This window comes from Eubacterium aggregans, from assembly GCF_900107815.1.
GTDB lineage: Bacteria > Bacillota > Clostridia > Eubacteriales > Eubacteriaceae > Eubacterium_O > Eubacterium_O aggregans.
In genome coordinates this window covers 1-57,057 of the sequence record NZ_FNRK01000002.1, presented here as the reverse complement: position 1 = coordinate 57,057, position 57,057 = coordinate 1, and the positions used below count along the sequence as shown (strand labels likewise).

At 49.0% G+C, this 57,057-nt stretch carries 59 protein-coding genes, 1 tRNA gene and 1 riboswitch (1 of these 61 only partly in view); of the genes, 12 read left to right on the top strand and 48 right to left on the bottom strand.

Annotated elements, in window-relative coordinates; translation table 11 throughout:
- On the top strand, positions 1–87 hold the 3' end of the coding sequence (gene thyX, locus BLW33_RS01420; protein ID WP_090304382.1) for an FAD-dependent thymidylate synthase. The gene continues 687 nt to the left of window position 1, outside the view; 87 of the gene's 774 nt are visible here — the last part of the coding sequence; its start codon lies off the left edge, out of view; the stop codon is at positions 85–87.
- 9 nt (positions 88–96) lie between these two features.
- On the opposite strand, the gene BLW33_RS01415 is transcribed toward thyX, so the two are convergent.
- The 12 genes from BLW33_RS01415 to BLW33_RS01360 form a co-directional block, all read right to left on the bottom strand.
- Positions 97–1,401, bottom strand: coding sequence for a bifunctional folylpolyglutamate synthase/dihydrofolate synthase (locus tag BLW33_RS01415; RefSeq protein ID WP_090304380.1), 1,305 nt, complete (start codon positions 1,399–1,401; stop codon positions 97–99).
- Between the two features lie 19 nt (positions 1,402–1,420).
- Positions 1,421–3,229: an ASKHA domain-containing protein gene (locus BLW33_RS01410; protein ID WP_176966574.1), complete on the bottom strand. Its 1,809-nt coding sequence runs from the start codon at positions 3,227–3,229 to the stop codon at positions 1,421–1,423.
- 14 nt (positions 3,230–3,243) lie between these two features.
- The gene (locus BLW33_RS01405; RefSeq protein ID WP_090304377.1) at positions 3,244–4,107 is read right to left on the bottom strand and encodes an amidohydrolase family protein; all 864 of its coding nucleotides are present in this window, start codon (positions 4,105–4,107) and stop codon (positions 3,244–3,246) included.
- Positions 4,108–4,110: 3 nt separating this feature from the next.
- Positions 4,111–4,491 (bottom strand): glycine cleavage system protein H, encoded by a 381-nt coding sequence (locus BLW33_RS01400; protein ID WP_090304376.1) that lies wholly within the window; start codon positions 4,489–4,491, stop codon positions 4,111–4,113.
- A gap of 179 nt (positions 4,492–4,670) precedes the next feature.
- Positions 4,671–6,038 (bottom strand): dihydrolipoyl dehydrogenase, encoded by a 1,368-nt coding sequence (gene lpdA / locus BLW33_RS01395; RefSeq protein ID WP_090304374.1) that lies wholly within the window; start codon positions 6,036–6,038, stop codon positions 4,671–4,673.
- Positions 6,039–6,917, bottom strand: coding sequence for a methylenetetrahydrofolate reductase (locus BLW33_RS01390; protein WP_090244435.1), 879 nt, complete (start codon positions 6,915–6,917; stop codon positions 6,039–6,041).
- A gap of 1 nt (position 6,918) precedes the next feature.
- The gene (locus tag BLW33_RS01385; protein WP_090304373.1) at positions 6,919–7,593 is read right to left on the bottom strand and encodes a methylenetetrahydrofolate reductase C-terminal domain-containing protein; all 675 of its coding nucleotides are present in this window, start codon (positions 7,591–7,593) and stop codon (positions 6,919–6,921) included.
- Between the two features lie 21 nt (positions 7,594–7,614).
- Complete coding sequence (locus BLW33_RS01380; RefSeq protein ID WP_090304371.1) at positions 7,615–8,514, bottom strand: bifunctional 5,10-methylenetetrahydrofolate dehydrogenase/5,10-methenyltetrahydrofolate cyclohydrolase; 900 nt, start codon at positions 8,512–8,514, stop codon at positions 7,615–7,617.
- A gap of 55 nt (positions 8,515–8,569) precedes the next feature.
- Complete coding sequence (locus BLW33_RS01375; RefSeq protein WP_090304370.1) at positions 8,570–9,199, bottom strand: cyclodeaminase/cyclohydrolase family protein; 630 nt, start codon at positions 9,197–9,199, stop codon at positions 8,570–8,572.
- A gap of 1 nt (position 9,200) precedes the next feature.
- Positions 9,201–10,880, bottom strand: coding sequence for a formate--tetrahydrofolate ligase (locus BLW33_RS01370; RefSeq protein WP_090304368.1), 1,680 nt, complete (start codon positions 10,878–10,880; stop codon positions 9,201–9,203).
- 83 nt (positions 10,881–10,963) lie between these two features.
- Positions 10,964–11,746, bottom strand: a complete 783-nt coding sequence (locus BLW33_RS01365) for a formate/nitrite transporter family protein (RefSeq protein ID WP_090304367.1) — start codon at positions 11,744–11,746, stop codon at positions 10,964–10,966.
- 84 nt (positions 11,747–11,830) lie between these two features.
- Positions 11,831–12,337, bottom strand: a complete 507-nt coding sequence (locus BLW33_RS01360) for a folate family ECF transporter S component (RefSeq protein WP_090244447.1) — start codon at positions 12,335–12,337, stop codon at positions 11,831–11,833.
- 63 nt (positions 12,338–12,400) lie between these two features.
- Positions 12,401–12,495: riboswitch (THF riboswitch) on the bottom strand.
- Between the two features lie 407 nt (positions 12,496–12,902).
- Between BLW33_RS01360 and BLW33_RS01355 the strand changes: the two genes are divergently transcribed.
- Positions 12,903–14,132, top strand: coding sequence for a 2Fe-2S iron-sulfur cluster-binding protein (locus BLW33_RS01355; RefSeq protein ID WP_090304365.1), 1,230 nt, complete (start codon positions 12,903–12,905; stop codon positions 14,130–14,132).
- Between the two features lie 5 nt (positions 14,133–14,137).
- Here the strand turns inward: BLW33_RS01355 and rsmB are convergent, their stop codons facing one another.
- The 9 genes from rsmB to dapF form a co-directional block, all read right to left on the bottom strand.
- On the bottom strand, positions 14,138–15,454 hold the full coding sequence (gene rsmB, locus BLW33_RS01350; protein WP_090304363.1) for a 16S rRNA (cytosine(967)-C(5))-methyltransferase RsmB: 1,317 nt from the start codon (positions 15,452–15,454) through the stop codon (positions 14,138–14,140).
- A complete protein-coding gene (locus tag BLW33_RS01345) occupies positions 15,455–16,150 on the bottom strand; it encodes a zinc metallopeptidase (RefSeq protein ID WP_090304361.1) in 696 nt (231 codons plus the stop codon).
- Positions 16,151–16,212: 62 nt separating this feature from the next.
- Positions 16,213–17,160, bottom strand: coding sequence for a methionyl-tRNA formyltransferase (fmt, locus tag BLW33_RS01340; RefSeq protein ID WP_090304360.1), 948 nt, complete (start codon positions 17,158–17,160; stop codon positions 16,213–16,215).
- Entirely contained in the window at positions 17,157–17,600 is a 444-nt protein-coding gene (def, locus tag BLW33_RS01335) for a peptide deformylase (protein WP_090304358.1), read from the bottom strand. Before def ends, fmt begins: the two co-directional genes overlap by 4 nt.
- A 17-nt stretch (positions 17,601–17,617) precedes the next feature.
- On the bottom strand, positions 17,618–19,831 hold the full coding sequence (gene priA / locus BLW33_RS01330) for a replication restart helicase PriA (RefSeq protein WP_090304357.1): 2,214 nt from the start codon (positions 19,829–19,831) through the stop codon (positions 17,618–17,620).
- A gap of 5 nt (positions 19,832–19,836) precedes the next feature.
- Positions 19,837–20,148, bottom strand: a complete 312-nt coding sequence (rpoZ, locus tag BLW33_RS01325; RefSeq protein ID WP_090304355.1) for a DNA-directed RNA polymerase subunit omega — start codon at positions 20,146–20,148, stop codon at positions 19,837–19,839.
- Positions 20,149–20,151: 3 nt separating this feature from the next.
- Positions 20,152–20,790 (bottom strand): guanylate kinase, encoded by a 639-nt coding sequence (gene gmk, locus BLW33_RS01320; RefSeq protein ID WP_242911558.1) that lies wholly within the window; start codon positions 20,788–20,790, stop codon positions 20,152–20,154.
- 41 nt (positions 20,791–20,831) lie between these two features.
- Positions 20,832–21,713: a YicC/YloC family endoribonuclease gene (locus BLW33_RS01315; protein ID WP_090304353.1), complete on the bottom strand. Its 882-nt coding sequence runs from the start codon at positions 21,711–21,713 to the stop codon at positions 20,832–20,834.
- A complete protein-coding gene (gene dapF, locus BLW33_RS01310; RefSeq protein WP_090304352.1) occupies positions 21,710–22,561 on the bottom strand; it encodes a diaminopimelate epimerase in 852 nt (283 codons plus the stop codon). The genes BLW33_RS01315 and dapF overlap by 4 nt, the downstream gene beginning before the upstream one ends.
- A gap of 111 nt (positions 22,562–22,672) precedes the next feature.
- Between dapF and BLW33_RS01305 the strand changes: the two genes are divergently transcribed.
- Positions 22,673–24,454, top strand: coding sequence for an Rqc2 family fibronectin-binding protein (locus BLW33_RS01305; protein ID WP_090304350.1), 1,782 nt, complete (start codon positions 22,673–22,675; stop codon positions 24,452–24,454).
- Positions 24,455–24,463: 9 nt separating this feature from the next.
- On the opposite strand, the gene BLW33_RS01300 is transcribed toward BLW33_RS01305, so the two are convergent.
- The 11 genes from BLW33_RS01300 to BLW33_RS01250 form a co-directional block, all read right to left on the bottom strand.
- On the bottom strand, positions 24,464–25,387 hold the full coding sequence (locus BLW33_RS01300) for an RluA family pseudouridine synthase (RefSeq protein WP_090304349.1): 924 nt from the start codon (positions 25,385–25,387) through the stop codon (positions 24,464–24,466).
- Between the two features lie 11 nt (positions 25,388–25,398).
- The gene (locus BLW33_RS01295) at positions 25,399–26,136 is read right to left on the bottom strand and encodes a YlmH family RNA-binding protein (RefSeq protein ID WP_090304347.1); all 738 of its coding nucleotides are present in this window, start codon (positions 26,134–26,136) and stop codon (positions 25,399–25,401) included.
- 70 nt (positions 26,137–26,206) lie between these two features.
- The gene (locus tag BLW33_RS01290) at positions 26,207–26,485 is read right to left on the bottom strand and encodes a YggT family protein (RefSeq protein ID WP_090304345.1); all 279 of its coding nucleotides are present in this window, start codon (positions 26,483–26,485) and stop codon (positions 26,207–26,209) included.
- Positions 26,486–26,488: 3 nt separating this feature from the next.
- Entirely contained in the window at positions 26,489–26,968 is a 480-nt protein-coding gene (locus BLW33_RS01285) for a cell division protein SepF (protein WP_090304344.1), read from the bottom strand.
- A 10-nt stretch (positions 26,969–26,978) separates the two neighbouring features.
- On the bottom strand, positions 26,979–27,638 hold the full coding sequence (locus BLW33_RS01280) for a YggS family pyridoxal phosphate-dependent enzyme (protein WP_242911557.1): 660 nt from the start codon (positions 27,636–27,638) through the stop codon (positions 26,979–26,981).
- An 18-nt stretch (positions 27,639–27,656) separates the two neighbouring features.
- On the bottom strand, positions 27,657–28,709 hold the full coding sequence (locus BLW33_RS01275; RefSeq protein ID WP_242911556.1) for a hypothetical protein: 1,053 nt from the start codon (positions 28,707–28,709) through the stop codon (positions 27,657–27,659).
- Between the two features lie 239 nt (positions 28,710–28,948).
- Positions 28,949–29,025 (bottom strand) — tRNA-Pro (locus BLW33_RS01270).
- 123 nt (positions 29,026–29,148) lie between these two features.
- Positions 29,149–29,748, bottom strand: a complete 600-nt coding sequence (locus BLW33_RS01265; protein ID WP_090304341.1) for a cytidylate kinase-like family protein — start codon at positions 29,746–29,748, stop codon at positions 29,149–29,151.
- A gap of 77 nt (positions 29,749–29,825) precedes the next feature.
- Complete coding sequence (gene holA, locus BLW33_RS01260; protein ID WP_090304339.1) at positions 29,826–30,839, bottom strand: DNA polymerase III subunit delta; 1,014 nt, start codon at positions 30,837–30,839, stop codon at positions 29,826–29,828.
- Positions 30,840–30,845: 6 nt separating this feature from the next.
- Positions 30,846–33,164, bottom strand: a complete 2,319-nt coding sequence (locus BLW33_RS01255) for a DNA internalization-related competence protein ComEC/Rec2 (RefSeq protein ID WP_090304338.1) — start codon at positions 33,162–33,164, stop codon at positions 30,846–30,848.
- Between the two features lie 21 nt (positions 33,165–33,185).
- Positions 33,186–33,896 carry an MBL fold metallo-hydrolase gene (locus BLW33_RS01250; protein WP_090304336.1) on the bottom strand — a complete coding sequence of 237 codons (711 nt, stop codon included), beginning with the start codon at positions 33,894–33,896 and terminating at the stop codon, positions 33,186–33,188.
- Between the two features lie 131 nt (positions 33,897–34,027).
- Between BLW33_RS01250 and BLW33_RS01245 the strand changes: the two genes are divergently transcribed.
- A complete protein-coding gene (locus BLW33_RS01245) occupies positions 34,028–34,984 on the top strand; it encodes an alpha/beta fold hydrolase (RefSeq protein WP_090304335.1) in 957 nt (318 codons plus the stop codon).
- Between the two features lie 25 nt (positions 34,985–35,009).
- Here the strand turns inward: BLW33_RS01245 and BLW33_RS01240 are convergent, their stop codons facing one another.
- The gene (locus BLW33_RS01240) at positions 35,010–36,863 is read right to left on the bottom strand and encodes a sensor histidine kinase (protein WP_143032573.1); all 1,854 of its coding nucleotides are present in this window, start codon (positions 36,861–36,863) and stop codon (positions 35,010–35,012) included.
- Positions 36,864–36,930: 67 nt separating this feature from the next.
- On the bottom strand, positions 36,931–37,626 hold the full coding sequence (locus BLW33_RS01235) for a response regulator transcription factor (RefSeq protein WP_090304332.1): 696 nt from the start codon (positions 37,624–37,626) through the stop codon (positions 36,931–36,933).
- Positions 37,627–37,797: 171 nt separating this feature from the next.
- On the opposite strand from BLW33_RS01235, the gene BLW33_RS01230 reads away from it, so the two are divergent.
- From BLW33_RS01230 to BLW33_RS01215, 4 genes are read left to right on the top strand one after another with little or no spacing between them, the layout of a single operon-like run.
- Complete coding sequence (locus BLW33_RS01230; protein ID WP_090304330.1) at positions 37,798–38,808, top strand: HlyD family efflux transporter periplasmic adaptor subunit; 1,011 nt, start codon at positions 37,798–37,800, stop codon at positions 38,806–38,808.
- The gene (locus BLW33_RS01225) at positions 38,795–39,523 is read left to right on the top strand and encodes an ABC transporter ATP-binding protein (RefSeq protein ID WP_090304329.1); all 729 of its coding nucleotides are present in this window, start codon (positions 38,795–38,797) and stop codon (positions 39,521–39,523) included. The genes BLW33_RS01230 and BLW33_RS01225 overlap by 14 nt, the downstream gene beginning before the upstream one ends.
- Entirely contained in the window at positions 39,510–40,763 is a 1,254-nt protein-coding gene (locus BLW33_RS01220; RefSeq protein WP_090304327.1) for an ABC transporter permease, read from the top strand. The genes BLW33_RS01225 and BLW33_RS01220 overlap by 14 nt, the downstream gene beginning before the upstream one ends.
- A gap of 21 nt (positions 40,764–40,784) precedes the next feature.
- Positions 40,785–41,216 carry a DUF3153 domain-containing protein gene (locus BLW33_RS01215; protein WP_090304326.1) on the top strand — a complete coding sequence of 144 codons (432 nt, stop codon included), beginning with the start codon at positions 40,785–40,787 and terminating at the stop codon, positions 41,214–41,216.
- A 101-nt stretch (positions 41,217–41,317) separates the two neighbouring features.
- On the opposite strand, the gene BLW33_RS01210 is transcribed toward BLW33_RS01215, so the two are convergent.
- The 4 genes from BLW33_RS01210 to BLW33_RS01195 form a co-directional block, all read right to left on the bottom strand.
- Positions 41,318–43,081 (bottom strand): oleate hydratase, encoded by a 1,764-nt coding sequence (locus BLW33_RS01210; protein ID WP_242911567.1) that lies wholly within the window; start codon positions 43,079–43,081, stop codon positions 41,318–41,320.
- A gap of 100 nt (positions 43,082–43,181) precedes the next feature.
- Complete coding sequence (locus BLW33_RS01205; protein WP_090304324.1) at positions 43,182–44,078, bottom strand: DUF368 domain-containing protein; 897 nt, start codon at positions 44,076–44,078, stop codon at positions 43,182–43,184.
- A 90-nt stretch (positions 44,079–44,168) separates the two neighbouring features.
- Positions 44,169–44,858, bottom strand: a complete 690-nt coding sequence (locus BLW33_RS01200; protein WP_176966583.1) for a response regulator transcription factor — start codon at positions 44,856–44,858, stop codon at positions 44,169–44,171.
- Positions 44,855–45,979, bottom strand: coding sequence for a sensor histidine kinase (locus BLW33_RS01195; RefSeq protein ID WP_176966573.1), 1,125 nt, complete (start codon positions 45,977–45,979; stop codon positions 44,855–44,857). The genes BLW33_RS01200 and BLW33_RS01195 overlap by 4 nt, the downstream gene beginning before the upstream one ends.
- A gap of 274 nt (positions 45,980–46,253) precedes the next feature.
- Between BLW33_RS01195 and BLW33_RS01190 the strand changes: the two genes are divergently transcribed.
- The 3 genes from BLW33_RS01190 to BLW33_RS01180 all read left to right on the top strand — a co-directional run bounded on the left by BLW33_RS01190 (position 46,254) and on the right by BLW33_RS01180 (position 47,344).
- Positions 46,254–46,619: a helix-turn-helix domain-containing protein gene (locus BLW33_RS01190; RefSeq protein WP_090304320.1), complete on the top strand. Its 366-nt coding sequence runs from the start codon at positions 46,254–46,256 to the stop codon at positions 46,617–46,619.
- A gap of 178 nt (positions 46,620–46,797) precedes the next feature.
- Entirely contained in the window at positions 46,798–47,112 is a 315-nt protein-coding gene (locus BLW33_RS01185) for a DUF4258 domain-containing protein (RefSeq protein ID WP_090304318.1), read from the top strand.
- Position 47,113: 1 nt separating this feature from the next.
- Positions 47,114–47,344, top strand: a complete 231-nt coding sequence (locus BLW33_RS01180; protein ID WP_090304316.1) for a type II toxin-antitoxin system MqsA family antitoxin — start codon at positions 47,114–47,116, stop codon at positions 47,342–47,344.
- Between the two features lie 365 nt (positions 47,345–47,709).
- On the opposite strand, the gene BLW33_RS01175 is transcribed toward BLW33_RS01180, so the two are convergent.
- The 10 genes from BLW33_RS01175 to BLW33_RS01130 all read right to left on the bottom strand — a co-directional run bounded on the left by BLW33_RS01175 (position 47,710) and on the right by BLW33_RS01130 (position 56,690).
- The gene (locus BLW33_RS01175; RefSeq protein ID WP_090304314.1) at positions 47,710–48,738 is read right to left on the bottom strand and encodes an N-acetylmuramoyl-L-alanine amidase; all 1,029 of its coding nucleotides are present in this window, start codon (positions 48,736–48,738) and stop codon (positions 47,710–47,712) included.
- A 2-nt stretch (positions 48,739–48,740) separates the two neighbouring features.
- The gene (locus BLW33_RS01170; protein WP_090304312.1) at positions 48,741–49,064 is read right to left on the bottom strand and encodes a phage holin; all 324 of its coding nucleotides are present in this window, start codon (positions 49,062–49,064) and stop codon (positions 48,741–48,743) included.
- On the bottom strand, positions 49,061–49,417 hold the full coding sequence (locus BLW33_RS01165) for a hypothetical protein (RefSeq protein ID WP_143032572.1): 357 nt from the start codon (positions 49,415–49,417) through the stop codon (positions 49,061–49,063). The genes BLW33_RS01170 and BLW33_RS01165 overlap by 4 nt, the downstream gene beginning before the upstream one ends.
- Before the next feature lie 149 nt (positions 49,418–49,566).
- The gene (locus tag BLW33_RS01160) at positions 49,567–49,716 is read right to left on the bottom strand and encodes an XkdX family protein (protein ID WP_090304308.1); all 150 of its coding nucleotides are present in this window, start codon (positions 49,714–49,716) and stop codon (positions 49,567–49,569) included.
- Positions 49,717–50,073 (bottom strand): hypothetical protein, encoded by a 357-nt coding sequence (locus tag BLW33_RS01155; protein WP_090304307.1) that lies wholly within the window; start codon positions 50,071–50,073, stop codon positions 49,717–49,719.
- Positions 50,036–51,262 carry an RNA-dependent RNA polymerase family protein gene (locus tag BLW33_RS01150; RefSeq protein ID WP_090304305.1) on the bottom strand — a complete coding sequence of 409 codons (1,227 nt, stop codon included), beginning with the start codon at positions 51,260–51,262 and terminating at the stop codon, positions 50,036–50,038. Before BLW33_RS01150 ends, BLW33_RS01155 begins: the two co-directional genes overlap by 38 nt.
- A 412-nt stretch (positions 51,263–51,674) precedes the next feature.
- Positions 51,675–53,366: a hypothetical protein gene (locus tag BLW33_RS01145; protein WP_242911555.1), complete on the bottom strand. Its 1,692-nt coding sequence runs from the start codon at positions 53,364–53,366 to the stop codon at positions 51,675–51,677.
- A 12-nt stretch (positions 53,367–53,378) separates the two neighbouring features.
- A complete protein-coding gene (locus BLW33_RS01140; protein ID WP_176966572.1) occupies positions 53,379–54,167 on the bottom strand; it encodes a BppU family phage baseplate upper protein in 789 nt (262 codons plus the stop codon).
- On the bottom strand, positions 54,160–54,372 hold the full coding sequence (locus tag BLW33_RS01135; protein WP_090304299.1) for a hypothetical protein: 213 nt from the start codon (positions 54,370–54,372) through the stop codon (positions 54,160–54,162). Before BLW33_RS01135 ends, BLW33_RS01140 begins: the two co-directional genes overlap by 8 nt.
- Entirely contained in the window at positions 54,369–56,690 is a 2,322-nt protein-coding gene (locus tag BLW33_RS01130; RefSeq protein WP_176966571.1) for a hypothetical protein, read from the bottom strand. Before BLW33_RS01130 ends, BLW33_RS01135 begins: the two co-directional genes overlap by 4 nt.
- Positions 56,691–56,805: 115 nt before the next feature.
- On the opposite strand from BLW33_RS01130, the gene BLW33_RS01125 reads away from it, so the two are divergent.
- Positions 56,806–57,057 (top strand): transposase (locus BLW33_RS01125; protein ID WP_090304295.1); only part of this gene is annotated, 252 nt, incomplete at its 3' end.

The window sequence follows — 57,057 nt, the reverse complement described above, 5'->3', positions numbered from 1 at the left end:
CCCAATTGTGTGGAAGGCCCATGTCCCGAAGGGGTCATGACCTGTGGCAAAGCAGAAGAAGTCCGGGCGAAATTCAAAACGCTATAAGATGCATCCTTAATCTTTTTTATGCCGATAAGCCGTTCGTACCTTCCCGATCATATAAAGTGATCCCACGAAGGCATTGACGGCTTTTTTTTGTGTCCAGTCAATACTGGCTAAAGCGTCCTCTGGAGTATCCCATACCTTTGCCTCTCTCCCATAGGCACTCTTTATAAACTCTGACATGGCTTCTCCGGGAAGGGCGCGCTCATTGTCTGGCGTCAAGGTGCCGATGGTCGTCGCCAGGGGAATGAGCAGATCCAGGGACTTCCGGATATCCTTATCCGCCAGCATCCCAAAAAACAGATTGATGGGACGATCCGGGAAATACGTCTGAATATTTTTGGCAAAACTGCCAATGCCATCGGGGTTGTGGGCACCATCGATTAAAATAACCGGCTCCTGGTTTAAGAACTCAAATCGCCCAGGAAACACCATACTGGAAAGTCCCTCTTCAATGGCTGTGGGCTGAATCTGAAACCCCTTATCCAAAAGAAGGGCAATCACTGTCAGCACCGTGGCACAATTGGCCTGTTGGTGTTCCCCCAAAAGCTTAAGGGTGAAGGTCTTTAGCCCAGGTATGCCGCCCGCCCTTTGGTAGTCAAAGCGCTGGCCCCATTGGCTTTGGCCCAAAGGCTTTAAATCTTCCACAGCCACATGGATTACAGGGGCCTCTACCGCCTCTGCCGCCAGGGCAATGGATTCCCAGGCTTCAGGCCTCTGGGGATAAACCACTGCCGTTGATCCCGCCTTGATGATGGCTGCTTTTTCTGCAGCGATTTTTCCAACGGTATCTCCTAAATAATCGGCATGGTCAATATCGATTCCCATAATAACAGCGACCAGTGGTGCGGGGATGACATTGGTTGCATCTAAGCGGCCGCCCATACCTACCTCCATAATGCAGATATCCGCCTGTTTTTCATAAAAATATAAAATAGCCATAGCTGTTTCGATTTCGAAACCCGTGGGATGCTCAATCCCACGGGCGACCAAGATATCACAAGCCCTTCGTACCCGGCTGGCAACCTCAGATAGGGTTTGATCGTCAATACAAGTGTCATTCAAACAAATTCGTTCATTAAAAGATTCCAGTGCGGGGGAGGTATACATTCCGGTAATATAACCGGCCTTGGTCAAAATTGCAGAAAGCATATGACACACAGAGCCCTTTCCATTGGTCCCCGCCACATGGATGAACTTTAAGGTTTCCTGGGGATTCCCCAGTTCTTCGAGAAGTGCCGCTATTTTTTCCAGGCCCAGCTTAATTCCAAACTTTCCATTTTCTTCAATATAGCATAGTGATTCTTCCAGATTCATGCTTCGTCTATCTCTCTTTCTATGTCCTTCTGCCACCAGCTTCTTTAAATCGCGTGTTCTTAATGTACTCCTTGGTAAATTCAGGATCTGTTGCCAATTCGATGTGGGTAGTTATCCTCGGAATACGGGTACAGCGTTTGGTTTCTTCTGCAGAAAGCAAGCAACGCTTGACACCGATTCCTGCCGCGTTTCCCACTGTACAGGCGGGCACCCCTTTAAAATCCGGGAATAGACCAATCCGTTGGGCATTGTGAAAATTCACATAGCTTCCAAAGGCCCCTGCCACCACAATTTCTTCCAGTTCCTCCCCGGAAATGCCAAAGGCCTTTACCAGAAGCTCACAGCCCGTATAAATGGCAGCCTTTGCCAGCTGAACCGAGCGAATATCCCATTGGGTTAGAATAATGGGCAAGCCTCCGGCGTTCTCCTTTGCTGTCATAAATGTAAAATACCGCCCTTCTCCCTCCTTATACCCAAATCGGTGGGACCAGGGGGTATTCTCGGTCTGTTCCTTTGGAATGAATTGACCGCGCGTGTTAATCAAACCTTCATCCAACAGAAATGCCACAGCATCCACAATCCCTGAGCCACAAAACCCCAGGGCTTGTCCTCCGCCAATAATTTTACAAACAATCTGCCCCTTTTCCAGGCTGATGCCCTCAATGGCACCGGTTGATCCCCGCATCCCCATGGTAATACCTGCCCCTTCCAGTGCCGGTCCACAGGCAGTGGATGCCACTAAATAGCACCTCTGGCTCCCCAGGGCAATTTCACCATTGGTTCCTAGATCAATGATCAGACGGACTTTATCATCCTGGGGTAAACTGAGGAGTGCCGCAGTGGTATCTGCTCCAACATATCCCCCCAGAAGGGGCAAAAACAAGACCTCTCCCAAGGTATTCATCCCGATGGATAAATCGCTCCCCTGGGTTCGAACCATTTCCCCAAAGATTCCCACAAAGGGAGACCGCCCTAAACGCATGGGGTTAAGACCCCAGAAAAAATGGCTCATACAGCTATTGCCGCAAAATACAGCCTTGTAAATGTGGTTACTGTCAATACCTGCATTCTGACAAAGCTCAGACACCAGCTGGGATACCGTATTCACAATCTCTTGTTTTAGCCTTTGTCGATTCTCAGGACATTCGCCTGCAAATCGAATCCGGGAAATCACATCCGCACCGCAAAAAATCTGATTATTAATTCCAGAAGCCGTTCCTAATGCCGTGCCATCCTCCAGGTCATAAAGATATCCTACCACCGTCGTTGTCCCTAAATCAAAGGCAATGCCATAGGCATGGGGACTTTTTTCACCGGTCATGGGGATTAAATCCAGAATACGCTGCCCTTGGATGACGACTGCAAACGCCGGTACTTCCGCCATATTCATCAGCTCCCCAAAGGCTATCATCACAGCAGTATCCGCAAATTCAAGTTCTGGAAGGGCCAATGCCTGGCGCAGCCCATCGAAATCAAAGCCACATTCTCCGGAAGCCATCTGCTTCTTTTTAAGGACCCGGATTAAGATATCCGGCTGAAAATGAACCCCATCACCACAGCCTGATTCTAAGATTTGTGTTTGAATTCGCTCGGCGGATAAAAAAATAGCCGTGTCCGTCTCGATTTGATGCCGACAGCCCTGGACCATTTTCCTTATCCCGTTTTCCTCTATGATAACATCGCATTTTCCACAGGTTCCGGTTCCGCCACAAATGACATTCAGGGGGTGCCCCACAGAAGCACAGACCCCTGCGAGGGTTTCCCCCTTATTCGCTTTAATTTCTGGTATACCCAGCGTTGGAAAAGAAATGGTTAATTGCCTCTCCACGTGTATCCCTCCCGTCAAATTTGATGCCACCTTGCCAATTCCCAACTGTTTGCCATCAGGACTTCTTGAGGAATGCCTAAATCCATCAAATATTTCCATTCATCCAAGGTGCCCTGTCCATGGGAAACGTAAGCCGCCCCCGCATCACTTCCCACGGCAATGGAGACCCCCAGCGCCCAGGCTTTTCTCACCGCTATTTGATGGCGCTCAAAATAGTACTCCGCCGTTTTTGCCAGGGTGTTTTCCTCCGCCTTTGCAAAATTCCCAAAGGGTGCCAGGGTCGGTACCCAGATACAGCCGGTTTCCAAAAGGGCCGTAATACAATCATCATCAATATCATAGCCATGCTCGATACTGTCTGCCCCAGCCTCTAAAGTTTCCATGATATACCGTGCATCGTTGACATGGACCATGGTTTTATAGCCGGCATCATGGGATTTTTTTATGATATCCCGCAGCTCCCTGGATGTAAAGGAAGCGCCACCTACCAGCCCGGGGGATTTCAGCCCCATAATACCGGTTTGAATAATTTTAATAAAATCCGGTTTACGACGAAAAAGGGCATCCAACCCCGTTGTGATGGATGCCCCTTCGGCCAATGCTGGTCCTAAAAAATCGCCATAACACCCGGCTTTTCGGACTGCACATATCGGTGTCGTAAAGGTGATCCCGGCATCTTCTGTCATGGCTTTAAAGAAAGAACCTGCACCGTACCGATCGCCGCCGTCGCGTAATGCTTTTATTTTTAAAGCCCCATAGCATTCAATCGTCTTTAAAAATAAATGGCGGCGCATAGTCGTATCGCTTGCCGTCCACCCTCGGGGCGCATGGTGCCCCGAGGCAATATGGACATGGCAATCGACAAATTCCTGCATCATTTTTTACTCGGCAATCGCTGCTTCATAGGCAGCGGCATCGCCCAAATCATCAAATACAGACGGATCCTCGACCTTGGCTTTCACAATCCAGGCAGCGTAAGCATCTTCGTTGATTTTTTCCGGCTCGTCATCCAATTCTTCATTGGCTTCGATAATGGTCATTCCAAAGGGAATTTCAATGGCCGTTGCTTTTTTCCCGGATTCCACTTCTGTGAATTCTTCACCTTCAGCGAATTCGTCATCACTTTCCGGCAGATCAACGAAGAGGATATCACCCAGCTGATCCTGGGCAAAATCGGTGATACCGATAGCGACCGTATCACCGTCAATATCAAACCATAGGTGCTGTTCAACGTCATATTTTAAATTTGCAGGGATGTTCATATTTTATCGCTCCTTTTAATATAATGATCACAATTCCAGACCATTTCTTAATCCTTTTTAGGATGAAATGGGCCGGAATTGCGAACCATCGGGTACCGCAGGCATTCGCTTACGCTCATATAACGCCTGCTGTGCTTTTGCTTTGACGCTGCGCGTCTTTGCAAAAGCAACCGCGATGGCTACTTATGCACTGATTTTCCGTGAACGTCGTGGAGGGCTTCCATGAGGGCCTCGGACAGGGAGGGATGGGGATGGATGACATCACCCACCTGGGCGGCAGTTAACCGGCAATGGACAGCCAGGCTCAGCTCTGCCAGCAGATCTGTCGCATGGGGGCCGACCACTGCGGCTCCGATAATCACATCATCATCATTGGTGATGATTTTGACAAAGCCCTGGATTTTTCCAATGGCCTGGGCTTTCCCAAGCATCCGGAAATCAAAGGTCCCGATGTGGGTTGTGATGCCCTTGTCGGCGCATTCCGCTTCTGTCAGGCCCACACTGGCGACCTCAGGATCGGTATACACACAGCCAGGAACGGCGCGGTAGTCCACCTTTTTATCGGCACCACAGGCATTTTCTGCGGCCACGATCCCTTCCTTAGAAGCAACATGGGCCAGCTGTGCTGTAGCGATGATATCCCCTATCGCATAAATGCCAGGAACCGAGGTTTCCATTTTATCGTTGACCACGATCCGTCCCCGTTCGTCCATTTCAACACCAGCGGCAGCGGCGTTTAAGGCATCGGTGTAGGAGCGGCGGCCGATGGAGACCAGCATTTTTTCAGCTTCAAACACCTTCCCGTTGGCCAGGGTTGCCTTAACACCGGCATCGCTTACCTCTACCTCTTGGACGCCGACACCCGTGACCATCTTGACCTTTTCTTTTTTCAACTGGCGGGCCAGCTGCTTGGAGACATCCTTGTCCATATTGGGCAGGATCTGGGATAAGGCTTCCACAATGGTAACCTCCACCCCAAGACGACGGAGGAACTGGCCAATTTCACAGCCGATAACCCCGCCCCCAACGATGATAATGGATGCTGGAAGCACGTCCAAATCCAATATTTCATCGGAGGTAATGACCGTCTCGCCATCGTATTTAAACATACCGGGACATACCGGTGCCGAACCCGTGGCTAAAATAATTTTATCCGTTTCAATTTCCTGGGTGCCTTCTGCGCCTTCTACCACGACGGTGTGGGCATCCTTTAGGGTTGCAATCCCATGAATCAGGGTCACTTTATTTTGTTTAAAAAGGGCTTCAATGCCTTTAATCAGGCTATCTTTAACCTTATTTTTCCGGGCTAAAATCTGGCTGTAATCCACCGAGTATTCACCAGTGGTAATCCCAAATTCTCCGGCATTTTCCACTGCATCGAGGACATCGGTTGCCGCTAAAAAAGCTTTTGTCGGGATACATCCCCGATTCAAGCACGTTCCGCCGACCTGATCCTTTTCAATAACCGTTACCTCAGCGCCACATTTAGCGGCCATGATCGCTGCTTCGTAGCCTCCGGGACCGGCCCCAATGACTGTTACTTTCATTTACAGGCCTGCCTTATCCATAATCTTTACCACATTTTCTTCTGCACCGATGGCCATAATATGGGCCCCATCGCAAAGACCTTCTTCTTTAAGCTGGGCAATGAATTCCCCCGCAATGGTAATGCCTTCGGCGACCTTGTCTTCTGCACCCGTCAGGCGCTCGATGAGGGCATCTGGAACGGCGATACCAGGGACACAGCGGTTCATGAATTTGGCCATACCTGCGGATTTGAGGGGAATGATCCCGGCGAGGATCTTACAATCCATATCCTTGGTTTCTTCTTTGAAGGTCCGCATGACGTCAATATCAAATACACCTTGGGTTTGGAAGAATTTCGCACCAGCTTTAATTTTTTTACGCATTTTAATGAGCTGAACTTCAACGGGATCGTAAACCGGGGTGACACAAGCCCCCAGGTAGAAATCCGGTGCTCCGGCCAGCTCGTTTCCAGCCAGATCCTGTCCGCTCATCAGAATTTCTGCGGTCTGAAGGATGGATACCGAGTCCAGCTCGAAGACAGGCATAGCTTCAGGATTATCCCCGGTGGTGGTGTGGTCCCCGGTAAGGGCCAGGAGGTTTTTAATGCCAAAATGTCCGGCGGAGAGCATTTCACCTTGAATAGCGATGCGGTTGCGGTCACGGCCAGTCATCTGTAATACCGGTTCCAGACCCTTTTGTGCCAGCTCCACACACATAGCCAGTGAGGAGGCTTTCACAGCGGCGGATTGGAAATCGGTGACGTTCACAGCAGCAACCCGACCGATCATCGAATCGGCAATATCCAGAATATGGCTAAAGTCGGTTCCCTTTGGTGGGGCCATTTCGGCAGTAATGGCGAATTCGCCAGCTTCAAGGGTACGTTGTAATAATGAGCTCATCTTATTCACCTGCCTTTTCTGCTGCAGCCTGTTCTTTCAGGTTAATGGTCCGGGGATATGCCTTGGCTTTGTAACCACGGATGGGATCAATTTCTTCCATTAATTCCAACTTACCCTGATCCTTCATCTTTTTGTAAATTTCAATCCATGCACAATCATTTTCGGGGATAACTTCGCATTTACCGTCTCTTGCACCCCCACAGGCACCGTTTAACAGGGATTTCCCACAGCGGGTAATGGGGCAGATGGCTGCTGTCCGTCCAAGGACGCATTCCCCACAGGTCTTGCACATTTCTTCGAAAATACCATTTCGCACGGTTTCTCCAACGAACATGGTGTCGTTGGCAGGATAGGTTTCCATCTTGGATACCTTAGCCACGGTCTGGACACCGTCTCCACAGGCCATACACAGAATGGCGTCAGCATCAGCCATTTCCGCTTTAATGGCCTTTAATTCTTTTTTATTCAAAAGAACGTTACAGGAGGTGGTCAGCACAGTGGTAGCCAGTACTTCCTTTCCATCTGCTTCCAATGCAGCCTTCATGGCTTCCAGCTCTTCTTCCCCACCGGTATGGCAGACAGTGGCACATTCTGAACAGCCGGTAAGGACGACTTTCTTAGCATCCTTCAGGTAATCTAAAACCTCTTCATAAGGCTTCTTTTGTGAAATAATCATTTTTTTATCCCTCTCACTCGTTTATGCGTTTTGCTGTTTACAGGCTTTAATGACATGCTGGGCTAAAAGAGCAGTGGTAATGGGGCCAGTCCCGCCGCCGCAGCCAGGTGTTGCCGAGGTAATCTGAGCCACCTTTTCCAGGCAGTCCACATGGGCATCGCCAGCACGTACCTTTTTGCCTTCGTCATTTAAGACAAATTCGCCCTTGTCGTCCTTCATCTGGGACATGGCGACATCAATGAGGATACAGTCTTCAGAGAGCATATCCGGCTTGACCAATCCATAAATTCCAGCTGCTGTCACGACAATATCGGCATTTTTAGTATAAGCAGCAGTGTCCTTGGTAAAGACGTGGCACATGGTCACCGTAGCAAATTCGTTGGTGAGCATGATGGCCAGGGGCTTGCCCAGTACGTTAGAGTTATTGATGATGACCACATCCTTACCCTTTACAGGGATATCATAGTGGGCCAAAAGCTCCATAACACCCTCTGCGGTACAGGGGAAGAATCCGGCTTCATCGGCAATCATCAGCTTCCCTAAGTTTGTCGGGTTCAGGGCATCCGGGTCCTTTTCAGGGCTTAGGATATATTTGATTTCTTCTTCATCCAGCTGTTCTGGTAAAGGTTTGAAAATAAGGATTGAGTGGATATCGGCATCGTCATTTAAAGTTTTCAGCTTAGCGACGAAATCGGAATGGGATACGGTTTCCGGAAATTCGACAGATTCCACTTCAATATTGGACTTCGCCATCCGCTTGATAATGCTCTTTTCATAGGAAATCGATCCTGGATCGGCCCCAACACGCATAATAGCGAGCTTTGGCTGAATTCCCTTGGCAATTAGTGCATTGGCATCTTCCAATACTTTTGCTAACATTGATTCGCTAACTTCTTTACCGCTTAATAATTGTGCTGACATTTTGTTCTCTCTTTCATCTTTTTCCAATTATAGGTCCTCAAATACTGGAGCACCCCTATGATAACCGCGCCTGTACCTCGGATGAGACCCGCTCGCTAATGGCGATACCGTCGGCAATGAGAGGCTTGAGCTCCCCTTCAATGGCCATCGCACGATCCCTGTCCTGTAGCGTTTTGATATTGATTTGAACGTTCATCCAACCGCTAATCATGGCGGCCCGGAGACATTCTACACCAACGCCAACGTCTGACAGGGCCAAAACGGAGCCTTTACCTAGAAGCTCCTCGTGTAGCTTAATGGCTTTATGGCAGGTTTTAACAATCTCAATGGGAACAGAGCAGGCCGTTATGGTGCATTTTTCCATCACGGCTGCCTTTTCGGCCTTTTCTTCCGGAGTATCTGAAGGCATGCTGTAGGCCTTGGCCAGGGGAGAAAAATTCTCGGCATCCTGGTCAATCATATTGAGTAAATCATCCTGGATTTCCTGGGCCTGGACTAAAATCCGCTGAATATCCTCTTCGTATTCAGCGTATTTCTTCTTCCCTGTGGTTAAATTGGCAACCATTCCCGCCAAAGCGGTTCCCAGGGCAGCGGTGAGGGCAGCGGCACCGCCCCCTCCGGGGACGGCGGCCTTGCTGTAAAGCACCTCTGTAAATTCACGACAGGTTTTATCAACTAATTTCATCTTAGAACAATCCTGCGATGACGCCATTTTCATCCACGTCGATACGGTTTGCAGCCGGTTCCTTGGGTAATCCAGGCATCTTCATAATTTCACCAGTCAGCGCAACGATGAAGCCAGCACCTGCAGAAATGGTAACCTGACGAACGGTGATGGTAAAGCCTTCAGGACGGCCAAGTTGGGTCTGGTCATCTGTTAAGGAATACTGGGTTTTTGCCATACAAATTGGAAGTTTATCGTAACCCAGCTTCGTCAGGCGGGCAATTTCATCAGCGGCTTCCTTGGTAAAGGCCACATCCTTGGCACCATAAACCTTTTGGGCAATCTGTCTGATTTTTTCATCAATGGGCAGGTCCAACTCATAAGCGAAGGTAAAATCATTATCCCCAGATTCTGCGAGACGAATAACTTCTTCAGCCAGCTCAATCCCACCGTCGCCACCTTTTGCCCAAACTTCGGACAGGGCAACATTAACACCCAGTTTTTCGCATTCTTCACGGACCAGAGCCAGTTCTGCTTCAGTATCCAGAGGGAAGCGATTAATGGCGACGACGGCAGGCAGCTTATAAACCTTTGTGATGTTTTCAACGTGCTTAAGCAGATTGGGCAGCCCAGCCTTTAGGGCTTCCAGGTTTTCTTCGTTGAGGTCATCCTTGGCCACTCCGCCATTGTATTTAAGGGCGCGGACCGTTGCGACGATGATGACGGCATCTGGGGTTAAACCCGCCATCCGACATTTGATATCCAGGAATTTCTCTGCACCGAGGTCAGCGCCGAAGCCGGCTTCTGTCACCACATAATCTTCTGCAAAGTGCATGGCCATCTTGGTGGCAATAACAGAGTTACAGCCATGGGCGATATTGGCAAAGGGACCACCGTGGACAAAGGCCGGAGTCCCTTCCAGAGTCTGGACCAAATTGGGCTTCAAGGCATCCTTCAGGAGGGCTGCCATAGCGCCATTGGCCTTTAATTCAGCTGCGGTAACCGGCTTATCATCATAGGTATAACCAACGATGATTCTACCCATACGATCTTTTAAATCAGAGATATCGCTGGCCAGGCAGAAGGCTGCCATAATTTCGGAGGCGACGGTGATATCAAAACCATCCTGACGGGTGGCGCCATCACCTTTCTTACCCAGGCCGTCTACAATATTACGGAGCTGGCGGTCATTCATATCCACACAGCGTCTCCAGGTAATCTTCTTAGGATCGATGTTTAGTTCATTTCCCTGATGAATGTGGTTATCCAACATGGCAGCCAGCAAGTTATTGGCCGCACCAATGGCATGGAAATCACCGGTAAAATGGAGATTGATATCTTCCATGGGCAATACTTGGGCATAGCCGCCACCAGCAGCACCGCCCTTAACACCGAAAACAGGTCCCAAGGAAGGCTCACGAAGGGCCACCAAGGTATTTTTCCCCAATTTAGAGAGGGCATCCGCCACACCGATGGTCGTCGTAGTCTTTCCTTCCCCAGCTGGAGTCGGATTGATGGCTGTGGTTAGGATAAGCTTAGCCTTCTTGCCAGTATCCTTTTTCAGTAGATTATAATCAACCTTTGCTTTATACTTCCCGTATAAATCCAAATCCTCTTCCGTCAGTCCCAATTTTTCCGCAATCTTGCGAACATCCTGGGGAGTTGCCTGTTGTGCAATTTCAATATCCGATAAAAATGCCATGTGTTCTCTCCTTTGTTAAAAATTATTTATTGACTCAGCTTCATGCTGAAGTACGCTATTTAAGCTTCATGCTAAAAATCGCTTCACGCCGAAATACTTTTTCGTAGGAATGAATAATAATAAACACAAGGTACGATTACTGCACCACCGATGATGTTGCCAATGGTTACAGGTATTAGATTCCCCATGAACAGCTGTCCCCAGCTAACCTCTGCACCGAGAAAGATTCCAAGGGGAATATACGTCATATTGGCAACACTATGCTCGAACCCAGAGAAAACGAACAGCATAATGGGGAACCAAATCCCCCAGATTTTACCGATCATATCCTTTGAACCGGCCTGTAGCCAACATGCAAGGACCACTAATATATTACAAAATATACCACGGATTACTGCATTTGAAAAGGAAATTGTTACTTTTTTAACAGCAATAGATGTCGCTGTCGCCATGACAGCTTCTGTATAAAGTCCGCTCTTGGCGAGCAAAAATGCCAAAAGAATGGAACCCACCAGATTTCCGATATACACCACCAGCCAGTTAATCAGCAGCTGCTTTACGGTGATTTTTTTATCCATCCAGGCCAAGGTCAGCAGGTTATTCCCGGTAAAGAGTTCTCCCCCGCAAAGGATAACTAACATCAGTCCCACAGGGAATACCGAAGCCCCAATGAGTTTAGCCACCAAAGCATCCGTACCACCGCTTGTAGCAGCCGTGGCCAGGATGAATCCATGGGCTCCAAGACCGATAAATATTCCTGCAAAGATTCCCAGCAAAAACATCTTGAGGATTGGCAGATTTGCTTTCTTCACACCATTGCCGATCCAAACCTCACCGATTTCTGCCGGGGTTAAAAAACTATTCAAATGTTGCCTCTCTTCTCTCCGGTCACGCCGAAGTGTAACCTTTACACAACCGTCATGAAAAAAGGTGCCAGGGCACCTCATATTTCATTTCGTGTTACTCAGAAGGGATACCATCCGTTTACCCGTCGCCACATAGGTCAACGCTACCTGTACCGGCAGCATGATTGCACATTTAATAATGCGTGGGATGAGCAAGGCGATATACCCCTGACCAGTCATCATATACAACCACAGTGTATCCAAACCCAGATTCAATATTAAGCAAATTATTGCATTGGCAATAATAATCCGCTTCCATCCGATTTCTTTGTTATAGAAGGCGACGCCATAAACAACACCCGTAAGGAATGCCGTCAGTGTGAAGCCTGGGAAAAACCCTGCCGTCGGGAAAAGCGCCAAACCGATTACATCAGCAATGGCAGCGCCACCACCGGCCCACCATGGTCCGTAAAGCATCGCGGAAACCGCAATAGGCAGAAAAGTAAAGCCAACCCGTACAATAGGTGTCTGAATCGAAATAAATCGAGTGAGGATAATATTGATGGCAATGAGTACTGCCATCGTTGTGAGCCGTTTCAGATTACTGTTCATGGTTCTCCTTTATGTGCCACTCAAGGGCATATGGAATGTTGCCACAAAAGGGAAAACCCATGTGGCAGCGGAAGCGGGTATGGCACCACTGACAACGTCATTCGTCCAAAGGCGACTTCCCATCCTTTGGCACTTAAGCGCACCATCCCTACTCTGCAAACAGGACAATTATTATATTTTAGGCTACATCATAGGCATTTCCCCCCGATATTATATTTGGTATTCTTCAATCTCATCTTTAGCCCTATCCAATGGATGAATCCATGATTATCGCTAAATTATATCAGATATGGACAATAAAAGCCATGTGGAGATTGTCAGAATACAATGATATCATATTGTGGTGCCCCATATGGGCGATACAACTATACCTGTCTATAGACTTGTACACCCCTTTGGTCAAAAAACTTATTATGCTCACATTATAGACCTATTTTAGAAAAAAATCCATAGCTTAAAGAAATAAAGTTAAAAAAGTAACGAAGATAAGCGGTTGTACCGTGTTATTGGATAAACTATAATGGACAATAGTTAAAAAAACAGTCCGATTTCTTAAGGAGATACCATGAAAATTCACTTTCCCGCTTATGGACAAACAATCCAGATTGAAATGGATTCAACGGTCGCTGACGCTTGCCGCCAATCCGGGCATCCCCTGAACCAATCCTGTAGTGGAAGGGGCTGCTGTAAAAAATGCACGATTCGAATAAAGGAAAAAGGATTGCTTATAGATGTGTTGGCCTGTCAGTACCCCCTGAGTGACGAAATGGAGATTCTCATTTCCCCCAAAGACTCAGCTGTACCAGTTTGCCCTTTTATGATCCCCGCTGTTATTCCTGCTCCTAGGATTTATAATTACCCTGTCCTCACCGATGCCCTTAGGGATGTTCCGGCAGATTGCCTTTTCAAAACACTCAACAATCTTCTCCCCCGAAAGGTGATACCCTTCTCCCCTGAAGTCCTAACCAAAGCCACAGCTTTGATGGCCATTCAAGGGGGTCCCATTCTTAACGTCATCATGGCCGGGAATATGGTTATCGATCTGACTTCATCCTTGGAGCCCTTAGAAATTTTTGGTATGACCTTAGCTCAACAGGGTTCGTCCATTCAGGGAATTCTTTTTGACCTTTTAGAAGGTGTTTTTATTGATTCAACCACTCTGTCCGGCCATTCCGAGGCCCTTTTAGAGAAAAATCTGGCCGAATTAATCCATCAGCTATGCGCCAGGAATAATATTTTGGAGAGCCAGATTTACAGTATGCTATGCAGTACCACGAGATTTCTGAAAAGTGAACACTTTCTATCTTTGCCTCTCAATATCAACCCTCAGGCCGATATTTACTTTTTGCCCAGTATTGGTAAAAATGGCGATAGCACCTTAACCGCCAGTCTTTCCTGTATTCCTGACGATAGCGATCTACGACTGCTCCTTCGCCACCACGAGTGTGGCTTTGACCTTGCCCTTGGGAAAAAGTCCTCCTATGTGCTTCAGCCGGGCTTCTGTTCCAGAGAGTCTATGGACACCCTTCTACCCCAGTGCCTATGGCTTTTTAAAAAAACAAACACCTGCCCAGAGGATCTAAAATCGATCATCTTGACAGGTGTATCTGAAATTTCTGAAACGGATGAGGTTTATCGTGCTGTTGGAGAGGCTTTAAGAAAGTTTCCGGCTTTTTCAGAAATGCGCTTTGAATTAGCAATGGACTTAGAAATCACCGGTTTACAGCGGGCGCTGCTTTCCCAAGAGACACTTTTGCGCTGCGCCGATATCGCCGAAAACTCCCGGGTTTTATGATCCCATTACGCTTTATTCTTTGTCATTTTGCAATGGAAAAAGCTATCGCATCCATCCATCGTCAGATCTGTATAGCCCATAGTGCCCGGTTCCATTTGCATCTCCGGATGATTGGATAGAAACATCTCAATCTGGTGCTCATTTTCATCGGGATTTACCGAGCAGGTTGCGTAGACCAGTACCCCACCATCCTTTAGCATGGTGGCTGCGTGATCCAACATGACCCCCTGGATCTGGCGAATAGCCTTTCGCTCCTTTTTATCCCCCCGGTGCCGAATTTCTGGTTTTCGCCGAATAATGCCCATCCCTGTACAGGGAGCATCCAAAAGGATTCGATCAAACGCCTTGATATCGATGGGATTTAATCGGGTTCCGTCTGCCTTTTCTGTTCTGATACAGCTAATTCCCAATCGGTGGGCCGCCCCATCAATGAGAGCCAATCGACTGTCATAGATATCCCGGGCGATGATTTCCCCCTGATTTTCCATAAGCTGGGCAATGTGAGTGGTCTTTCCCCCGGGTGCCGCACACATATCCAGGATTTGCTCCCCGGGCTGAGGGTCCAATAGATGGCTTAACCCCATGGCTCCCTGATCCTGAATGGTGTAAAGCCCGGAAGAAAACAGCCTTTCCTTTTTAATATCCGATCCCATCCCGGCGGTCCCCAGGAGGTGGATGGCCTCCGGGTACAAGGTTCCCGCTTCCGGCTCCATTCCAATGGCTGACAATTCTGCCATCAGCGCCTCCCGGGTGGTTTTAAGGGTATTGGTCCGAAGGGTAAAGGGCGGGGTATCATTCATCCTCGGAAGAATGGTCATTGCCTTTTCCTCCCCAAAAACCTCGAAATACTTATGGATAATCCACTGGGGAATGGAATATCGAATGGATAATCCTTCCTTTTCATTGGGCCAGTCCTCCAGGCGGAAGTCCGCCAATGCCGCCTTTTGGCGCAGGATGTTGCGCAAAACACCATTGACAAAGCCCCGGGCCTTCGGCACTTTTTTCCCCGTAAGGGTAACGGCCTCATCCACAATGGCGTAATCCGGAATCCGGTCTAAAAAGAAAATCTGATAGGCCGCTACCTCTAAAATAATGCGGACACTTCCATCCAGGCGTTTCAGAGGCTTGTCCAGAACCTGGCACAGCAGGTAGTCCAGATACATCTGGTTTTGGAGGGTCCCGTACACTAAGGTGATATACAGGCCCTTATCTTCCCCAGAAAGCGAAACACGGGAAAGGACCTCCCGTGTTTCCAGGTTCGAGAAGGCCCCCTCCCGTAAAATATGCTGCAGTGAATCCACTGCCAGTCCCCGTGGATTCATCTAGTTTCGCCCACGGATGGCCAACATCCGGAAAAGATTCAGAAAGGCCATGAGGGTGCTGGCCACGTAGGTCATCGCTGCTGCCCCGAGTACCTTTTTCACCCCGCTAATTTCACCCGCCTCGACAATATGGTACTCCTCCAGAGCTAAAACCGCACGGTGGCTAGCGTTGAACTCCACTGGAAGAGTGACAATATAAAACACCAAGGCCAGGCAGAACAATAGAATCCCAACGTCCATGAGGATTAACCCAAAGCTGGAACGGTTCCCCCCCAGGACTAAGCCGATGAAAAAAAGTGGCCAGGCGGCGTTGGAGGTGAAACTACAAACCGGTACAATGGCATTCCGGAATTTTAAAGGCACGTAACCCTGGGCATGCTGAATGGCATGTCCCGTTTCGTGGGCGGCGATGCCCACAGAGGCAATACTGGCCTTATCCGCTACGTCATTTGAAAGACGCATGACCTGAAGCCTGGGGTCATAATGATCGGTCATCTTACCGGATACCCGTTCAATACGAATATGGGACAGGCCATTATCGTCCAAAAGCCGCCGCGCCGCCTGGGCGCCGGTAAGTCCGGTATGGGTCGGGACCCGGCTGTAGGTATTATAAGCCTTACTAACTCTTGCCTGGGCGATGGCGGCGATAATCAGACCCGGGATGAGTATCAGCATGCTGCTGTAAAATCCAAACATCATTTTCCTCTTTTCTTTTGCTTTTTAGGGAACAAGTATACGTTCTATTCCTGTAAATGGACTTAAGCCTTCCCTAAAATCCGTCCGATTTCCAGGGTGTTTCCCCGTAAATAGTCCTTGGTCTCCATCCGCTTTTTACCCGGCATCTGAATCTCACCAATGGCCAGGGCACCATCGGCGGTTTTGATCACCAAGCCAGAGTGAATATCGGCTTTGAGGATTTGCCCCGGATGTCCTGCGGCCTTATCCCCCTGGATTTTGGGTGAAAAGCACTTGATTTTCAGACCATCAAGGGTGGTGTAAGCCCCTGGAAAGGGGTCCGTTCCATTGATCTGGCGCAGCACCTCATGGGTGCTTCTGGACCAATGGATTCGTCCCGTATCCCGATCCACTTTATCCGCATAGGTCGCCTTAGCCTCCTCCTGCTTCTCTGGAACAATAGACCCTTCCACCATTTCCTGGAGGGTCATCAGAAGCAAATCCGCTCCCAATTCCGCCAGGGCATCGTGGAGCTGTCCCACCGTGGTTTCCTCAGTAATGGGGACCCGGGCCTTGGAAAGCATATCCCCGGTGTCCATCCCAACATCCATTTTCATGATGGTGACGCCGGATTCATCCTTTCCATCCAAAATAGCGTGGTGAACCGGCGCGGCCCCCCGGTATTCCGGTAAAAGGGAACCATGGATATTCACCGAACCCATTGGGGGCATAGAGAGAATTTCCTCGGATAGAATTTGGCCGTAGGCGGCAACCACAAAGACATCGGCTTCTAAAGCCTTCAAATGGGCCACGGCCTCCGGGGTTTTAATCCGCTCAGGCTGAAACACAGGGATGCCCAGGGCTAAAGCCCGTTTTTTCACTGGCAAAAAGCTAATCTTATTCCCCCGTTTATTGGGGCGATCAGGCTGGCAGACCACAGAAAGCACCTGGTGCCCCGCTTCTACCAGACGATTCAGGGCCGGGACGGCAAAATCCGTCGTCCCCATCAAGACAACCTTCAGTGGTTTCATTGTGGGATAACCCGATCTAAGAAAACCACCCCATCCAAATGATCCAGTTCATGGCAAATGGCCCGGGCCATGAGCTCATGCCCCTCAATTTCACAGCGGTTACCCTCCAGATCCGTATAACGGGCTACGGCACATTCCGGCCGTTCCACGGGTCCGGATTGATCCGGGAAGCTCAAGCAAGCTTCCTCCTCGACGATACTGCCCTCTGTCGATACAATCTCCGGATTAATCATCACTACAGGGCCTTCCCCAATATCGATGACCACAATACGCTTTAGAATCCCGACCTGGGGACCAGCTAAGCCAACGCCCTCCTGGTCGTACATGGTGTCTAACATATCCTGGGCCAGCTCTCGGATTCGGTCGTTAACCTCCGGGATTTCCCGGGCCTTTTTGTGCAGGATCGGATCATCATTTACTCTCATATTTCGAATTGCCATCAGTTCCTCCTTTAATTTTAAATGGTCACTGGGGGATCAATTTCAATGGATATCCGGGAGCCTAAGCGCTCAATGCCGCCATCCTGAATGATTCCCCGCATTATACTCTGGAAATGCACCAGAGTCTTTAACTTAAGTAACAGCTTATATCTGATTTCTCCACTGCCAGGCTGACGCCCGGCCAGGGTTGGTTCAAACAGGGTGTACCCTTGGGTCCCCTGGTCCCCCAGGGATTCCTTAAGGGTCTTTCCCAAGGTCAGGGCATCCGCCCTGGCCATCCGGGCATCCGGTGCCATCACCCCAAAGACAGCCAAGTGTCCCGCAGGTGGATATCCCAGGGCCTTGCGGTAGCTGAGCTCACTGCGATAAAACACCGGAGGATCCCCACTGGCCAGGGCCGCCACGGTTTCATTCTCCGGCTCATAGGTTTGACCCAGAGCCATCCCCTGGGATAAGCTGAAAAACCGTGCGTAAAGCTGATAAGCCTTTTCCCCTGAAGTGTAATCCCCAAAATTCATATCGTTATCCATCAACAGGGCCGCGGCTAAATCCACGGGGCCAAAGGCAAAGCCCTTGATTAACAGACGGGTCCCGAGGACCACGTCCCACTCTCCTTTGGACAAGGTTTCATTCATGGCCTTGTAGGCCTCATAATCCGGCACCGTCCCCCCATCAATTTTAAGGATCCGCCAATGGGGATAACGCTTTCTCAAAACAGCCTCAGCCTGGTCCACTCCCAGCCCCATGGTCCGGTACCTCCGGGAACCGCACCGGGGGCAGCTGGTGGATTTAACCTGGGTCTTTCCACAATAGGGACAGCGCAGGGTACCGTCCTGATAGTACTTTAAGGTTACCCCACAGCTTTCGCATTTGGGAACATACCCACAGTCCCGGCAAAAGGTATAGGAGGCATAACCCCGGCGGTTCAGCAGCAGCAGGCTTTTTTTACCGGCGGCACTATTTTCAACCAGGGCCTTTTCCAGGGGACGGCTCATAAAATCTAAATTCCCCTGACGTATTTCTGCCTGCATATCCACCACCACTGGCGGTTTTGATGTCATGGATAAATCTCCAATGAACTGCCAGCTATGAGAAGCCGCTGCTGCATAGGCCTGCACGGAGGGCAGTGCATCTCCAGCGACCAGCTGTGCTCCGGTAATCCGGGCGTACTCCTGGGCTACCCGAAGCGTGTGGAACCGCGGCATGGAGGCTGCATAGTAGGAACCGTCCATCTCTTCATCAATAATAATCAACCCCAGCTGCCCATAGGGTAAAAATAATGCCGCCCGGGAGCCCATAACCACCTGGATGGACCCAGTCCGTACCCCTTCGTACAATAAGTAACGCTCCCGTTTTTTAAGCCGGCCATGGCATACCGCACCACGGTTTCCAAAAAATTGATAAAAATCCTTTTGATTCTCAAGGGAAAGGCCCACCTCGGGATAGAGGAGCACGGCCTGTTTCCCGGTCTTAAGGCAATCCGCAATGAGCTTGGCATAAAGGGCAAAGCGGGATTTTTTGTTTCTTAAGCAAAAAAACACCGGTTTTTCCGGGGTTTCCTTTGCACTGTATTTCAAATAGCAGGCCTTTGCCCGGCCGACCAGCGCCTCTGGGGGGCCCATCGGTTTTTTATCCTCTGTATCCTCTAAATCGATACAGCGCTCCCTGGCAATCACCCACCCCTTTTGGATCAGGGCCCGCCGGCTGGACGCTATATCCCCGAGGATCTCCCGCATTTCTGACGCTGTGTAGTCCCGAAAGCGCAGCAAATCTATCACCCGGTTCATGTGGCGGCCAGTGGTGTGTCCCTGGTGTCCAGCCTCGGTGAGGTGATACACCGTCTCAGTAACGGTGTAGGCCTGGTAGCCCTCCTCTACCCGCTCCTCTGACATCCGATGCTCCACCGGTACCGGTGAGACAAAGAAGGCCAAGGCTTCATAGTACAGGGAACAATAGTAGTCCCGCATCCACTGGCATAACGCCAGCTGGGACGTCGTAAGCACCGGTACCTCATCGATGACCCAACGGATGGACTTAAGGGCTCCACTGTAATCAGAGTGGTCTTTTATAGCGACGACAAAGCCTTCCAGAACCCGATTCCCATTACCAAATCCGACGACGACCCGAACGCCTGGAACCACCCCTTTAACCAAATTCTCTGGAATGTCATAGTCATAACAGGCATCCAGACGTTTGTTGGTCTGCCGGAGGTAAACCGCTGCTACAGCCACGTGTTTTAGAGGCCTTCAGCCAAATCTGCCGTCGTGGGTGCACTGGCTCCATCATCTTCTGGGAAGACTAAGTCCACTTCAACCTCTTCGACTTCCTCAAGCTTGGTGATTTTAACCAGGTCCTCGGCGATTTCTGCTGTTGCAATGGATACCGGATTATCGATTTGGATTTTTACCAGGGGTTCATCCCCATCGATGATTTCTCGGGCACGTTTGGCAGTTGCCAGCACCAATTCATATTTATTATCCGCCTTTGCAATCAAATCGTTAATCGCAGGGTAACGCAATCCCTTTTTCTCTTTATTTTTATATGCCATCTGTTACCTCCCTAAAATTTCTACTACTTTATTCTTCAGACGCTCCGTCCGGCATTTTTCCGCCGTAATGATCGCCTCTACCTGTTTTGCCGCCACATCCTTATCCTGGTTGATGACAATGTAGCTGTAGTCGTCGGCATTGCTCATTTCATCATGGGCGCATTGCAGGCGAATGGCCATCTGCTCTTCACTCTCTGTGCCCCGCATCTCAATCCGCCGCCGCAGCTCCTTCATGGATGGCGGTGCGATAAAGATATAAATGCCTTCCTTATTGTTCTGGCGGACCTTGGCCGCCCCCTGGATGTCAATCTCTAATATAACATCATAACCCGAATTGAGTAGATTTTCAACAAATTCTTTGGGGGTCCCGTAGTAATTTCCATAGACCTGGGCGTATTCCAGATACTTTCCCTCCTGGATACCTTGTTCAAAGCTTGCCTTATCGACAAAGAAGTAATCCACACCGTCCTTTTCATAATTCCGGGGTCCCCGGGTGGTTTCTGAAATTGACATACGGATATCGGGCTGGTCATCCCTTACAATGCGGCATACCGTTCCCTTCCCTGCACAGGAAGGCCCGGAAATGACGATTAAAATCCCCCGTTCCTTTTCAAAAAAATCCATTTCATCTTTTTGGGTCATCAACACTTGTCTCCTATCTTTTGAACTTAAACTTACAGCCTTTATTCGATATTTTGCACCTGCTCACGAATTTTTTCAATCTCACTTTTAATGTCAACCACCATGCCGGCAATACCCACATCGTTCACCTTCGAACCGATGGTGTTAATCTCACGATTAATCTCCTGGATTAGAAAATCCAGCTTCCGGCCGATGGGCTCCTGGGTTTCTTCCAGAATCACGGACAGACGCGCCATATGGGTGTGAAGCCTTGTCAGCTCCTCATCAATGGCCAGCCGATCGGCCATGATGGCCACTTCGGATAGTAGGCGCTGTTCATCCGGCTCCACGCTCTGGGTGTAGTCCGCCACCCGCTGATGCAGATTTTCGGCATAGGCGGCTACCATCTGGGGGGCCTTTTCCTGGATGGCTTCAATTTTTTGGTTAATGGTCACGCATCGCTCCTGGATGTCGGTCTTCATGGCCGCCCCCTCCCGGAGCCGGCTGGCATCCACCTGACTGAGTGCCCCCTGGAGCACCGGCTTCAGGCCGAGCCATTTTTCTTCGTCATCCCCGGGTGTCTCTTCAAGCTCCACCACATCCGGAAATTTGGCAACTAAGGCCAGGTCAATTTCATCACTGATCATGGAGTCCAGATTTTTAATGGAATTTAACACCTGAATATAGCCCATGGCCAGCTCCCGGTTAAAAACGATGCGCTTATTTTTGGTATCCAACTCTTTATACTTAATGAATACCTCAATACGTCCCCGGGCAATGGTTTCACTCATGGTCTCCCGGATATTGGCCTCATTGGCCCCCAGCATCCGGGGAATCTTTAAAAAGAAGTCCCGATAACGGTGATTCACCGTTTTGATCTCTACCGAAATTTCCACTGATTCATCACGATAATCCTGTCGGCCGAAGCCCGTCATACTTTTCATAGTGATTCTCCCAACTTTCGAATCTCGATTTCGCCTGTAAATACCGTCGTTGCTGGGCCGCTCATGGTCACCCGGCCATCTTTTACAGCAATGGTAAGCCGGCCTCCGGATAAGGTGGCCTCCACCACATCGTCCACCAGTCCCAAGCGACCCAGTACCGCCACGGCTGAGCAAGTTCCTGTGCCACAGGCCAGGGTCCGGCCAGCCCCGCGCTCCCAGGTGTCCATTCGAATGTGGCCTCCATCGATGACCTGGGCAAAGCTGATATTACATTTTTCCGGGAACATTTCGTGGTTTTCGAAATATGCCCCCAGCTTCTCCAGGGGACATTGGCTTAGGTCCTCCACCAATACAGTCATATGGGGATTTCCCATGGAGGCACAGCCGTAAGTATAGCACACACCGCCGCAGCTTATTTGCTCCCCGAGAACCTCCTGGGTTTTGGCAATGACCGGTATATGTTCAGCTTTAAAATCCACCTTTCCCATATCCACTCGGACCTGGGAAACAGCCCCGCCGCCAGACTCTACTTCAACCACAATTTTACCCGCCCGGGTTTCCACAGTAGTGGGACCATTGTGAGCCACAATTCCCTGGTCCACCACATATTTGGCCAAACACCGAACGCCATTGCCGCACATTTCGGCTGTCGAGCCGTCACTGTTGTAATAATTCATAAATACTTCCTGGGTGGCCGAGGATTCCACTAGGATCAGACCATCTGCACCGACACCAAAATGCCGATCGCACAGCCCAGCGATTTCATCGGGGGTCAGATGAAGTGTTCCCTCTATATTATCAATCATTACAAAATCATTGCCCGTACCCTGCATCTTTGTAAATTTCATTTTAAAGCCTAACTTCCCAATTTAAATTTATATTTAATCATATCGAAAATGCGTTGAAATTTCAAGAAGAAATGCTAGAATTAAATTATTATTGATTAGAAAGGACCAAATATGGCATTTGACGGTATTACAACTACCCATTTAATAAAGGAACTGCGAGACGACATTGTCGATGGACGCATCCGAAAAATCTACCAACCCGAGGCCGATGAAATCCGCCTCACCATTAATAAAGGCCGGGACAACTATAACCTTCTGCTCTCAGCCAACGCCAATAATCCCCGGGTCTACCTCACAGAAAAGCCAAAGGGCAACCCCAATACGCCCCCCGGGTTCTGTATGGTGCTCCGTAAATACATTTTAAACGGAATGATTCTGGACATCCGCCAGCACCAAAGCGATCGGGTGATGGAATTTCACATCGCCTGTAAAAACGAATTTGGCGATACGGTGGTGCGCTGCCTCTTAGTGGAAATCATGGGACGCAACAGCAATATCATCCTTACCGATGGCCCGGCCGACGGTTTGGAAACGCCCCCGGCCATTATGGACTCCCTGAAAAAAGTCGGCTCCTCCTCCAACCGCTATCGCCAGATTCTACCGGGCCGTCCCTACATCTTCCCTCCGGAAAGCGGCCGGCGGAATTTCTTCACCCTCACCGAGGAGGCTTATACCCAAATGGCGACGGATGAAGGGGCGGTCCCCCTTAGCAAGCTCTTGGTCCAGGGGTTTTTAGGCGTCAGCCCCATTCTGGCCAGGGAAATCTGCTTTCGGGCCGGTGTGCCGGATAGCGCTTCTTTCTCGGATTTAAGCTCTAAGCAGATAAAATTTCTGTGGCAGTCCTTTTCCGATATCCGGGGAGAGATCCAAACCGGCCCCATCCCCACCCTGTACACCTTCCATCGGGATATCGTCGATTTTTCCACGGTGGATCTCCATCATTTAGTGGACACCGACGGGGCCCGTTACCTCAAGGTATCCGCCATGCTGGAGGATTTTTATTATCTAAAGGATAAAAAAATCCGTTTTACGGCCCGCAGTGCCAATTTAAAGCATCAGCTGGGAACCCTTTATAAAAAGAGTGCCAAAAAGCTGCAAAACCTCAAGCAGGATATGCAGCGCTCCCACAGCGATGAAAAAAGTAAGCTTTTCGGCGATTTAGTGACGGCTAATATCTATCAGATTGAGCGGGGCATGAAAAGTATCACCGTGCCTGATTACAATGACCCCGAAATGGGAGAGGTTACCATTCCTCTAAAGGTGAATGAAACCCCTTCCCAAAATGCCCAGCGGTTTTATAAAAAATACAATAAGGCCAAACGGGCTCAAATCCAGCTGGCAGATCAAATCGCCATTACCGAGGAGCAAACCTATTATCTGGACAGCCTCCTCAATGCCCTGGAGCAATGCACCGAGCTAGCCGAACTGGATGAAATCCGCCACGAATTCGACCAATCGGAATTTGCCAAGAAAAACCCCCACCAAAAAAAAGCCGCCAAGCGGCCGGAAGCCTCAAAACCCATGCATTACATTTCTTCTGAGGGCTTCCATATCTATGTGGGTAAAAATAATTATCAAAACGATTATATCTCCACCCGCCTGGGTGTGGATGAGGACTGCTGGCTCCACGTCAAAGATATCCCCGGCTCCCATGTGTTAGTCGTCGCCGATGGACGCTTCATTACCGAAGCCACCCTCCTGGAAGCTGGCATGCTGGCTGCTTGGTACAGCAAAGCCCGGAACTCCGAGAATGTCCCTGTGGACTACCTGGAATTCAAATTCCTCAAAAAGCCCAATAAATCCAAACCCGGCATGGTCATCTTCACCGACCAGAACACCATGTATGTCACCCCCAAACGGGAAGCGATCCTGGGCCTCACTGTTGTCGAGTAACTAAAGGGGCTACACCAGCCCCTTCAAAATCTTCTCAAAATACTCCGGTAGGGGGGCCCGAAATTCCATGTATTCCCCGGTGCGGGGATGGACAAAGCCCAAGAGCTCGGCATGGAGGCATTGTCCCTGGGTTTTAAAGGGATTCCCCTTATCCCCTTTGTACAGAGCATCCCCGGCGATGGGGTGCCCAATGGCCTGCATATGCACCCGAATCTGATGGGTACGTCCTGTTTCCAGGCGAAAGGTCATTAAGGTATAATTTTTACCCGGATAGCGTGCCATCACCTCAAAATGGGTAACGGCCTTCTTCCCCTTATCCCTTTCTTTCACCACAGCCATCCGCACCCGATCCACAGGGTGCCTGCCGATGGGCATATTCACCGTCCCCCGTTCCTCCTTGATGATTCCCTTGACCAAGGCCCGGTACTGTCTTGTGATGCTGTGGTCCTTTAGCTGGACAGACAGGCTTTTATGGGCTAAATCATTCTTTGCCACCATGAGGAGTCCTGAGGTATCCTTATCGATGCGGTGGATAATCCCCGGGCGGTTGACGCCGTTAATCCCCGATAAATCGGTGGTGTGGTACATCAGAGCGTTAACCAGAGTGCCGGTATAATTTCCCGGTGCCGGATGGACCACCATTCCCTTGGGCTTGTTAACCACCAGGACATCCCCATCCTCATAAACGATATCCAGGGGAATATCTTCTGCTTCCACAGTATACTCCACAGGCTCCGGAATCCTTATCCTAAGGACCTCGTCACCCTTGATTTTATAGCTAGGCTTTCGTGCCACACCGTCCACCGTCACGCCGCCTTCTCCGATTATTTTTTTAATATATTCCCGGGATCGCTCTGGGAGGGCCGCTGTACAGGCTGCATCCAAACGCAGCCCAATGTACTCCTCTGTCATACACAGGCTATACTCTTCCATGATTCGCTCCTCTAAATATATTTTTCGATAACCAGACGGGTGTTTCCCTTTTTGGTCATTCCACCGATTTCGGCAATTCGGGCTTTTCCCTTTCCCCGCAGGGCAAGGATATCCCCCACCTTGATTTGAAAATCATTCTTGGTGGTTTCTTCGTAGTTTACCCGTAGCCGCCGCTGCTTAATATAGGTAAGGGCATCCTGTCTGGAGAATCCCCAAATCTTACCGATAATTCCATCCACCCGAAGGGAAGAAACCACTAAATCCAGGGATTTAAACTGAAGGGCATAGGAACGAATTTCCTCTGGGCCCCGGTACTCAACCGTAATGGAGCGTCCCTTCATTTTATTGAGGTTTTGCTCAAAAAAGGGCTTCATCCGTGCGGCAAAGATGATCTGAACCTCATTCTCCCCCACATGGATATCCCCCAGACATTCCCGGGTGATTCCCATGGCCATCAGCTCACCCAGAACATTGCGATGATCCATGGAAAAATTTTTCTGGAAGGCGGCGGCCATCAAAGGCCATTTCAGATCCTCCCCATTACAATATTCGGGATAAATACAGAGCATCTGACGTGTTGCACCTTCCATCCCCCCCCAAAAGGCGTAGGGTTCCCCCTTCCCCTTGAGCAACCGCTCAATTTTCGACTGCATGGCTTCATCACAAAAATCGAAAAAACGAGGCTCGTAATTGCGCTCACAGGCATCCGCCACCCGGGCTAAAAAAATTTCCTCTTTTTTATCCTTCACATTTCCCTCCACTGACGCAAAAAACCCATCCGAAGGATGGGCAATGTTTTATTCGGTTAAACCACGCTTCTTAAAAAATCAACGTCACCACCCAGGAGTACACCGGGTAGATAATAAACTCAATCAACAAAATAGCAGCCAAACCGGAAAAATCCATACCGCCAAAAGTCGTAAATCGGCGTAGTGGTGCCATGATGGGCTCGGTTAAGCCATAAATCACCCGCACAATGGGGTTATCCGGATTCGGTCTAAACCAGCTAAGCAGGCAGTTGATGCAAATCAGCGCCGTGATGATGTTGAATAAGTAGCTTCCAGCAATAAGCAGTATTGTTCCTGCACTGGTCATCATATCCTATTCTGCATCCCAATCCAGGATTGGGGTAATGAATTCATCGTCTTCCTTTTCCATTTCAGTGGAAACAGAAACCTGATGGGGTGCCAGAATAAAGACATTATCTGCAATTTTATTGATGGAGCCCTCCAGTGCAAAAACGGCACCGTTGAGGAAATCGAAGATTTTACGTCCATCCTCATATTCTGTATTTTTAAGATTGACGACAACCGTCTTATTTTCTTTTATTTTATTAACAATACCTGGGGCATCATCAAAAAATTCCGGGTCTAAAACCAGAACTTCCGGACCTCCGGCCAATCCGCCAACAGCACTTCGGGCTGGCGCGCGGCGAGGGGTTCCTGCTGCGGCTTCGTGGGTTTCTTCCACGCCAACGGCATCATCCTCTTCGTAGTAATCTTCTTCGTAGGTGCCGTCTTCATCCATGTCCATTCCAAAAACTTTGATAATCTTATCTTTAAATGTTTTATCGTTTGCCATGCTCTCTCTCCTAACGTTTAAATATTTTCCTTCCGATTCTTACGATGGACGAACCTTCTTCAATCGCAATAGGATAGTCATCGGTCATCCCCATGGACAGGCTATCGATGTCATTCTCACCACCATGGTATTCATCTAACATTGTATCATACATTCTTTTTAATTGCTTGAAAATTTTTCGGATTTCCTCAGTATTTTCAGTCATGGGCCCCATGGCCATGAGACCCCGGACCCGGACATTCCTACAGGCTTCTGCCTCCCGGCAGGCCGCCTCGAATTCTCCGGCTTTAAAGCCAGACTTGGTGGCTTCCTCCGCCAAATTGAACTGGAGGAGGATATCGGTAACCACACCCTGCTTGGCACTTTCACGGTCTACGGTGTGAAGCAGCTTGAGGGAATGAATGGAGTGAATGAGATGAACCTTCCCAATGAGGTACTTAACCTTATTGGTTTGGAGATGTCCGATGAAATGCCACCGTACCTCTCCAGTAATCTGGTCGATCTTATCAAGCAAATCCTGAACCCGGTTTTCCCCAAGATCCTGGACACCGGCATCGACCACCGCCTGGGTTTCTGCCACATCATGGTATTTTGTGACCCCTACCAAGGTAACGCCCTCTGGAATGGTCTGTCGTATTTCTTCTATATTTTTTGCAATCATTGTATCCATGCACTTACCTTCTTCCCTTTACGGATACACCTTATACGATACTCCCACGGATAAAGCCGCATTGTCATCTACAGGCATTATGGCCTTACCACCATCGTACCGGGCAACGGTTACCTCCACCGGTTCAGCAAAATAGCCTCGTTCCATGGTGGTCAAATAGGTTTTTCCTTCTTTCTCGGTGATAGCACTTCTCGGCACCGTGTAGGCCTCGTATCCCTGGACATTGATGTCCGTGGTGATAATATTATCGTTGGCAAAGACATTCACGTAATCCTTAAGCATCACGATGGCGATTTTGTTCTCTCCGGAAGTAACCTCGTCCACCAGATATACCTTGTAGGATTTGCCTTCCTTTTCAATGGTGATCTCTGGGTACTCCCTCAAAAGGTCTACCCTTTTGACCAAAAGTTTGTAATACGCCGCATTTTTCTCGTCCCCAGTGGTCCCGATATTTTTCTGCTTCAACTTAAGCATACTTTTCTCACCCTGGATTTCTGTATCCTTAGGAACGACAAAGGCACCATAAATATGGTCCCCATTAATCACCTTTAAGGCAGTGGTATCCTGCTGATCTACCTTACTGGCAATGCCAAGAATTTCCTCATCCACATAGGGCAGGACGCTTTCAGAAATAACCATCTCCATAGAATTCACCGCCGCATAAACGTAGCCCGTGGAATCCATGGAAAGACCACTGAGGGTAATCTGTCTGGACTGACCGTCATTTAAAGACTCCAGCTGTTTTTTCTGGGCATCCAGCTCAGCTGCGGACATCCCCATATACCGGGTGGCACTGAGTAAGAAGCTTTTTCGATCCCTGGCATCCCCACTGAACTGACTATTAATTTTTGCCATTCCAACGAAATTCTTCCCAATTTCATCCACAATGACATTCCATGTATCGTAATATTTATCCGCCACAATCTGGTCGATGGTGCTAATCTGCTCCTTTAAATAGGATTGATTCACAACCTTGGGGGTAGTGGTCAGGCTGGTGTAGCCATTAACCTTACTTCCCTCCTCCACCGTCAGGTCCGAGGCCTTAAAATCATCAAGCTGGATATAATCCATATTCTTGAAAAGATAAAGGTCGGTGTGATAGGTATCCCTGTATTCCGTCTTTTCAACCAGGGCCTGTTTATTTCCCCGGTAGTTATAGGCGAAGACTGTGACGATAATTAAAAAAAAACGACGCCAACGATCACCTGTCTGCGGCGTTTGACTCGTCTTTTCATTTCCCGTTTTGTTTGACTCATATTATTCACCTGAATTGTTGTTTTATTCGTAAAATTTAAAAAAGAATAAAAAAATGGTCTGAGTGAGAGGAATCGAACCTCCGGCCTCGTGAACCCCATTCACGCGCGCTACCAAACTGCGCCACACCCAGACAACGTAGACTATTATAACTTTTCTTTACAGGCTGCGCAAGTACTTTTTCAAATTTTTTACAGATTTTTCACTTTTTATTTCAGCCCCGGCGTTGAATGCATCCCCAGGGCTGAAAATTCACCTAAATTTGACCATATAGGAGACTTAAAAGTTCCACAGCGTTGTCCATACTCATGCGCCCGCTATCCAGTGCCAAATGATAGTTTTCAAAAGATCCCCATTTTAAATCGGTATAATAGGAATAGTAAAGCCGACGCTGCTTATCGATCTTTTTAATGATGCTCTGGGCTTCCTTACTGCCAACGCCATCCCGTTCACACACGGTCTGAATGCGTTTGTCCAGGGGGGCATAGATATAAACATGCCGTGCCTCTGGATGGCTTCGCAGCACAAAATCGGCACATCGCCCTACAATAACGCAATCCTCTTTTTGGGCCAGTCCCCGAATAACCTCAGACTGTGCCTGGAACAGCACATCATTAATGGGAGCCGTGGTGGAATAGCCCGCACCAATTTTATAATCCACGGATGCATAGAGCAGTGGATTCGTCTTTTTCTCATCAACCTCCACCAGGGATTCCACTGGAAGCTCACTTTTTTCCGCAGCCAGCCCAATGAGCTGTTTATCGTAAAAAGCGATGCCGAGATGATCAGCCAGATTTTTTGCGATGGCCCGACCATTACTGCCGAATTGTCTGCCGATGGTAATTACTTTTGCCATAACCTTTCGCCTCCTGACATTTTATACAACTATAGTATACCACAAATGCAAACCTTTTTCATGGATTTAAGCTGCTTTTATTCTCCCAGGCGAAGAACGAATAGTTCCACCCCCAGCTCCGGCTCCACCACCCCTGTTTTCATTTGTACATCCAGCTGTGCGGCAGCCGCCATAATTCCCATCAATCTTTCCTGGGGGAAACGCCGTGCCGTTCCTTGCATCTTCTTAACCACAAAGGGTGGGCGGCCCACCTGCTTGGCGATGGTCGCCTGGGTACTCCGACTATCGGTTAGAATACGGACCTGGAGCATGGTTCGCAACTGACTTAAGAGCAAACCAAATACCCCAAAGGGCGATTCTCCACTGAGATAAAAATTTTCCAGCATCATCAAGGCCTCACCCATATCCCCCCCCATGGCGAAATCCACCATTCGAAAAATATTTTCATCAATCGATTTTGGCAGGGTGGCCTCTAAATCATTCAGGGTGATGGCCTCAGCATCTCCCACATAATCCATGAGCTTCCCCAGCTCATTATCCACCCGCTCCATATTCTGATCTTCATTTTGCAGATAAAGGGTATCCCCAATAAATCGATCCACCACCCCCCGGGTGGTTCGCTTCCCCCCCAGCTTTAAGCGTCTGGCGATCCACTTTTCCAGCTCCATCTGGGTCAGTTTATTATACTCCACCACTGCTGCATGTTTAACAAGCTGCTTATACACCTTTTTCCGCTTATCGGGTTTGCTGTTGTAAATTAAAAGGACGGTTGATGGCTCTGGCTTCTGAATATAGCTTAGTAATTCCTCTGCAGCATCGGTATTTTGGAGAATCCCCGTTTCTTCCCTTAGGATGACCACCCGATGATCACTCATCATGGGCAGCTGTCTGCAAATAGCCACCACCGAGCCCACATCGGTCTCCTTTTCTGAAAAAGACATGACATTCAGTTGGACCAAGGATTCTGGAACCGCCTTTTCCACCAGGCGTTTCTCCATCATTGCCGCAATATATTGTTCTGGACCGGTAAACAAATAGACGGGGTGAAAGTTCCCCTGATTGATTTCCTTGGTCAAATCCTGATAGCGCATCCCGTGTTACTCCTTCTCTAGCATCGTCTTAATTTCCAAATTCTGTCCATTGGTTTCCACCACTACCGCTCCCCGCTCATCCGTGCGATAGCATTTTGCCCCGACGGTCTCAATATTCGAAAGCACCGCCTCGGTGGGATGGCCAAAGGTGTTATACCGCCCCACGGATACCACAGCGGCTGCCGGCGATACCTCTTCTAAAAAGCCGGTGCCCGAGGCGGTGTCGCTGCCATGGTGTCCAATCTTGATGATATCACTGTCCACTGCCCCTAACTGGGCTTCCACCCCGAGGCCAGCATCCCCCATTAAAAGGATCGAACGGGCACCATAGGTCAGGCGCAGCACCAGGGACGCATCATTTTGTTCCTCTTCCTCCAGGGCTTCAATCGTGCCATCGGGCCACAACACCTGTATCCCCACCCCATCCCTGGTGGTTAAAATCGCCCCGCGGCTTAGCTGTGAAACGGGAATTTTATCCTGACCCAGTAGGGATGCATCATTATATTTAGTCGAGACATAAATGTGCTCCACGGGAAGTACCCCTAAAAGCTCCTCAATACCCTGGGCATGGTCCTCGTGATGATGGGTAATAAAGACACCATCCAACCCGGTGACGCCATAAGCATACAGCGCCGGCAGCAGAACCTTTTCAGAAATGGCCTGGCGAGCATAATCCGCCTGATTCCCATAAACCGGATACCCGCCCCCATCGATGAGGTAGGCCCCACCTTCCGGAGTTTGTACTAGGGCACTGTCCCCCTGGCCCACGTCTAAAAAGGTGATCCGCAGGGGGCCGGGCAGCAGGCTGAAGGCAATGGTACTCAAAAATAAAGCCGGTAAAACCGTACACACCCATAAACGCTCCCGCCGATGCCGAAAATTAAAGTAGCCAGCCACCGTAAAGGCCGCCACCACCAGCAGTACAATATCCAAAATCCCCATGGGCCCACCGTTAAACCGCAAATCCATGGTCCCTGCGAAAAAGGCCGTCAGCTTTAAAATCCAATGGGCTAAAACCCCTGGCACAAGGGCAAAAACGGGGGTCAATCCCGGCAGCACCAGCATGAGCACCACCATGGGCAGCCCAATGGTAAACAAAAGGCCCGCCAGGGGAACGAGGAGTAAATTACTGACCAGAGCCACCAGATTTAAAGTGTGGAAATGATACAGCGTCGCCGGCAGGGTTCCAATGGTCGCACACAGGGTCAGCACCAAGGTATTCACTATATAGCCTTGGAGGCCCGTCCCCTTCATGATGCTGTGGCTAAGGGGTTTTGCAAAAAGCAAAATCGCACAAACTGCCCCAAAGCTCATCTGAAACCCCGCAGCAAAAAGTTGGGCAGGGCTTACCGCCAGGATAAGGATGGCCGCCAGACAAAGACCACTGAGCCCATCATAATGGGTTTTAATGACCTGCCCTCCCACTAAGACCAAAAGCATAATGGCCGCCCGGAGGACCGATGGAGAAAACCCCGTGAGGGTAGCATAAAAAATCAGACAGGGTAGCAATAGAAAAAGTCGCCCCCGCTCCTTGAAGCCCAAGAGTGCTGCCACACCGAGAACCAGGGTGTATAAAAAACCCACATGGAGCCCAGAAACCGCCAAGATATGGCTGATACCCGCATTGGAGAACTGGGTCTTTAAATCCGCTGCCATGGATTTATCCCCAAGGAGCAGCCCCTTGATCACCTCGGCCTGCTCCTCTGGAAAAGCCTGGGTAATCACCCTAAGAACCTGTTCCCGAAAGCGTTCCACCCGATAACCCAGGGCCTTGTCCTGTCCGCTGATGGTAAGCGAGGACCCATTCTTCCCATAAAAAAGCCCCTGAATCCCCTGGCCCTTAAGGTACAAGCTGTAGTCGAAACCACCGGGATTTCGGCTGCCTTCCGAAAGACTGATCTCCCCATCCAGGGTGATGATATCCCCAGGCCTTGGCACCTCTGTCATAGGCCTGCCATAATGAGCCAGTGTTGCCTGGAGGCGAACCGATATATTCTGGTCCGATATGGTCTGGGTTTTTAAACGCAAGGTTGTTTTATCCGTATCATGACCAGAAAGAGCCTCCACCACTGCGGTTACCCGTTGATTACCCTGAAAGGCGGCTAAATCTGTTTCTGGCATAAAAGCCAGCCCGGCAGAAACCCATCCGACGCCATAGCAAACCAGACTAAACACAATAAAGCCCCTGGGGATGACCTCCCAAACCAGGGGAAGGGCCGCGATCATAGCCGCTGCCACCAGCACCATCCAGAGGGGCATCTGCCAAAAGCTCAACAAAATCCCAGCGATGATGGCCACCAGGCCCATCAGTAACGGCCGATTCATTGAAACGCCCCCATGGTCATGTTACAAATTAAACTTCGCTGAAATTTCTGCTTTGGATGCCCGGCCAACAAAACGGTCATTGGCCTCCCGATAATAATCCTGGAGACGCTTTGTGGGGTCGAAATGGGTCATAATGAGATGGCGCACGCCGGCTCCATTGGCCACCTCGATAGCCTCTCCCAAAGAAAGATGCTTATCAGAATGTCCATCACCCAGGAAGGTACAATCGCACAACAATACATGAACCCCTTGAACAAAGTCTACAAAAGCGTCACACAGACAGGTATCTCCGGTATACATGAATACCCATTTCCCATCCGTCGCTTTGACGGCAAAATCCTGATAAGGATGATTCATTTCTGAAAACCTTAAGCGGAGTCCACCAATTTCCAATGCCATTCCCTCGGTTATGGGCGTGACTTCAAAACCAGCACAGTCCGAAAGCTGGTTAAAGACTTCCTCTGGGTTGGGAGGGAGATAGATTGGCAGACGCATGCCCTTCATTTCCAGAGCGTACCGAAGGACGAATAAATCTGAAATATGATCGGAGTGCAGATGGGTACAAATAATTGCCGTTACTTTTTCTAAATCACAATGGGTCAGCAAATTGGCCAGGGTTCCCGCCCCCATATCCAGGACGATTTTCACATCCCCTTCCTCTAAAAGATAACCCGAACAAGCGCCCCCTGGACGGGGATATCCTCCGGAATTTCCCAATACGGTTAATTTCATAATCTAAACCTCCACTTCAATTGGTAAAACACGACCGTGGTTTCTTTCCTTTTTTCTATTATAGCGATAATGGCGTGTCTTTCCAATAAAATTCTGTTATAATAGGGCTATCATTTCAGGAGGTCAACCCAATGCTCAAACTCGATCGACACCAATTTGAAGCCACAGACGGAAAATCCGTCTTTTATTACACCACCCCCCGCAACCCGTCCACCCGGGCCATGCTGATTCTGGTCCATGGAATGGCCGAATATGCAGAACGGTATCGTGAATTTGCCGATTACCTTTACCGGGGTGATATTATCGTCTATGCCATCGATCAACGAGGGCACGGCGCCACAGGCCTTTCAGGTGCTGCTATGGGTCATTTTGACGATGCCGACGGCTGGCAACGGGTCGTGGATGATGTCCAAGAACTGACTGGCCTGGCCAAGGCGGAGCATCCGGATTTGCCTGTTCTAATCTTTGGGCACAGCATGGGTTCTGTGGTGGTACGCACCTGCCTCATTGAATTTGGAACGCTGTACGACGGAGCTGTTATCTGTGGGACAACCATGGGTACTAATGCCGCCGTCCGTGCCTTTGGCAAAGCCATTGCCGATACGGAAATCCACAAATACGGCCCCACCCATCCCTCCACGGCCTTGGCCGAGCTTTCCTTTGGAGGCTATAATAAAAAATTCGCCCCCAACCGCACCGCCTACGACTGGCTTTCGGTTAGTGAGGCGAATGTGGATGCCTATCTTGCAGATCCCCTTTGCGGTTTCTTTTGTACCGCTGCGTTTTACCGGGATCTCTTTAGTGGCTTAGATTTTGCCAATAATGCCAGCAATATGGCGGAGATGCCAGAAAGCCTCCCCATTCTCTTAATCGCCGGGGCGGAAGACCCTGTGGGCAATATGGGCAAGGAAGTCAAGCTCATTTACCACCGCATGAAGGTGGCCGGCATGACTGATGTCACCCTCCGGCTGATCCCCGGAAAACGCCACGAAATCCTCAACGAAGACAACCGCGTCCAAACCTTCGGCATCATCCTTGAGTTTCTAAAAAGGGCCATCCACAGCGCTAAGCACCAGGAAGCCATTTAAAAAAGAGAGGACATCCCCTCTTTTTTTATTCCTTCTGATCCACCACGGGCATCCAGACCAAGGCCTTAAATAAATCGCCATCAATGGCAATTTCAAAATGGCCACCCTGGAGCTCTGTTAAATCCCGGGTGATGGCCAGGCCTAAGCCGCTGCCCTCGGTATGCCGGGCTCCATCCCCCCGTTTAAAACGCTCCATCAGCTCCTCTGCTGGAATGCCCAGGGCCTGGGCACTGATATTCTTAACCTCTAAAACCCCCTCATTGTTCTCCCGGCGAATATCAATATACACGCGGGAGCCCTTTAAGGCATATTTAACCACGTTGGTCAGCAGATTCTCAATCACCCGCCAGAACTGACGACCATCAGCCTGGACCAGTATTTTTTCCTCGGGACGGGTCATAATTATCTGAAGCTCTGCAGCCTTGAGCTTTTCCTCAAATTCCCCCAAAGCCTGATCCATTAAAGCTTCGGGATTCACGGCATCCAGCTGAATATCAATATTTCCCGTGGAGGCCTTCGCCGCCTCGAACAAATCATCCGTCAGATTTTTTAATCGATTGGCTTTTTCATCCAAGATACAAATGTACTTTTGACGGTCTTCCTCTGGGATATTAGGACTCTTTAAGATATCCACATAGGCAATGATGGAGGTAAGGGGTGTCCGGATATCATGGGAGACATTGGTAATCAGTTCTGTTTTGAGCCGCTCACTTTTAAGTTCCTTTTCCACCGCTGCATCGATTTCCTTTAACAAATTCTCCCGCAGGGTATTGATTTGCCGACCAAAATCCTCCACGGCTCCCTGGCCTTCTACTTTGATGATAAAGGTTTTATCCCCGTCATTCATCTGCTTCACCCCCTGGCGTATATCAGAGAGTACCCGTACTTTTTTACTTAAAACATAGATAACGACCAGGCTAAGGGGGATACCCAAAACAGGTGCCCACTCAGTAAAAAGCGTTAAAAGGATAACGCCAAACACCATGGCAAAATAAAGGCCTACTAGGGAGCTATCCTTAACCACTTCAAAATAATATTCTTTAATCGCATGGCCAATCTGAAGGACGCCTCGCCACAGTATTCCCAGAATATATAAAATGAGTAAATGGGAAATAACTGAATGGGCCTTGGCCAAACGGACCCAGCTCATGGCAAAAGCATAAAGCACCAGGATAGAACCCAGTACACAGATCAAGGAAATATAGACTGGTAAATAAAAAGTGGCCAGCGCCCCAGAAAACAGCATGCCCCATAGGGTAAGGGTAATCATTAAATTGACATCCCAATAAGCATCTACCGGATAAAGGGTGATTCCAGGGCGATCTTTTCCATGGCCTGCATTAAAACATCCCAGGACAAAGCAAATTCCTCCCCCCAAATAGCACAAAAAAACGACTTGGAACATGATAGACATCGTCCCTCGCGCTTTTTGGTACTGGGCTTCCGCCTCGGAAACCGTCGTTTGGCCCGAGTCACTCAGACCGAAAGCAATCTTCCCATCAATCCCCGTTCGGTTCCCCAAACCATATTGTGCCCATTGATTGGTGGCATCCACTGCTCCCTGATTATCGATAAAATAAATGGGATATTTTTTAATTTCAGGAATGGTGAGCTCCGGCTCACTCGCAATTACTTTTCCCTTGGATTCCACTAACCATTTCAGCCCAATCTCTTTCTCCATGGCTCCAAGGTAATTCTTAGCACTTGCCACATCCTGTATATCTTCGGGATCTGTTGATGCGGAATTTTGCAAGATTATTCCACATTGTCGATAAATATCCTGCATTCGACTTTCCACCACGGCACTGTCTCCATAGCGTTCTGTATCCATCAAGATGCTAAAATCGAATTTTGAAAGATTGTTATCTGAAGACATCATTATACTGAAATATGTCCCACTGGTTAAAAAGATAATCGCCAAAATAGAAGCAATAATCTGTAGGCGACTACTGTACAGGATATTTTTCAATTTTGTAACCAATGCCCCACACCACCTTTAAATATTTTGGTTCCTTTGGATTAATCTCTATTTTTTCGCGAATACGGCGGATATGGACCGCTACCGTATTTTCTGAATTGTAGGATGGCTCCTCCCACACATTTTCGTAGATTTGCTCGATGGAGAACACCCGCCCCATCCCCTCCATTAAAAAGAGAAGAATTTTATATTCCACCGGGGTAAGATGGACCTCTTCACCGTCCACCTGTACTTTTTTAGACCCATCATCCAGCAATAAGCCCCCGGTCCCATGGATATCCTGGCCAATTTTACAGCTTCCCAGCTGGGTATACCGCCGCAGCTGAGATTTCACCCGGGCCATGACCTCCAGTGGGTTAAAGGGCTTCGTAATATAATCGTCAGCACCCACAGTAAGACCCATAATTTTATCATGGTCCTCGCCCTTGGCCGTCAAAAAGATAATGGGAACATTAGAAGTCTCTCTGATTTTCACGGCAGTCTGCATGCCATCCATTCCCGGCATCATAATATCAAGTAGGATTAGGTGGACTTCTGACTCCCCAAGAATCTCAAGGGCTTCCTCACCAGAGTATGCTTTATAGATGGTGTAGCCCTCATTTTTCAGATAAATTTCCAGCACGTCCACGATTTCGCGCTCATCATCACATATGAGTAAATTCATGTCTTTGCCTCTCTTTCTTCTGTCATTAATGATAACACAGAGTTATGACGGTTGGCCTAATGAATTTCTTAAAACTTTATGAAGGATAAATGTCATAAAACATTAAGAATTCCAAGTGCCTGTTCGTCATTTTTATTGGGTACACTATAAAAAAAACAAGCGGAGGATTTTATGAATAGTCAATCAGCACCCCCCATGGATAAAAAAAAGAAAATCATCATCGGCTGTGCCATCGGCCTGGGCCTCGTCATTTTAGGATGGATCGGTTACACCGCTCTTTTCTCTGGCCCCAGCGAGACCCCAGTCAAAACCCTAACCCTTGGAAAGGGTGACCTGCAGCGAACGGTATCCGCAGATGGGCAAGTCATCAGTACCTTTACCGAGCAGATTAGCAATACCAGCAATATCCCTGTCTGGAGCGTCGATGTCTCTGTTGGGAATTATGTCAACAAAGGTGACCGACTGTGTCGGCTTTACAATAAGGAAGCCGATGAATGGCAAAATGTTAATTCCACAGCCAGTGGCACCATTACGGCGGTTAACGCCGTCAACGGCGCCCCAGCCAATGGGGTCTTATTCACCATCCAAAACACGGGTGACCTCCAGGTCAATATGAAAATTAAAGAAAGTGATATTGACAAGGTTGCTTCTGGAATGAAGGTCAACATCAAGACCGATGCCACGGGTAACCGGGTGTATACTGGTACCGTCGGCCGCATTGCCCCCACCGCTTCAAATATGGCTGGTGGAAACGCGGCGGTCCAGGGAAACAATAATACCGGCGGCACCACCTCAACCAAAGCTGAATTTGAAGCCATCGTGCCCATTGATAGCCCGGCCGATGGTCTTTACATCGGGATGAAAACCAAGCAGGAAGTTGTTGTTGAAGAACGTCCCGGCGTTTTCAATGTGCCCTTTGATGCCGTAGCAAAGGATGAAAAAGGAAATACCCAGGTCTTTGTTGTAAATACTGATGAAAAAGGGAAAATGACCGTAGAAGCCATCCCCGTATCTCTTGGGATTCAGACTGATTTTGCGGTGGAAATTGCCGGTGAAAAATTAAAAGAAGGCATGACCTTGGTATCGAACCCCAGTGGGTTGACCCCTGGCCAAGCCGTGGTACTTGAGAATGAGTCAAATGCGGCTCCAAAGGAAGGAGCGTCACAAAATGCCCCAGCGTAAGATGATCGAGATGGAGGGAATCGTCAAGCAATATTATATTGGAACCCCCAATGAGCTGGAGGTCCTCCACGGCATCGATTTAACCATTGCTGAAGGGGAATTTCTCTCCATTGTGGGGGCTTCTGGCTCTGGAAAATCCACCCTGATGAATATTATCGGCGCCTTGGACCGTCCAACAACGGGAAGCTATACCCTGGATGGCGAAGCCATTGAGAACATCCCTGATAAGCATCTCTCCTTTATTCGGAATCAGAAAATCGGCTTTGTTTTCCAATCCTTCAACCTTATTCCCCGGTCCACAGCCTTAAGCAATGTGGAGCTGCCCATGCTTTATGGGAAGCTCCCCCCCAAGGTACGCCATGAACGGGCCATGGCTTTGCTCCAGATGGTCGAGATGGACACCCGGGCTAAACATCACCCCAACGAGCTTTCCGGTGGGCAAAACCAGCGGGTAGCCATCGCTCGAGCCATGGCCAACGACCCAGCCATCATCCTGGCAGATGAGCCAACAGGAGCCCTCGATAGTACCACCGGTCGTTTGGTCATGGATTTATTTCATCGTCTGCACCAGGAGCAAGGGAAGACCATCATTCTCATCACCCATAACGATGAGCTGGCAGAAGAAACAGAGCGCATTATCACCCTGAGGGACGGCCATATTACGGGTAACCGTCGGGGATCCATTAATCGGGAGGTCCATTATGAATCTGCGTGAAAATATCATTCTGGCCATTGAAGGGCTCACCCATAACAAAATGCGTGCGCTGCTGACCATGTTGGGCATTATTATCGGCATTGCTTCGGTTATCGCCATTGCTTCCATGGGAGACGCCATGAGCCGTTCCTTTTCTGAATCCCTTAATAAAGTTGGGGGTAAAATCATCATGGCCTACGTCGGTCAAAAAGACCCAGAAGCCATGGTGTCCACCACCAACAGTGACCTCATTACCGATGATATGATTGCCAATTTCAAAGCCCACTTCCCCAATGATATTAAGTCCGTTGGCGTTTCTGTTCCGGTGGGTAGCGGGACCCTGGATGATTTAAAGCATACCGAAGTTAAACTGACTGGTGCCAATGCTGATTATCTATCCACCCAAAATTTAAAAATCCAATCCGGGCGCACCCTTTCTGCCGAAGATAATACCGGCGGAAGGCGGGTTATCCTGATTTCCAATACCCTGGCCCAAACCTTTTTTGGCCGGGAGGATGCCCTGGGAGAATCCCTGACGGTCCGAACCAAAAACGGCAACGAAAGCTTTCGAGTCGTTGGGATTTATGCCGACCCTAAGAGTGAAGACTCTGCCTCGATGATGAGTGTCAGCTTTGGGAGCAGCAGCGTCCCTGAACTGTTTATCCCCACCAGCCTGGCAGAAAGCCTCTCCGGTAGTAACAATACGGGCTATAGTACCCTTAATATCATTGCTTACCCCAGTGCCGATTCCAATGCCCTCAGCCAGAGTATCAGTACCTGGTTTGGTACCAAGTACTACGCCAGTAATCCCGATTTTACGGTTAAAACCGAAAATATTGATAAATACGCCAACGAATCGAAGCAAATGCTGGGAAGCCTGTCCACCGCCATCGGCGTGATTGCCGGTATTTCCCTTTTGGTGGGGGGCATTGGCGTCATGAACATCATGCTGGTTTCAGTGACCGAACGGACCCGGGAAATCGGTATCCGAAAAGCGCTGGGCGCTAGCAATACCGATATCCGCATACAGTTCATTGTAGAATCCATCATCATCTGTATTATCGGTGGGGCCATCGGTGTCTTGGTTGGCAGCGGACTGGGGGCCATCGGTGGTATTTTTATCAAGGCAGCCGTTACACCAACGCTGTCATCCATTCTGATTGCCGTCGGCTTTTCCATGGGAATTGGCGTATTCTTTGGCTATTACCCAGCGGGTAAGGCCGCCAAACTCAACCCCATTGATGCCCTGCGGTATGAGTAACGCTCATGAAAGGAGATTGTCATGGAAAAATCGGGTGCACTGATTCTTATTTTGTTGATTTGCGTCCCTTTTTTAAGCGGATGCATTCAGGCAAAAACCACCTTCGTTAATAGCTACCAGAGTACCCTGGCTCTCTCCCGTGAAATTCGCGTTGAGGACGCCCAAACCGCAGAGGTTTATCAGCAAATCACCGATCCCCAAGGGATTAAGAACTTCCTCGATCAGCTCCAGCTGGAGGAATGGATACTCGCCACCCTCCCCACTGATCAGAAGGCCCGAATCCGCTGCCGTTTCTTCCAGGAATCCCACACTGGGCCAAATGAGACCACTTTAACCCAATTTGCCACCCTCCTCCTTTACGGGGAAGGTCCCTATGCTGCCATGCAGGTCCAGGGCACCTCTGTGGTCTTTGAAATGCCCAAGGCTGGGTGTGATGCGCTCACGAAGCATTAATTGTCGGAGTCTTTGAAGCCTGACCTCTTATCCATTTAAAAAACCCATGCCAGAATCCTATCATCTGAGCATGGGTTTCTTTACGTCGCAATGTCGTAAAATTACCGGAACATCGTCTTCGCCGCCAAGGCCAGCACCTTGGGGTCTCTGTTATAGTGGGTCACCGGACAAATCTTTTTGTCGGTATAATCCATGAGAGTGTATACGGCCATACGCGCAGCCCGGACGGAGTACTCCTCGGTAAAGACCATATCCTCTGGAATTTCCACAAACTGACTGATCATAGCAAAATTAGTGGAACCTTCGGGCACGACTGCTGGACGATCGCTCATTTTCCGGGGCTGGAATTGGGAGTCAATGTATGGCATCATGCAGGGGATAACATCCACCACATCCGCCATGAGTGCTTCCATCTGATCTTCCAAGTGCATCTGGTAGATGAATTCCGTCAGGATCTCTTCTCCGGTACATTCCCGCATGGGCTTTTTCACATAATCCCCAACCCGATTGGTATAGAGTCCATATCCCCAAAAGATGGTTTCATCCATGGGCTGGGCTTTAAAATGGGGCTGGGCGGCCACCACGATGCTCATGAGCCAATTGGAATCCTTAAAGGTCATCAAGGCACCACTGCCGGGGATATTACCCGAAAAATCTTCAATACACTTTAACAATTTATTCCCCTTGCAGGTGACGGTAAAGCTTTCCCAATTGGTTTCCTCTGGGTTTCCAAAGAAGGGCTCGGGATCTCCCAATCCGTTTTTCTTGGCCGCTACCTTTTCCCATAAATCCCCGGAAATGGGATTCTCGGGTTTAAAGGCTGGTGCCGTGTGCATATCCCCCAGGGTAAAGCTGTCGGTCATACAGCCATTGGTCATAATGCACAGGTCCTCTGCTCCCACGGGAATGGTGGATGCCTGTCCATTTTTTTCCAGATGGATGGCCTTCACGGTGATGTCAGTGGTAGGGGCAAAGTCCAGATCGGTGACGACGGTTTCCGTTTCGAAACACACGCCATTTTCCTTAAGATAAGCCTTGAGTGGGAGGATGACGGATTCGTATTGGTTGTAGGGGGTCCGGGTAACGCCTTCTAAGGTATTGATCCGGGAGAATTCCAAAATCATTCGGTTCATATAGCGGCGGAATTCGAAGAGGCTGGACCATTTCTGGAAGGCAAAGGTGGTCTGCCACATATACCAGAAGTTGGTTTCAAAGAAGTGGGGTGAATCCGCAAACCAATCTTCGATGGTGAGATCATCCAAACGATCCTCGGGGGTGGCCAGCAGCTTCATTAACAGCTTCCGGTCTCCATTATCAAAGCCCATGGAGGTCACATCCAGAATGTTTCCATCCCCATCCACCAGACGCGCCTGGGCATGGGTGGGGTGAAGATGATCAAAATTCAGGATTTCATCGGTCACATTCCTGCCCTCAACCTCCAATGACGGAATACTCCGGAAGAGTTCCCAGAAGTTTTCATAGGTTTCTTCATTCAGCATCCGACCGCCCCGACAGAGAAAGCCCTGGGTGGGATTCCCGGAACCATCGTTGCTGCCTCCCAGGATATCCAGTCCTTCATAAATGGTAATATGATCCCCGGGCATGCCACAGTCCCGCACCAGGTAAGCGGCTCCTGCCATGGAGGCGATACCGCCGCCGATGAAATAGGCCCGGCGATCACTGGATAAAATCGCGTCAATTGCCTCATCTGGTTCCTTGATCTTTTGTTTTTTCAGGGAGCTTGCCACAAGGGCCGCAACTCCAATACTGGTTATCACGGTACCGACCACCGCACCGCCCACCAAAGCTTTTTTTGAATCCTCAGCTTTTTTCACAATTTCTTCTTTCATTTTTTCTTTGTCCATCATCGTGTCATCCTTTCGTATTATCTGCCCTTATTATATGTTCCCCTTCTTTAGGGAACCATAGTCAAATGGGTGGAATTGTCGAAAGTTAAGGATCGTCTCAGGCTTGTGATCTGGCCCTATCCTGGCTTTCCATCCAATATCGTGCGGCGCTTAAAACACCTAGAATTGCCCCTCCGATTAAAAACCATCCCCCACTAAAGGTGCCCATTGACAGGGCCGCCCGGGGAAGCGCCAGGGCAGTTGGTCCCTGCACAATGGCAAAAAGAGAGCCGATCATCAGTCCAATGATAAAGAAAACCATTGCCAGGCGATGGTGCTTCATTCCCGCTGCCACAAGTTTTACTGTTGTTCCCAGGCCGACCAGCACCCCTATTCCAAAAATAATCAATATGGGAAGTGCTGAAAAATCCAAATGGAATAAATTTCGTACAGCGGTGATAATTGGGGTGTAGACACCCATAATTAATAAAAGGGTCGATCCGGAAATACCAGGCAGCACCATGGCACAGATGGCGACTGCCGCCGCAACGAAAAGATAGAGGGCCACGAGAACATCAATATGGTCTAAATTTACCACTGTCCCAGGCCCAATCCACGTCACCCCATAAACCAATAATGCCCCCAGGGGGATAAAGAGAGCATAACCCCAATGTCCATTGATACTCTTCCATTCCTCCTTAACCACAAGGGGGATGGCAAAGACTGTGAATCCCAGAAAAAGGGAGAAGACAGTATAGGGGGACGTCTCCAGGACACGCGTTATGATGGTGGAGAAAATCCCCATCCCCAGGACCCATCCAAGGCCAAGTTTTCCCAGCCAGATGAGCGCCTGCCGCCGTTCCCCAAAACGATGACCGATTAAAGCATTTAATGAATCAATAAAGGTTTCATAAAAGCCTAATACGAAGGCAATCGTCCCACCTGAAACCCCCGGAACGCTATCCGCTGCCGCCATTAAAAAACCACCAACACCAATTTTAAAATTCTTTAGCATTAAAAAACCTCCTGTACTCTGGTTAACACCAGTATACAGAAGGTCTATGAACCCATTATTATTCTTTTATAAACGGAATCTAAACAGATTCTATAGATTGAGACGATACCCTGCACCCCAGATGGTTTCGATCACCTTAGGGTTCTTACTATCCTGTTCTATTTTTTCCCGGATCCGATTGATATGGACGGTGACCGTGGCATCATCCCCCAGATAATCGTACCCCCATACCGCCTCAAAGAGCTGGGCCTTTGTAAAAACGATGTTGGGGTTTTGGGCTAAATATCGCAGAAGTTCAAATTCCCGATTAGGCAATTTGATTTCTTTATCCCCCCGATACACTTTCCAGCTTTTGGGGAAAATGCGTAAATCGCCGATGTCGATGCTCTCCTTATCGGGCTTTCCTTCTCCGGTCAGCCGGGCATAGCGTTTCAAGTGGGCCTTGACCCGGGCGACCAGCTCCGCCGGATCAAAGGGTTTGACGATATAGTCGTCGGCCCCCAGCCCAAGGCCCCTGATCTTATCCACCGATTCCGTTCTGGCTGTTACCATCAAAAGTGGTGTTTCAAAAACCTCCCGGATTTCCCGACACAATTGAAAGCCGTCTTTCCCCGGCAGCATGACATCTAAAAGAATTAAATCGTAATGATTTCCAGCCAAAGTCCCCATGACGAGGCTGCCATCATAGCAGATGTCAATCTCGTAATCATTCATTTCAAGGTAATCCTGCTCCAGTCTGGCGATATCCGGGTCATCCTCTACAATAAGAATCCGCATTATTTTTCATCCTCCATCCCTTCTTGATCCATGGGAAACACCATGCCCACGCCAAAACCGTCCTCGACGTCCGCATAAACCCTTCCCCCTTGGCCTTCCACCAGGGTTTTTACAATATACAGGCCCAGGCCATTGTTTTCCACGCTATTGCTTCGGGCCGCATCTCCCCGGTAAAATTGCTCAAACACATGGGGGAGCTTTTCTGCCGGCATCCCCACTCCGTTATCCCGAACCGTTATCACCGCCTTGTCCCCCAGGGATTTAAGCCCTAGGGTAATGCCCAGAGAATGGACCTTGCCATGGGCTAAGCTGTTGGTGATGAGGTTTTCTAAAATACGTGTCATTTGCTCTGGGTCGAGCCTCAGGGTAATCCGTTCCTCTGGAATAGTACAGGTCAGAGTAACCGCCCCATGCTTCCGTACTGCCGCCGCCATTGTTTCTTTGAGAAAGGCCCCGACATCTATGGGCTGAATGTTAAGGGGCATCTTCCCCGTTTGAAGTTTTGAGAAATAAAAGAACTTTGACAGAAGGGTTTCCATGTCGCAGGCCCGGTGGTACGCCGCCTTTATGTAATCCGACTGCTTTTCTGGGGTATGGGCCACCCCATCCAGGATTCCCTTCAGATAGCCCTTTACTGCGGTCAGCGGCGTTCGTAAATCGTGGGATATTCCCGTTACCATCTCGATTCGGGCCTTCTCATTGGCTTCCTTTTCTTCCATCCCTTCCCGGAGGTGCTGCTGCATGGTATTAAACATCTGGCAAAGGGCTTCAAATTCCTTTACCCCCATGTAAAAAATCGGCTTTTCCATGTTGCCCTGATCAATCCGGGCGGCCCCTTCCATCAAAGCGGCCATTGGCGCCATGATCTGCCGGGTAAGGTGCCTGGTGAACAGCTGGCTGATCATTAACAATCCAATCATTGCCAGAACCCCCAGAACACAGGCGGCCATAATGAAGGCCGCCCATTTTCCACTGGCTAACTGACGGAGGAGTGCCGAAATGCTGATCCCCAGATAATGCTCGAATAACAGCTCGGTCATCATCTCGACAATAACCAATAGCAGGCATAAGCACACCAATACCATTATTGTATTTGTTAAAAAAATTCTTCGTTTTAATGTCATTTTTTTAATCCTCATTACTGCATAAAATAAATGCCTTTATATTTATATTATATCAAGAGATTCTAATGAAATGATCACTCTTTTCTAAATAATTTATAAATTTATTGGGGCTGCGCCCTCCCTGTTACAACCAATATTGTAATATCACAATGCATGACCAATTCTTCATTATGCGAAGATTATACTTCGTATAATGAATCCCATCAATGCTTTTTCAAATCTTTTTATTGACAATGTGAAGTTTTGAGAATACAATATGCGCAAAGGAGACAACATGAACGAAAGATTAAAAGAACTCCGCAAAGAATTAAATCTAACTCAACAAGAATTGGGGCAGAGAGTTGGCGTAAAAGGAAATACAATCGCAACGTATGAAGCCAATATTCGCACCCCCTCCGATGCTGTTGTTAAATCCATCTGCTTTGAATTTCGAATAAATGAGGAGTGGTTTCGGACTGGGGAAGGTGAAATGTTCGTTTTGATGACTGAAGACGATGAAATGTTGGCCTTCTGTGCAGATCTCTGTAATGGCAGTGATCCCCTCATCGCAAAAATCATCCTCTACTACGCTAGACTGCCCGAAGAAGATAAGGCATTCTTGCGTAAAATGATTAATGACCTTTGTCACTTGGCCAAATGAAAACCGCAATAAGATTAAGTTGGTCCTGTGTGATCATTAAATCCTCAAGTTTTCGGACGGTGTCCCCGAGTGAGAAATTACCATTTTTCATATCTTTAAACCTCCAGATAAAAATTTAAAGACGGCCATCATAATCCTATTGGCGGCTGGGAAGAAAGTAGTTAGGGAAGGGGTAACCATGATAACCATTGAATTATTAAGAAATCTCTATAAGAAAGATGCTGTCTTTTTAACCCAGCACGTCATCGAACGATGCAAACAGCGCGGTATTCGGCCCATCCAAATCCGACAGGCGGTAATGAACGGTGAAATCATAGAGGATTATCCCGAGGACTTCCCCCATCCCAGCTGTCTGGTTTTAGGGTTTCCGCCCCCTGGGCTGCCGTTACACACCGTCATTGGAAGCGATGGCAAAACGGCTAAAGTCATAACGGCCTATTATCCCGACTCCGATAAATGGGATGTAGACATGAAAAAAAGAAAGGAAAAATAACATGAAATGCTTAACCTGTAAAAACGGAACCATGGAACCCGGGGTAACCACTTATTTTGCAGATTTGAAAAACTGCATCGTCATCATCAAGAACGTACCCTGCCAGCGGTGTGAGCAGTGTGGTGAAATCCTCTACGCCGCTTCAGTGGCTGAGAAGCTGGACACCCTCATGGATCGTGCCGAGGCACTGGCCAGTGAATTGACAGTTTTGGAATATGACCGGATTGCTTAGAAACAGAGAGCCCAATGGAAATCGGTCCAGAAGCTGAACAAACTTAATGCCCGGGGGCAGTCAAAAATGATAAAACCCGGAAATGCCCTATTCATGAGGCTTTCCGGGTTTTTAAAATCGCTACATTTCAAATTTCTTATGTTTTAGTTTTTGCTATTTTTACTATCTTCTACACAATATATTGTGCTATTATTTTAATTTTTATGCTATTTTATACAATTCTGTTTTATTTGTTTTTATTTATAATGGGCAAAATTGAGGGCAACATATTTATACACTGCATTATACATCTTTGATAATCTAACTTTATCTTGTCTTGCGCCGCAAATCAAAAATCCCCTAGCCGAAGCCAGGGGGGAAATCAACTAACACCAATAATCAACAATCCCAAGAGCGATAGCATTGGCCATCACGGTAAGTCCGGCATCGTCCCGAATCAGATCCGCATCGCCATCATTATCAATAAAGCACGGCTCCATGATGACCGCAGTCATTTTGCTCTCCCGGACCTCATGGTCATCCTGAGCCTTTGCGCCCCTGTTGGTCGTGCCACACGCCTCGACGATGCGATTGCAGATGGCAGCGGCTAGGGCCGGACCATCGTCACTGTCGGGATGATAGAGCACCTCGGTGCCGTGTGCCTCACCGTTAAACCCGTTAAAGTGCCAGGAGACGTACAACGTCACCTTGAGCTTATTGGCCTCATCGGTTCGCTCCTGGAGACTCTTGTCGTAGTCTCCATCACGGCCCAAGTAGACCGTTGCCTCTAGGCTCTCGAGAATTTGCTTTAAGATTTGCGTTCCCCGAAGGGCCCGCTCCTTTTCTTCCAATCCACACCCACAGGCCCCAGGGTCGGACCCACCATGGCCGGCGCAAAGATAGATGCTGACATTGGACAGGTTTCCAGTGGCTGTCACATTCCCCGGGGCAACCGGAGTGCTTGCCTGACCGCCGCTGGCGGTTCGGTCGCCGCAGCCTTTGAGGTATCCGCGCATATCCAGTAGCTCCTCTGTCCACGGGCCACAAATCTTGTCTGGCTCCCCGCCATTGGCCGCTTGGACTTCGCCCAGGGCATCGGTCGTCTCGGTGCCATGGCTGCCGATGTTGCCATCCTCTGCCACGTTTTTAGCAAACAGCACATTGAGTTGCTGTTGGATTTTAAGGACAAAATCATAGAGATTGCGCCACAAGATTGGACCACAGGTGCCATCAACCGGCTGGCCAAAGTAGGCCTCAGCCGCATTGATGCCCGCCACAGTCTGATCGCCCAAATCCCCATCCATGAGGTCATCAGGCTCCATAAAGCCGCACATCCGCAAGGTGCGCTGCAAAAACAGGACATCGTCGCCGGTGTCGCCCCGGCTTAAAACTACCTGATAATAATCAAGTGCCATATCTATCCTCTCTTTCTGGCCGCCGCACTAGCAGCCTCTTCATTTTCCGATGCCATCGCTGACGCTTTAGCGCTGGTAATCATCACATCCACATCCTTGCCAGCCTTGATGGCATCCGTCACAGCCTGGCCTTGCTTAGCCGCAACTGAAAAGTTGAAGTTCTGCCAGATGGCGGCCGCGATGCTGATCACCTGGATGATGCTTGTCACCACCACCGTCAGCTGCTCATCCGTGATTGGCAAGATGCTGTAACCCAGTGCCGTTAAAATCCCGTTTGCCGTTGATAGTGCCAAAAGTGCCAGTGTAATATAATTTTTTGCATTCATTTTTCAATCTCCTGTTTTTTAATTTTGACCGTCGGAAGCTCCAACACCTCATCGACGATATCTTTAATCCCATGATTGCCGCCCAATGCCTCATACTGAGTAAACATATCATGAAGATTTTCCCGCTGATAAAAAATCATCCCGCCCTGCTCCCTGGCCTTGTCGCACGCATCAATAATCTGCTGTCTCAATAATGCCCGAATTGCCGCCCGTGCCGCATCATCCCTTGTTATTTTCTGGAGCACTCTCCGGCGCACTGGTCCAATGCACAGTGACACAGCAGCCGTTACTGTGACCACTGCTCCAGCTATCTTTACCAGCGCATCCAACCAAAACATAATTGTCATCGCCACAATGGCATCACCTCCATTATTTGTTATCTATCAGAAGCTTGTATTGCTCAAACTCCCAACCATCCGGTACCTCAATGATGCACTCATTGATTAGGATTTCTGTAGTCCCGTCGGTTTGCTCGTTTATTTCGACGGGTTCCGGCTTTACGTCACTCCATTGCATCTGTGGTGCTATCCTCATAGGCCCTCCCAGTGATCTGTTCAAATTGTTTGGCCGTGATGATTTTGGGGACATAACTCCTTAGTTTTTCTGCCGTGATGCGTCGATAGCGATATTGGATTTTTAAAAATTCAAGCATTTATTCCTCCATTTCTACAGCCATGGCCGCCATTGTCATGTCAATCATGGCCAGCTGCGCAGTTTCCAGTGCTGAGATGCGTTGCTCAATTGTCGGCCCGATTGTTTTACCTGATATGGCCTCTTCCCACAGCCTTTGTGCATCTTCAGTGACTTCTTCTGCGCTTAGGTGTCCTTCTTTTCTGATTTGGACCTCATTGCAACTGTACACCGTGTAGGTTTCTGTTTCTTCGCCGTCAGCTGCTTGCTCCATATTTTTTGTAATCTCCTGGATATCTCGTCTGAGGATGATGTCGGTTTGTTTGCCTAAATCAAAGACTTCAACCGGTGCTGGTCGGATTGCATAGATTTGCTCCATTTCTTACCTGCCTTTCATGTTTTCTAATACTTTTTTTCGCCATTTTAAAAAGATGTTGATACCCATATTTTCTGATAAACTTTAAGCTGTTTGAGTGAACTAGCCATCCATTGTATGCCGTTAGTGTCCAGGCTCTCCAATATGGGATATATCCCAAACGATTAAGTTCCGCTTTTGCCCGGATTGTTTGTCGCCTGATCCTTTTGAAAATTGCTCCCCGGATGGTTGTCCTGGTTGAGCTCACGATATACCCCGCCATATCGATGCGTGGCTCCCATTTTGTGTACCTTTCGAATTTTTTAAATCGAATGATTGTCCAGGCATCCTTTATGGTGAGTCCATATTCCGATTTTATCCACCTCCCTTCTGTCTTTATGGCCTTGATTAGGTTAGACCGATCTCCGAAGATGAGGACGTCGTCCGCAAAGCAAACGACCGCTTTAACCATGCGGATCTGTTTTCCTCTTCTGGTTTTCTTCTCTTCCAGTATTCTCCGGAGGAAGAAGCTCATGGCTAGGTTGAAAGCCCAGCTACTCCAAAAACCTCCGATGATCAGTACACCACCCGGATAGTTTTGCATCACGTTTTTAACCAGGGTGCATAGTGGTTTGTTTTTGTGGCAATATTTGTCAATTATTTTTGTGATGACGGTTGTCTTTGTGCTTGGATAAGCGTGATAGATATCGATTTGTACCGCGTCCACGTCCCCGCCAAATTGGCGGCGCACGATTTTCTCAATGGATTCTTTGCATTTTACCTGCCCGCCTCCTGGGATGCTCCCAAATTGGCAGGGCAGTATCTTGGCTTGCAGCAGTTCCTCTGTTGCCCATTTTGTGATGTACTCAAAGATTTGCTGCTTTGGACTTTCCTGGCAGAGATGCCTTAGTTTCCCGCTGATTCCGTCGACTCTGTCAAATTCCCGGATTTTATCAAAGGTAATCTGGCCATTGTGCTCTCTGATCTCTTTGGTGTAGGCTTCGGTCAACGCATAGATGGCCTTGTTTATTTTCCTGCGCTGGCCTGTTTTTAGGTCCTCTTCCAGTTCTTTTCGGCTGATTTCTCCGGTTTGGATTAGTAACCGCTGGAAATCTTTTCTTTTCAGTTTCTCATCAAATGCGTAGTGTACTGCCTTTAGGTTGTACTCTACACTCGTTATTTCAACATTTTTCGGTCTGCAAAATGATTTCACTCCATCTGGCTCCTCAACATTTTTCGGGTTTTGACCCCTCGGTCATATGCTACTAGATGCCAACGGGATCCTGCTCCCGTCGATGGCCGCATTGCTTTGGCCAATGCTGGTTTTAGGATATTTTCGCACATAAGCGCGGAATACATGACACAATATGTTATAGCAGTTTTTTCTTACCAGCCAGATTGACAGCCGACCGAACCGTTCCAGTTCGCGTTCCCGACGCTGTTGTTCGAGTTACGTGCCGCAAGCCCCGCATTGCCACCGTTGTTCAGGTTGCAGCAGCACCAAGCGGCCCGCAGCCCGGACGCCGCCGGATTGCAGTTGAAGCCAGCCTTCTTTACCATGTATCCCGTTGTTTCTTGGGTTGGGGCTGGCAGCCCCTCTCGCCTAACGGCGATTCACCCCGCTTTTAACCAGCCATAGATGGACAGCCGACCGAACCGTGCCAGCTCGCGTACCCGACGCCGCGGTCCGAGAGACGTGCCGCAAGCCCCGCAGCGCCACCGCCGCTCAGGCCGCAGCAGCACCAAGCGGCCCGCAGCCCGGACGCCGCCGGATAGCAGCTGAAGCCAGCCTCCACTCCAGTCCCGCTCCCAGCCTGTGCCGATACCTTGCGTGGCCACAGTGTCCGACCTCCAGGCATTGCCATCATATCTTCTATGTATAGCCATCCATTTCCTTGATTGGCTGGGAACGTCATCGTGGCTCCCTCCAATTTTTTGTAGTCAGCCGATACGGTTCCACCGGTTGTAACTTTGGATTGGTCATCACAGGTATAGCAGTCAAAGGTAAAGTTTCCATCGGCATCCTTGCCCCATTGCCAGAGCTCATCGGCCAGGATTTGATAGGCGCCGTTCTGAAATTCTGTCTTTTGGATTAATCCCGTCTCTTTTCCGGACGTTGCGGAGTATCGTGATCCATCGTTACCCTTGACCATGTCGCACCATCCACTCCAATACGGCAGCACACTAATTTTCGTTGTTCCTGCGACAACGTCAAAGGTTGTTGTTGTATCCAGGATAACGGCGGAGTAGGTCGCTCCGTCCGCGGTGACCGGGGTGATGGATTTGATCCGCACATTGTTTGCTTTGGTTGATGCGTACTCACCATCTCCGATGCACGTATTGCAGCCAACAAATAGGTTAGCTGCCTGTGCCGCTGTCAATAAAATCCGACTTACCGCAGTCTCTGAGACAGCAGCAGCGTAATGAGTGTAGAAGTTGGTACATCCTTCTATTGTTCCGGAGTTTCCTTTTCTGGCATATTTGAGCCGTATCATTGCCAGCTGCCAAAACAGGACGCTTCCCCTAGCCCCTGCGTACCGTGCGCCCCTGGCGCGCCATTTGGTGACCCCTGTTGTCGGACCGGCCATGCTGTTCATTGGTGCCAGATTCGTTCCGCAGGTGGCTACACCGCTTTTGTTAATTCCGCCAGTACAATACTTCGGCCGAATTGCAAAAGCATGAACCACGCCATCTGCAGTTTTTCCGTCATCCCACTGGGTGTAGCCAGATGATGGATAGCAGCGTGTTTTCAGGTAGTGATATCCATCGACTATCCAGTCACGGAAATAGGTGTTTTTCTGGGCGACGCCACACATATGGGATTCTCCGGAGCGGACCACGTCGATGTCGTCGATGAGCTCAACGGCATAGACTTCAATGCTCCCGGTGGTCGTTTTTTCCCAGGATACCTCTAGGGCCCAGAACTGAGGTAATCCAGCGAAGTCGTCTCGGTTGGCGGCGGCCTCCGTCGATGGGACGCACGTTAGGCCGACGCTGTCGTCCGTCAGTTCCGCAATGGCGGTGTTTGATGTGGCAAAAAGCGGCTCCTTGACGCCGTGGATGCGCGCATCCTGTAGGACGCTCCCAAACCACCGTTCCAACAGTTCGAGCCTTGTGGTGGTTCCCTCCACCCAGTTTTCGTGCCACCACTCCACAAAGAGGGCATCCATGGCCTCTTTTGACGTGACCTGTAGTGCCAGTCCATTGTAAAAACTGTCGATGGCTCCGGCGTTTCCACTGGCCACGATATCGGCCTGGTGTGCCCGGACAAGCTGCTTGACGGTTGTGTCTCGTACTATGTTTAGTGTTTCGTTCATCATTGCCTCCTTTTACGCCGTCGTCTCATCGTTGACGGTGATGTTTAAGCCGTTGTCGGCTGGGTCTATCCAAAATGTGATGGTGCTGCTTCCCGCCGCTTGGGCTGCGTATTCTGCTGCGGCATCTTCGGATGCTTTGGCTCGGATGGCTGCGCCTTCGGCATCCGACTTTGAAATTGCGGCAGCTTCTTCCTTTTGTGCTGCAATTTCTGCTTGTTGCTTTGCTGTTGTTTCGCTGGCTGCGGCGTTTGTGGCGCTGATAGCCGCTGCATTTTGCGACGCCAACGCATCCGAAGACGACTGTCCTGCCCGCGTTGCTGCTTGCCCCGCCTCCGTTGCCGACTGCCCTGCCTGTGTTGCGGATTGCCCTGCCTGCGTGGCCGATTGTTCTGCCGCCGTGACCGCCGCATTGATTGCCGTGTACTCATCGCTGCTCTCCATTGCGTGCTCATCCTTGACAGATTTTGCAACGCCAATGCAAAACTGCGGGGATCCCAACGTCTGTGTTGCTCCGGATAGCTCGATTTCACAATCAACCGTCCCCGCGGCCGTAAACATCTGCCCCCCGGCGTCCGCTATAATTTTACCCCCCGATATGACACAATCTTTATACACATGTGTCCCATCTGGCTTTGAGCACCACATCCTTGCGGACAGATCTGTCACTACCACGGCAACTCCGTTTTTAATCAGTGTTAGTGACAGTTCCCAAATGTTTGTGTCATATTGGTTTACCTTTAGTATTTCATCTTTAAGTCGCTGATCCATGTCCAGCATGATTGGTACATTGATCTTATTCATTCTGTTTCTCCAGTAGCCCTTCCACATACTCAAACAGTGCTTTAAATTGTGCTATCTGTTGATCATGCGCACCATCAATTAGAATAAAATCTTTTCGTGTATTTCCTTTTGTAATTATCCCATCTTCATTGACTTGAATGTAAGACACGCTAATCCGCTTTCCCTCTGAAGTTGTATGTAACGTCATGCTTGTTGCTTTGATCATAGATTTACCTCCTCATACTCAGTAATGTAACTTTCCGCATCATCGATGATGCTGTTCGTGTATTCCGCCATATAGGCATCACCCATTAAATATCCATCAATAATTTGCATTTCTTCATTTTCCTCTTCTATCCTATTTCCATCTGCCAATCTTTCGCAGAATTGTTGTTGTCTAGCCTTAATCTCCCAAGATAGTTCTGTTCCCGGATCACCATACACAACAAAATATTCCTCGTGCCTTTCAATCTTTTCTATTCTTCCGTCACCGTAAGCTTGAGTGAATACATGATAAAACACTCCGCTATCTTCCAAGCACTCACAAAAAATCGGATCTATGCAGACATATACTTTACCATCTTCCTGTATTACTGCGTACCCGATATCTCCAAACATCGGTGTAGTTGTTTCGTATGCTCCAAGGTTGACAATGCCATAGTTTTTAGTTTTTACAGCTCTGTTTTTAGATCCGTTGTATACCGTAAACGTTCCTAATGTATCCACATACGGAGTTCCGGATTGTACTTTTGCCGCTAATGCCGCATTTCCATCGTACCCTCCCAGATATACATTCCCATTGTTCCGCGGATGGAGTATCCAGGTATCTCCATTGTCCGATATCGATATTTGATCCCTGACGCCAGATGTGTTGTTTCCAATACTTAACTGATCTCCAGAGTCAGCGTAGATATGTAGCCTCAGCTTGTCGGCCTCAGATGTTCCTTTCCCTTTGTTCTCAATTCCTCCGATGAAGTCATCTTGATAGTTTTTGCTGTAGAACTTTAGTTGTGACCCTGTCATGCTTAGCCCAATATATCCATTTGATTCGTAATTCCGCACTTCACCAAGGAATGTGCCTTTTGCCGCTTGTAACGTACCTGCCAACGTCAAATTTCCAGATACATCGGCATAAAACACATTTGTGCCAATAATATTTTTGAGGGTTAGTCCGCTACTATCAATAATCACCTTGATTGCATCAATAGCGCCAGTATCAGTATTAATCTGGTTAGACAGCCACGTCGCTATATCTATCTTTTGTGTCCAATCAGTGGCCACAAAGGACCCGGTTGCTCTTGCTGTTGTCGCCACCAGCACCGTCCCCTTCGTGTATGGCAATGCCGATATTGTTGTATCTGCCGCCAAAACCCACAGATCGCCAACCTCATAAGGCGGCGTGGGCTGACTCACATAGATGGCCGACTTGCCATCAATAGCGTCAAAGATCGCCGCCGGGGCGTCCTGCTTGGTCCATGCAGTACCTGTCCACCTCCATGTGGTCTGGTCTGTTGTTTTGTACCACAGGTCTCCCGTGTGCTGCGTTTTGATGGCCGTTGTTGTCCAGGCCGTTGATGGGTCTGCAGCCTGGTACCAGGTCTCGGCCTTTGCATCCACCTGACCACGGATGTCTTCCAGGTCGTCTGCGTAATCCCCGGTGATAAAATTGGTGATGGCCGTATCGTCGGTATACTTACTTGCCTTTGTCCAATCGCTGGCTGTGTAACTACCACTGGATCGGGCTGTAGTGCAGCGCATCAAATCACCGCTGCTGCCCTGGGCCCACAAATCGCCAACCTCATAAGGCGGTATCGGCTGGCTCACATAGATGGCCGACTTGCCATCAATAGCGTCAAAGACCGCCGCCGGGGCGTCCTGCTTGGTCCATGCAGTACCTGTCCACCTCCATGTGGTCTGGTCCGTGGTTTTGTACCATAGGTCACCGGTGTGTTGCGTTTGCGCAGCGATGGTTGCCCATCTCAGTGATGGATCTGTGCTTTGGTACCACGTTTCGATTTTCCCGTCAATTTGGATTTTCATCTCATCGAGTTGGTTGCCCACATCAGTGCCGCTTACATTAAGCGCGAAGACTCCGTCTTGATAACTCATGACTGGACTGCTTATGACACCATCCGCATCACGTTGGCCAAGTAAAAACGTAGCATTGTCCAGACCAATCTCAGCGCATTGTCCGATGATCTTACCAATGACCATCAAATCGGCCACAAACCCCTGGCTCGTCCCGAAGGTCCTCCAGTCCCAGTCGCTTCCGTCTGGCAGCATCTCCGATGCGATGGCAAATCCCTGGGTGCCCAGGCTCATAGCGCCGTAGGTCGGCGATCCCGCTATTGTATCCTCAAAGAGGATGGCACGAACATCTTGCAGCTGCTCCACATTGCGCTGCGCTCGAATCTTCGTTCGGAATGCATCGATGACGCCGGATATCGCCGCCCCATTGACGTTCCCTTTTGAGTTGAGGATGGCATTGACCTTTGATTGCACATTGCTGGTGCTGTTGAAGTAGGACTGTCGCACACTGTCCAAAGTCAGTGCAGTATACTCCTCCTCTAAGCAATCTGGTGTTAGAATTTAAATAGTACAAAGTAAAATGAGATATCCCCTAGAAATATTGTATAATCAACATATGGAGGAACTCATTATGCCAAGAACAAACAAGCAACACACCAAACAGTTCAAGTTAGACGCAATCAACTATCGAAAGGAGCACCCTGATCTGACACAGATTGAATGTGCCAAAAATCTGGGTATCGCGACAAGCACCTTGGCTCGTTGGGAATCCCAATTTCGAAACAATGAAGGTGACATTCCCGTACGTGGATCCGGTAACTATCAATCTGACGAAGAAAAAGAAATCGCTAGACTCAAACGTGAACTCCGGGATTCACAGGAC

Excerpts from the sequence above, each read along its gene's own strand:
- BLW33_RS01415 (WP_090304380.1), bottom strand. The coding sequence starts at position 1,401 with ATGAATCTGGAAGAATCACTATGCTATATTGAAGAAAATGGAAAGTTT.
- BLW33_RS01405 (WP_090304377.1), bottom strand. The coding sequence starts at position 4,107 with ATGATGCAGGAATTTGTCGATTGCCATGTCCATATTGCCTCGGGGCAC.
- BLW33_RS01400 (WP_090304376.1), bottom strand. The coding sequence starts at position 4,491 with ATGAACATCCCTGCAAATTTAAAATATGACGTTGAACAGCACCTATGG.
- lpdA (WP_090304374.1), bottom strand. The coding sequence starts at position 6,038 with ATGAAAGTAACAGTCATTGGGGCCGGTCCCGGAGGCTACGAAGCAGCG.
- BLW33_RS01390 (WP_090244435.1), bottom strand. The coding sequence starts at position 6,917 with ATGAGCTCATTATTACAACGTACCCTTGAAGCTGGCGAATTCGCCATT.
- BLW33_RS01385 (WP_090304373.1), bottom strand. The coding sequence starts at position 7,593 with ATGATTATTTCACAAAAGAAGCCTTATGAAGAGGTTTTAGATTACCTG.
- BLW33_RS01380 (WP_090304371.1), bottom strand. The coding sequence starts at position 8,514 with ATGTCAGCACAATTATTAAGCGGTAAAGAAGTTAGCGAATCAATGTTA.
- BLW33_RS01375 (WP_090304370.1), bottom strand. The coding sequence starts at position 9,199 with ATGAAATTAGTTGATAAAACCTGTCGTGAATTTACAGAGGTGCTTTAC.
- BLW33_RS01370 (WP_090304368.1), bottom strand. The coding sequence starts at position 10,880 with ATGGCATTTTTATCGGATATTGAAATTGCACAACAGGCAACTCCCCAG.
- BLW33_RS01360 (WP_090244447.1), bottom strand. The coding sequence starts at position 12,337 with ATGAACAGTAATCTGAAACGGCTCACAACGATGGCAGTACTCATTGCC.
- BLW33_RS01355 (WP_090304365.1), top strand. The coding sequence starts at position 12,903 with ATGAAAATTCACTTTCCCGCTTATGGACAAACAATCCAGATTGAAATG.
- rsmB (WP_090304363.1), bottom strand. The coding sequence starts at position 15,454 with ATGAATCCACGGGGACTGGCAGTGGATTCACTGCAGCATATTTTACGG.
- BLW33_RS01345 (WP_090304361.1), bottom strand. The coding sequence starts at position 16,150 with ATGTTTGGATTTTACAGCAGCATGCTGATACTCATCCCGGGTCTGATT.
- fmt (WP_090304360.1), bottom strand. The coding sequence starts at position 17,160 with ATGAAACCACTGAAGGTTGTCTTGATGGGGACGACGGATTTTGCCGTC.
- def (WP_090304358.1), bottom strand. The coding sequence starts at position 17,600 with ATGGCAATTCGAAATATGAGAGTAAATGATGATCCGATCCTGCACAAA.
- rpoZ (WP_090304355.1), bottom strand. The coding sequence starts at position 20,148 with ATGGCATATAAAAATAAAGAGAAAAAGGGATTGCGTTACCCTGCGATT.
- gmk (WP_242911558.1), bottom strand. The coding sequence starts at position 20,790 with ATGACCCAAAAAGATGAAATGGATTTTTTTGAAAAGGAACGGGGGATT.
- BLW33_RS01315 (WP_090304353.1), bottom strand. The coding sequence starts at position 21,713 with ATGAAAAGTATGACGGGCTTCGGCCGACAGGATTATCGTGATGAATCA.
- dapF (WP_090304352.1), bottom strand. The coding sequence starts at position 22,561 with ATGAAATTTACAAAGATGCAGGGTACGGGCAATGATTTTGTAATGATT.
- BLW33_RS01305 (WP_090304350.1), top strand. The coding sequence starts at position 22,673 with ATGGCATTTGACGGTATTACAACTACCCATTTAATAAAGGAACTGCGA.
- BLW33_RS01300 (WP_090304349.1), bottom strand. The coding sequence starts at position 25,387 with ATGGAAGAGTATAGCCTGTGTATGACAGAGGAGTACATTGGGCTGCGT.
- BLW33_RS01290 (WP_090304345.1), bottom strand. The coding sequence starts at position 26,485 with ATGATGACCAGTGCAGGAACAATACTGCTTATTGCTGGAAGCTACTTA.
- BLW33_RS01285 (WP_090304344.1), bottom strand. The coding sequence starts at position 26,968 with ATGGCAAACGATAAAACATTTAAAGATAAGATTATCAAAGTTTTTGGA.
- BLW33_RS01280 (WP_242911557.1), bottom strand. The coding sequence starts at position 27,638 with ATGGATACAATGATTGCAAAAAATATAGAAGAAATACGACAGACCATT.
- BLW33_RS01275 (WP_242911556.1), bottom strand. The coding sequence starts at position 28,709 with ATGGATTATATCCAGCTTGATGATTTTAAGGCCTCGGACCTGACGGTG.
- BLW33_RS01265 (WP_090304341.1), bottom strand. The coding sequence starts at position 29,748 with ATGGCAAAAGTAATTACCATCGGCAGACAATTCGGCAGTAATGGTCGG.
- holA (WP_090304339.1), bottom strand. The coding sequence starts at position 30,839 with ATGCGCTATCAGGATTTGACCAAGGAAATCAATCAGGGGAACTTTCAC.
- BLW33_RS01255 (WP_090304338.1), bottom strand. The coding sequence starts at position 33,164 with ATGAATCGGCCGTTACTGATGGGCCTGGTGGCCATCATCGCTGGGATT.
- BLW33_RS01250 (WP_090304336.1), bottom strand. The coding sequence starts at position 33,896 with ATGAAATTAACCGTATTGGGAAATTCCGGAGGATATCCCCGTCCAGGG.
- BLW33_RS01245 (WP_090304335.1), top strand. The coding sequence starts at position 34,028 with ATGCTCAAACTCGATCGACACCAATTTGAAGCCACAGACGGAAAATCC.
- BLW33_RS01240 (WP_143032573.1), bottom strand. The coding sequence starts at position 36,863 with ATGATGTCTTCAGATAACAATCTTTCAAAATTCGATTTTAGCATCTTG.
- BLW33_RS01235 (WP_090304332.1), bottom strand. The coding sequence starts at position 37,626 with ATGAATTTACTCATATGTGATGATGAGCGCGAAATCGTGGACGTGCTG.
- BLW33_RS01230 (WP_090304330.1), top strand. The coding sequence starts at position 37,798 with ATGAATAGTCAATCAGCACCCCCCATGGATAAAAAAAAGAAAATCATC.
- BLW33_RS01225 (WP_090304329.1), top strand. The coding sequence starts at position 38,795 with ATGCCCCAGCGTAAGATGATCGAGATGGAGGGAATCGTCAAGCAATAT.
- BLW33_RS01220 (WP_090304327.1), top strand. The coding sequence starts at position 39,510 with ATGAATCTGCGTGAAAATATCATTCTGGCCATTGAAGGGCTCACCCAT.
- BLW33_RS01215 (WP_090304326.1), top strand. The coding sequence starts at position 40,785 with ATGGAAAAATCGGGTGCACTGATTCTTATTTTGTTGATTTGCGTCCCT.
- BLW33_RS01210 (WP_242911567.1), bottom strand. The coding sequence starts at position 43,081 with ATGGACAAAGAAAAAATGAAAGAAGAAATTGTGAAAAAAGCTGAGGAT.
- BLW33_RS01205 (WP_090304324.1), bottom strand. The coding sequence starts at position 44,078 with ATGCTAAAGAATTTTAAAATTGGTGTTGGTGGTTTTTTAATGGCGGCA.
- BLW33_RS01195 (WP_176966573.1), bottom strand. The coding sequence starts at position 45,979 with ATGACATTAAAACGAAGAATTTTTTTAACAAATACAATAATGGTATTG.
- BLW33_RS01190 (WP_090304320.1), top strand. The coding sequence starts at position 46,254 with ATGAACGAAAGATTAAAAGAACTCCGCAAAGAATTAAATCTAACTCAA.
- BLW33_RS01185 (WP_090304318.1), top strand. The coding sequence starts at position 46,798 with ATGATAACCATTGAATTATTAAGAAATCTCTATAAGAAAGATGCTGTC.
- BLW33_RS01180 (WP_090304316.1), top strand. The coding sequence starts at position 47,114 with ATGAAATGCTTAACCTGTAAAAACGGAACCATGGAACCCGGGGTAACC.
- BLW33_RS01175 (WP_090304314.1), bottom strand. The coding sequence starts at position 48,738 with ATGGCACTTGATTATTATCAGGTAGTTTTAAGCCGGGGCGACACCGGC.
- BLW33_RS01170 (WP_090304312.1), bottom strand. The coding sequence starts at position 49,064 with ATGAATGCAAAAAATTATATTACACTGGCACTTTTGGCACTATCAACG.
- BLW33_RS01160 (WP_090304308.1), bottom strand. The coding sequence starts at position 49,716 with ATGCTTGAATTTTTAAAAATCCAATATCGCTATCGACGCATCACGGCA.
- BLW33_RS01155 (WP_090304307.1), bottom strand. The coding sequence starts at position 50,073 with ATGGAGCAAATCTATGCAATCCGACCAGCACCGGTTGAAGTCTTTGAT.
- BLW33_RS01145 (WP_242911555.1), bottom strand. The coding sequence starts at position 53,366 with ATGAACGAAACACTAAACATAGTACGAGACACAACCGTCAAGCAGCTT.
- BLW33_RS01140 (WP_176966572.1), bottom strand. The coding sequence starts at position 54,167 with ATGAATAAGATCAATGTACCAATCATGCTGGACATGGATCAGCGACTT.
- BLW33_RS01135 (WP_090304299.1), bottom strand. The coding sequence starts at position 54,372 with ATGATCAAAGCAACAAGCATGACGTTACATACAACTTCAGAGGGAAAG.